At 63.9% G+C, this 54,375-nt stretch carries 58 protein-coding genes and 1 pseudogene (2 of these 59 running past the window's edge); 26 read left to right on the forward strand and 33 right to left on the reverse strand.

The features are described 5' to 3' along the window. The 5 genes from hisF to hisB form a co-directional block, all read right to left on the reverse strand. A protein-coding gene (gene hisF / locus BRA1417_RS0104595) for an imidazole glycerol phosphate synthase subunit HisF (RefSeq protein ID WP_007604055.1) crosses the window boundary here: on the reverse strand, positions 1-753 show its 5' portion. The gene continues 24 nt to the left of window position 1, outside the view; 753 of the gene's 777 nt are visible here — the first part of the coding sequence; it begins with the start codon at positions 751-753; its stop codon lies beyond the left edge, outside the window. A gap of 10 nt (positions 754-763) precedes the next feature. Further along, positions 764-1,504, reverse strand: coding sequence for a 1-(5-phosphoribosyl)-5-[(5-phosphoribosylamino)methylideneamino]imidazole-4-carboxamide isomerase (gene hisA, locus BRA1417_RS0104600; RefSeq protein WP_063628375.1), 741 nt, complete (start codon positions 1,502-1,504; stop codon positions 764-766). Next, a complete protein-coding gene (gene hisH, locus BRA1417_RS0104605) occupies positions 1,492-2,142 on the reverse strand; it encodes an imidazole glycerol phosphate synthase subunit HisH (protein ID WP_027514809.1) in 651 nt (216 codons plus the stop codon). The genes hisA and hisH overlap by 13 nt, the downstream gene beginning before the upstream one ends. Next, positions 2,139-2,669, reverse strand: coding sequence for a DUF2628 domain-containing protein (locus BRA1417_RS0104610; RefSeq protein WP_027514810.1), 531 nt, complete (start codon positions 2,667-2,669; stop codon positions 2,139-2,141). Before BRA1417_RS0104610 ends, hisH begins: the two co-directional genes overlap by 4 nt. Positions 2,670-2,733: 64 nt before the next feature. After that, positions 2,734-3,327: an imidazoleglycerol-phosphate dehydratase HisB gene (gene hisB / locus BRA1417_RS0104615; RefSeq protein ID WP_027514811.1), complete on the reverse strand. Its 594-nt coding sequence runs from the start codon at positions 3,325-3,327 to the stop codon at positions 2,734-2,736. 201 nt (positions 3,328-3,528) lie between these two features. Here hisB and hslV point away from each other — a divergent pair, with 201 nt between their 5' ends. The 5 genes from hslV (at position 3,529) to BRA1417_RS0104640 (ending at position 8,030) form a co-directional block, all read left to right on the forward strand. Further along, positions 3,529-4,089, forward strand: a complete 561-nt coding sequence (gene hslV, locus BRA1417_RS0104620; RefSeq protein WP_027514812.1) for an ATP-dependent protease subunit HslV — start codon at positions 3,529-3,531, stop codon at positions 4,087-4,089. Between the two features lie 182 nt (positions 4,090-4,271). After that, positions 4,272-4,757 (forward strand): GNAT family N-acetyltransferase, encoded by a 486-nt coding sequence (locus BRA1417_RS0104625; RefSeq protein WP_027514813.1) that lies wholly within the window; start codon positions 4,272-4,274, stop codon positions 4,755-4,757. Continuing rightward, positions 4,754-5,371, forward strand: a complete 618-nt coding sequence (locus BRA1417_RS0104630; RefSeq protein WP_027514814.1) for a DUF2585 domain-containing protein — start codon at positions 4,754-4,756, stop codon at positions 5,369-5,371. Before BRA1417_RS0104625 ends, BRA1417_RS0104630 begins: the two co-directional genes overlap by 4 nt. A 52-nt stretch (positions 5,372-5,423) precedes the next feature. After that, entirely contained in the window at positions 5,424-6,728 is a 1,305-nt protein-coding gene (gene hslU / locus BRA1417_RS0104635; RefSeq protein ID WP_027514815.1) for an ATP-dependent protease ATPase subunit HslU, read from the forward strand. A 177-nt stretch (positions 6,729-6,905) separates the two neighbouring features. Then, entirely contained in the window at positions 6,906-8,030 is a 1,125-nt protein-coding gene (locus BRA1417_RS0104640; protein ID WP_027514816.1) for a hypothetical protein, read from the forward strand. Here BRA1417_RS0104640 and BRA1417_RS0104645 read toward each other — a convergent pair. Genes BRA1417_RS0104645 through BRA1417_RS0104655 form a run of 3 tightly spaced genes read right to left on the reverse strand, consistent with a single transcriptional unit; the run spans position 8,027 to position 10,813 of the window. Further along, the gene (locus BRA1417_RS0104645) at positions 8,027-8,617 is read right to left on the reverse strand and encodes a Smr/MutS family protein (protein WP_027514817.1); all 591 of its coding nucleotides are present in this window, start codon (positions 8,615-8,617) and stop codon (positions 8,027-8,029) included. The two genes, BRA1417_RS0104640 and BRA1417_RS0104645, sit on opposite strands and share 4 nt — an antisense overlap. Then, complete coding sequence (locus tag BRA1417_RS0104650; protein WP_027514818.1) at positions 8,614-10,140, reverse strand: murein transglycosylase A; 1,527 nt, start codon at positions 10,138-10,140, stop codon at positions 8,614-8,616. The genes BRA1417_RS0104645 and BRA1417_RS0104650 overlap by 4 nt, the downstream gene beginning before the upstream one ends. Then, complete coding sequence (locus BRA1417_RS0104655) at positions 10,118-10,813, reverse strand: Tim44/TimA family putative adaptor protein (RefSeq protein ID WP_007604067.1); 696 nt, start codon at positions 10,811-10,813, stop codon at positions 10,118-10,120. The genes BRA1417_RS0104650 and BRA1417_RS0104655 overlap by 23 nt, the downstream gene beginning before the upstream one ends. Positions 10,814-11,228: 415 nt before the next feature. Between BRA1417_RS0104655 and secB the strand changes: the two genes are divergently transcribed. Continuing rightward, positions 11,229-11,711, forward strand: a complete 483-nt coding sequence (gene secB / locus BRA1417_RS0104660) for a protein-export chaperone SecB (RefSeq protein ID WP_007598595.1) — start codon at positions 11,229-11,231, stop codon at positions 11,709-11,711. Here the strand turns inward: secB and dnaQ are convergent. The 4 genes from dnaQ to BRA1417_RS0104680 are packed head-to-tail and all read right to left on the reverse strand — an operon-like array spanning position 11,708 to position 14,552. Next, the gene (dnaQ, locus tag BRA1417_RS0104665; protein ID WP_027514819.1) at positions 11,708-12,424 is read right to left on the reverse strand and encodes a DNA polymerase III subunit epsilon; all 717 of its coding nucleotides are present in this window, start codon (positions 12,422-12,424) and stop codon (positions 11,708-11,710) included. The two genes, secB and dnaQ, sit on opposite strands and share 4 nt — an antisense overlap. A 28-nt stretch (positions 12,425-12,452) precedes the next feature. Next, positions 12,453-13,052, reverse strand: coding sequence for a dephospho-CoA kinase (coaE, locus tag BRA1417_RS0104670; RefSeq protein WP_027514820.1), 600 nt, complete (start codon positions 13,050-13,052; stop codon positions 12,453-12,455). Between the two features lie 21 nt (positions 13,053-13,073). After that, on the reverse strand, positions 13,074-13,682 hold the full coding sequence (locus BRA1417_RS0104675) for a Maf family nucleotide pyrophosphatase (protein ID WP_027514821.1): 609 nt from the start codon (positions 13,680-13,682) through the stop codon (positions 13,074-13,076). Between the two features lie 30 nt (positions 13,683-13,712). Beyond that, the gene (locus BRA1417_RS0104680; RefSeq protein ID WP_027514822.1) at positions 13,713-14,552 is read right to left on the reverse strand and encodes a pyruvate, water dikinase regulatory protein; all 840 of its coding nucleotides are present in this window, start codon (positions 14,550-14,552) and stop codon (positions 13,713-13,715) included. 66 nt (positions 14,553-14,618) lie between these two features. Here BRA1417_RS0104680 and BRA1417_RS0104685 point away from each other — a divergent pair, with 66 nt between their 5' ends. The 8 genes from BRA1417_RS0104685 to BRA1417_RS0104720 all read left to right on the forward strand — a co-directional run bounded on the left by BRA1417_RS0104685 (position 14,619) and on the right by BRA1417_RS0104720 (position 23,576). Continuing rightward, positions 14,619-14,834 (forward strand): hypothetical protein, encoded by a 216-nt coding sequence (locus BRA1417_RS0104685; RefSeq protein WP_027514823.1) that lies wholly within the window; start codon positions 14,619-14,621, stop codon positions 14,832-14,834. A 176-nt stretch (positions 14,835-15,010) separates the two neighbouring features. Continuing rightward, complete coding sequence (gene hemJ, locus BRA1417_RS0104690; protein ID WP_027514824.1) at positions 15,011-15,445, forward strand: protoporphyrinogen oxidase HemJ; 435 nt, start codon at positions 15,011-15,013, stop codon at positions 15,443-15,445. Between the two features lie 247 nt (positions 15,446-15,692). Further along, on the forward strand, positions 15,693-16,958 hold the full coding sequence (gene rho / locus BRA1417_RS0104695; RefSeq protein WP_007598612.1) for a transcription termination factor Rho: 1,266 nt from the start codon (positions 15,693-15,695) through the stop codon (positions 16,956-16,958). 310 nt (positions 16,959-17,268) lie between these two features. Further along, positions 17,269-18,627, forward strand: a complete 1,359-nt coding sequence (gene mnmE, locus BRA1417_RS0104700) for a tRNA uridine-5-carboxymethylaminomethyl(34) synthesis GTPase MnmE (protein ID WP_027514825.1) — start codon at positions 17,269-17,271, stop codon at positions 18,625-18,627. A 377-nt stretch (positions 18,628-19,004) separates the two neighbouring features. Further along, positions 19,005-20,885 carry a tRNA uridine-5-carboxymethylaminomethyl(34) synthesis enzyme MnmG gene (gene mnmG / locus BRA1417_RS0104705; RefSeq protein WP_027514826.1) on the forward strand — a complete coding sequence of 627 codons (1,881 nt, stop codon included), beginning with the start codon at positions 19,005-19,007 and terminating at the stop codon, positions 20,883-20,885. 7 nt (positions 20,886-20,892) lie between these two features. After that, on the forward strand, positions 20,893-21,666 hold the full coding sequence (gene rsmG, locus BRA1417_RS0104710; RefSeq protein WP_027514827.1) for a 16S rRNA (guanine(527)-N(7))-methyltransferase RsmG: 774 nt from the start codon (positions 20,893-20,895) through the stop codon (positions 21,664-21,666). Positions 21,667-21,695: 29 nt separating this feature from the next. Continuing rightward, positions 21,696-22,550, forward strand: coding sequence for a ParA family protein (locus BRA1417_RS0104715; RefSeq protein WP_027514828.1), 855 nt, complete (start codon positions 21,696-21,698; stop codon positions 22,548-22,550). Positions 22,551-22,691: 141 nt separating this feature from the next. Then, the gene (locus BRA1417_RS0104720) at positions 22,692-23,576 is read left to right on the forward strand and encodes a ParB/RepB/Spo0J family partition protein (RefSeq protein ID WP_027514829.1); all 885 of its coding nucleotides are present in this window, start codon (positions 22,692-22,694) and stop codon (positions 23,574-23,576) included. Positions 23,577-23,731: 155 nt separating this feature from the next. On the opposite strand, the gene holA is transcribed toward BRA1417_RS0104720, so the two are convergent. From holA to leuS, 3 genes are read right to left on the reverse strand one after another with little or no spacing between them, the layout of a single operon-like run. Beyond that, positions 23,732-24,760, reverse strand: coding sequence for a DNA polymerase III subunit delta (holA, locus tag BRA1417_RS0104725; RefSeq protein WP_027514830.1), 1,029 nt, complete (start codon positions 24,758-24,760; stop codon positions 23,732-23,734). Positions 24,761-24,807: 47 nt separating this feature from the next. Next, positions 24,808-25,359 carry an LPS assembly lipoprotein LptE gene (lptE, locus tag BRA1417_RS0104730; protein ID WP_027514831.1) on the reverse strand — a complete coding sequence of 184 codons (552 nt, stop codon included), beginning with the start codon at positions 25,357-25,359 and terminating at the stop codon, positions 24,808-24,810. Further along, positions 25,346-27,970, reverse strand: a complete 2,625-nt coding sequence (gene leuS / locus BRA1417_RS0104735) for a leucine--tRNA ligase (RefSeq protein ID WP_027514832.1) — start codon at positions 27,968-27,970, stop codon at positions 25,346-25,348. The genes lptE and leuS overlap by 14 nt, the downstream gene beginning before the upstream one ends. Positions 27,971-28,162: 192 nt before the next feature. Here leuS and BRA1417_RS0104740 point away from each other — a divergent pair, with 192 nt between their 5' ends. Next, on the forward strand, positions 28,163-29,209 hold the full coding sequence (locus BRA1417_RS0104740) for a GGDEF domain-containing protein (RefSeq protein ID WP_027514833.1): 1,047 nt from the start codon (positions 28,163-28,165) through the stop codon (positions 29,207-29,209). Positions 29,210-29,212: 3 nt separating this feature from the next. Here BRA1417_RS0104740 and BRA1417_RS0104745 read toward each other — a convergent pair whose 3' ends face one another. Continuing rightward, the gene (locus BRA1417_RS0104745; protein WP_027514834.1) at positions 29,213-30,910 is read right to left on the reverse strand and encodes a diguanylate cyclase domain-containing protein; all 1,698 of its coding nucleotides are present in this window, start codon (positions 30,908-30,910) and stop codon (positions 29,213-29,215) included. 108 nt (positions 30,911-31,018) lie between these two features. Here BRA1417_RS0104745 and BRA1417_RS0104750 point away from each other — a divergent pair, with 108 nt between their 5' ends. Further along, positions 31,019-31,708, forward strand: a complete 690-nt coding sequence (locus BRA1417_RS0104750; RefSeq protein ID WP_027514835.1) for a YggS family pyridoxal phosphate-dependent enzyme — start codon at positions 31,019-31,021, stop codon at positions 31,706-31,708. A 138-nt stretch (positions 31,709-31,846) separates the two neighbouring features. On the opposite strand, the gene BRA1417_RS0104755 is transcribed toward BRA1417_RS0104750, so the two are convergent. Next, positions 31,847-32,620 (reverse strand): 2-keto-4-pentenoate hydratase, encoded by a 774-nt coding sequence (locus BRA1417_RS0104755; RefSeq protein ID WP_027514836.1) that lies wholly within the window; start codon positions 32,618-32,620, stop codon positions 31,847-31,849. A gap of 6 nt (positions 32,621-32,626) precedes the next feature. Continuing rightward, positions 32,627-33,196 carry a L,D-transpeptidase family protein gene (locus tag BRA1417_RS0104760; RefSeq protein ID WP_027514837.1) on the reverse strand — a complete coding sequence of 190 codons (570 nt, stop codon included), beginning with the start codon at positions 33,194-33,196 and terminating at the stop codon, positions 32,627-32,629. Between the two features lie 202 nt (positions 33,197-33,398). Between BRA1417_RS0104760 and BRA1417_RS0104765 the strand changes: the two genes are divergently transcribed. Both BRA1417_RS0104765 and BRA1417_RS0104770 read left to right on the forward strand, forming a co-directional pair. Next, complete coding sequence (locus tag BRA1417_RS0104765; RefSeq protein WP_007598630.1) at positions 33,399-34,085, forward strand: response regulator transcription factor; 687 nt, start codon at positions 33,399-33,401, stop codon at positions 34,083-34,085. Positions 34,086-34,143: 58 nt separating this feature from the next. Further along, complete coding sequence (locus BRA1417_RS0104770; protein ID WP_007598631.1) at positions 34,144-34,587, forward strand: cyclic nucleotide-binding domain-containing protein; 444 nt, start codon at positions 34,144-34,146, stop codon at positions 34,585-34,587. Between the two features lie 122 nt (positions 34,588-34,709). Here BRA1417_RS0104770 and xth read toward each other — a convergent pair whose 3' ends face one another. From xth to BRA1417_RS0104830, 12 genes are all read right to left on the reverse strand, one after another. Further along, positions 34,710-35,525 carry an exodeoxyribonuclease III gene (gene xth, locus BRA1417_RS0104775; RefSeq protein WP_027514838.1) on the reverse strand — a complete coding sequence of 272 codons (816 nt, stop codon included), beginning with the start codon at positions 35,523-35,525 and terminating at the stop codon, positions 34,710-34,712. A 152-nt stretch (positions 35,526-35,677) separates the two neighbouring features. Continuing rightward, positions 35,678-36,433, reverse strand: a complete 756-nt coding sequence (locus BRA1417_RS0104780; protein WP_027514839.1) for an outer membrane lipoprotein carrier protein LolA — start codon at positions 36,431-36,433, stop codon at positions 35,678-35,680. 151 nt (positions 36,434-36,584) lie between these two features. Continuing rightward, positions 36,585-39,062 (reverse strand): DNA translocase FtsK, encoded by a 2,478-nt coding sequence (locus BRA1417_RS0104785; protein WP_027514840.1) that lies wholly within the window; start codon positions 39,060-39,062, stop codon positions 36,585-36,587. A 9-nt stretch (positions 39,063-39,071) separates the two neighbouring features. Further along, complete coding sequence (locus BRA1417_RS0104790; RefSeq protein ID WP_027514841.1) at positions 39,072-40,286, reverse strand: aminotransferase class I/II-fold pyridoxal phosphate-dependent enzyme; 1,215 nt, start codon at positions 40,284-40,286, stop codon at positions 39,072-39,074. Between the two features lie 327 nt (positions 40,287-40,613). Next, positions 40,614-41,018, reverse strand: coding sequence for a GFA family protein (locus BRA1417_RS0104795; protein WP_027514842.1), 405 nt, complete (start codon positions 41,016-41,018; stop codon positions 40,614-40,616). 215 nt (positions 41,019-41,233) lie between these two features. Next, on the reverse strand, positions 41,234-42,682 hold the full coding sequence (locus tag BRA1417_RS0104800) for an ammonium transporter (RefSeq protein ID WP_027514843.1): 1,449 nt from the start codon (positions 42,680-42,682) through the stop codon (positions 41,234-41,236). 38 nt (positions 42,683-42,720) lie between these two features. Then, positions 42,721-43,059, reverse strand: a complete 339-nt coding sequence (locus BRA1417_RS0104805; protein ID WP_007598642.1) for a P-II family nitrogen regulator — start codon at positions 43,057-43,059, stop codon at positions 42,721-42,723. A 435-nt stretch (positions 43,060-43,494) separates the two neighbouring features. Continuing rightward, positions 43,495-44,097, reverse strand: a complete 603-nt coding sequence (locus tag BRA1417_RS0104810; protein WP_027514844.1) for an ATP-dependent Clp protease proteolytic subunit — start codon at positions 44,095-44,097, stop codon at positions 43,495-43,497. Between the two features lie 41 nt (positions 44,098-44,138). Beyond that, the gene (locus BRA1417_RS0104815) at positions 44,139-44,495 is read right to left on the reverse strand and encodes an SRPBCC domain-containing protein (RefSeq protein ID WP_027514845.1); all 357 of its coding nucleotides are present in this window, start codon (positions 44,493-44,495) and stop codon (positions 44,139-44,141) included. Next, the gene (locus BRA1417_RS0104820) at positions 44,492-44,806 is read right to left on the reverse strand and encodes a helix-turn-helix transcriptional regulator (RefSeq protein ID WP_027514846.1); all 315 of its coding nucleotides are present in this window, start codon (positions 44,804-44,806) and stop codon (positions 44,492-44,494) included. Before BRA1417_RS0104820 ends, BRA1417_RS0104815 begins: the two co-directional genes overlap by 4 nt. 41 nt (positions 44,807-44,847) lie before the next feature. Further along, positions 44,848-46,149, reverse strand: a complete 1,302-nt coding sequence (locus tag BRA1417_RS0104825; RefSeq protein ID WP_027514847.1) for an ammonium transporter — start codon at positions 46,147-46,149, stop codon at positions 44,848-44,850. Between the two features lie 125 nt (positions 46,150-46,274). Then, positions 46,275-46,613 carry a P-II family nitrogen regulator gene (locus BRA1417_RS0104830; protein ID WP_007598647.1) on the reverse strand — a complete coding sequence of 113 codons (339 nt, stop codon included), beginning with the start codon at positions 46,611-46,613 and terminating at the stop codon, positions 46,275-46,277. Positions 46,614-46,851: 238 nt separating this feature from the next. Here BRA1417_RS0104830 and BRA1417_RS0104835 point away from each other — a divergent pair, with 238 nt between their 5' ends. After that, the gene (locus BRA1417_RS0104835) at positions 46,852-47,742 is read left to right on the forward strand and encodes a DUF4339 domain-containing protein (protein WP_027514848.1); all 891 of its coding nucleotides are present in this window, start codon (positions 46,852-46,854) and stop codon (positions 47,740-47,742) included. A 39-nt stretch (positions 47,743-47,781) separates the two neighbouring features. On the opposite strand, the gene tesB is transcribed toward BRA1417_RS0104835, so the two are convergent. Next, positions 47,782-48,645, reverse strand: coding sequence for an acyl-CoA thioesterase II (gene tesB / locus BRA1417_RS0104840; RefSeq protein ID WP_027514849.1), 864 nt, complete (start codon positions 48,643-48,645; stop codon positions 47,782-47,784). A gap of 149 nt (positions 48,646-48,794) precedes the next feature. Between tesB and BRA1417_RS0104845 the strand changes: the two genes are divergently transcribed. Beyond that, the gene (locus tag BRA1417_RS0104845; RefSeq protein ID WP_027514850.1) at positions 48,795-50,015 is read left to right on the forward strand and encodes a ubiquinone biosynthesis hydroxylase; all 1,221 of its coding nucleotides are present in this window, start codon (positions 48,795-48,797) and stop codon (positions 50,013-50,015) included. Between the two features lie 200 nt (positions 50,016-50,215). Here the strand turns inward: BRA1417_RS0104845 and BRA1417_RS0104850 are convergent, their stop codons facing one another. Both BRA1417_RS0104850 and BRA1417_RS0104855 read right to left on the reverse strand, forming a co-directional pair. Continuing rightward, positions 50,216-50,413 carry a Trm112 family protein gene (locus BRA1417_RS0104850; protein ID WP_027514851.1) on the reverse strand — a complete coding sequence of 66 codons (198 nt, stop codon included), beginning with the start codon at positions 50,411-50,413 and terminating at the stop codon, positions 50,216-50,218. Positions 50,414-50,474: 61 nt separating this feature from the next. Continuing rightward, the gene (locus BRA1417_RS0104855; protein WP_027514852.1) at positions 50,475-51,005 is read right to left on the reverse strand and encodes a TetR/AcrR family transcriptional regulator; all 531 of its coding nucleotides are present in this window, start codon (positions 51,003-51,005) and stop codon (positions 50,475-50,477) included. 108 nt (positions 51,006-51,113) lie between these two features. On the opposite strand from BRA1417_RS0104855, the pseudogene BRA1417_RS39500 reads away from it, so the two are divergent. From BRA1417_RS39500 to BRA1417_RS0104885, 6 genes and pseudogenes are all read left to right on the forward strand, one after another. Next, positions 51,114-51,462: pseudogene (locus tag BRA1417_RS39500) on the forward strand (hypothetical protein). A gap of 41 nt (positions 51,463-51,503) precedes the next feature. Beyond that, a complete protein-coding gene (locus BRA1417_RS0104865) occupies positions 51,504-52,307 on the forward strand; it encodes a crotonase/enoyl-CoA hydratase family protein (protein WP_027514853.1) in 804 nt (267 codons plus the stop codon). Further along, positions 52,304-52,750, forward strand: a complete 447-nt coding sequence (locus BRA1417_RS0104870) for a PaaI family thioesterase (protein WP_027514854.1) — start codon at positions 52,304-52,306, stop codon at positions 52,748-52,750. Before BRA1417_RS0104865 ends, BRA1417_RS0104870 begins: the two co-directional genes overlap by 4 nt. 3 nt (positions 52,751-52,753) lie before the next feature. Continuing rightward, positions 52,754-53,551 carry an SDR family oxidoreductase gene (locus tag BRA1417_RS0104875; RefSeq protein ID WP_027514855.1) on the forward strand — a complete coding sequence of 266 codons (798 nt, stop codon included), beginning with the start codon at positions 52,754-52,756 and terminating at the stop codon, positions 53,549-53,551. Positions 53,552-53,728: 177 nt separating this feature from the next. Next, a complete protein-coding gene (locus tag BRA1417_RS0104880; protein ID WP_027514856.1) occupies positions 53,729-54,007 on the forward strand; it encodes a PepSY domain-containing protein in 279 nt (92 codons plus the stop codon). A 62-nt stretch (positions 54,008-54,069) separates the two neighbouring features. Continuing rightward, on the forward strand, positions 54,070-54,375 hold the 5' portion of the coding sequence (locus BRA1417_RS0104885; protein ID WP_027514857.1) for a cytochrome b/b6 domain-containing protein. It continues 288 nt past the right edge of the window; the window shows 306 of its 594 coding nt (coding positions 1-306); the start codon lies at positions 54,070-54,072; its stop codon lies beyond the right edge, outside the window.

The following is a 54,375-nucleotide window of genomic DNA, read 5'->3' on the forward strand; positions in this document are numbered from 1 at the left end:
CCCGCGCCGGGACATGTGCTCCTTGGCTTCGCGGATGGTGAATTCCCCGAAATGGAAGATCGAGGCAGCCAGCACGGCGGTGGCGTGGCCGTCGCGAATACCGTCGACGAGGTGGTCGAGATTGCCGACGCCGCCCGAGGCGATCACGGGAACGGGAATGCTGTCGGCGATCGCCCGGGTCAGCGGGATGTCAAAACCCTGCCGCGTGCCGTCGCGGTCCATCGAGGTGAGCAGGATTTCACCGGCGCCGAGCGAGACCACCTCCTGGGCATATTCGATGGCGTCGATGCCGGTCGAGTTGCGGCCGCCATGGGTGAAGATCTCCCAGCGCTCGCCGCCACCGGCGCGCTTGACCCGCTTGGCGTCGATCGCGACAACCACGCACTGCCCGCCGAATTTCTCGGCGGCTTCCTTGACGAACTCGCGCCGTGACACCGCGGCGCTGTTGATCGAGACCTTGTCAGCGCCGGCGCGCAGGAGGGTCTTGATGTCGTTGACCTCACGCACGCCGCCGCCGACGGTCACAGGCATGAAGCAGGCTTCAGCGGTGCGTCGGACCACGTCCAGCATGATGCCGCGATTCTCATGGGTCGCGGTGATGTCGAGGAAGGTGAGCTCGTCGGCGCCGGCAGCGTCATAGGCGATCGCCGCTTCGACGGGGTCACCGGCGTCGCGCAAATCGACGAAGTTGACGCCTTTGACGACCCGTCCGTCCTTGACGTCGAGGCAGGGGATCACGCGCACCTTGAACATCGGAGGTCTCCTAGGCCGCGGCGCGGATCAGGGTGAGGGCGGAAGCGGAATCGAGCCGGCCATCGTAAAGCGCGCGGCCGGCGATCGCGCCGGCGAGCTTTTTCGCGCGCGGCGTCAGCATCGCCTTGACGTCCTCGATCGAGGCGAGGCCGCCGGAGGCAATCACGGGAATCGAGATCGCATCCGCCAGCGCAATGGTTGCATCGAGATTCAGGCCCTTGAGCAGGCCGTCGCGCGCAATGTCGGTGAAGATGATGGCGGCGACGCCGGCATCCTCGAAACGCCGTGCGATCTCCAGCACCGTCACCTGCGAGGTCTCGGCCCAACCTTCGACCGCGACCTTTCCGTCACGCGCATCGAGCCCGACCGCGACGCGGCCGGGGAATTTCCTGGCGGCAGCCTTCACCAATTCGGGGTCGCGCACCGCGGCGGTGCCGATGATGACACGGGTGATGCCCTTGTCGAGCCAGGCCTCGACAGTCGCGAGATCGCGAATGCCGCCACCGAGCTGCACCGGAATCGTGATCGTCTTCAGCATCGCCTCGACGGCCTGCGCATTCACCGGCCTGCCGGCAAACGCGCCGTCGAGATCGACGACGTGGAGATACTCAAAGCCCTGCGCAACAAAGCTCGCCGCCTGCGCGGCGGGATTGAGGTTGAACACGGTCGCGCGCGCCATGTCGCCTTGCTCGAGGCGCACGCATTGGCCGTTCTTGAGGTCGATCGCAGGAAAGAGAATCACGGTTTCCATCGCAAAAAGTTCGAGATCAGGGCCAAACCAAAGCGCTGGCTCTTCTCGGGGTGAAACTGCGTCCCGATGGCCGTGTCCTTGCCGACGATCGCGGTGACAGGCCCGCCGTAATCGGCGCGCGCGAGCACATCGGCCTCGTTGGCGGCGTTGAGGTGGTAGGAGTGCACGAAATAAGCGTGCTGGCCCTTAGGGCCGAGCGGCAGCTTGTCCAGCACCGGATGCTCGCGCAGCACATCGAGCGTGTTCCAGCCCATGTGCGGGATCTTCAGGCTCTCGTCGCGCGGCGTGATCTTCTCGACGTCGCCGCCGATCCAGTTCAGCCCTTGCGTGATGACATGCTCCTTGCCGCGGGTGGCGAACAGCTGCATCCCGACGCAGATGCCGAACATCGGCCGCGCCTTGACGCGCACCGCTTCGGTGATCGCCTCGACCATGCCGTTGACGGCATCAAGCCCACGCCGGCAATCGGCGAAGGCGCCGACGCCCGGCAGCACTAGACGGTCGGCGCTGTAGGCCTGGTCCGGATCGCTGGTGACGAACACCTTTTGCGGGTTATCCATGCTGCGCGCGGCGCGCTCGAACGCCTTGGCGGCCGAATGCAGATTGCCGGAACCGTAATCGATGATGGCGACGCTCATCTTGACCCTCCCGGTTCTGGAAACAAACCAATGATGCCGCCTGCCGGCATCGGCGGCGGATTTGAGAATTGCTGACCCGGCACGTTGCGGGTCGGCGGCGGGCCGCCGCGATCGACGGCCCATTGATCGTTGACGATGCCGCGCTGCTTCTGGCTCCAGCGCTCGAAGAAGCGGCGCTCGGCGGTGTCCTCGTCGTCGGAAATCACCACGTCGAGCTGCCGCCATTTCCCGCGCGACAGCGTCCAGCGGCGCAGGCTGGAGGCCTCGAATCCCATCAGGAGCGCGACGATGATGTCGGCGAAGAAGATCGACGACCGGCCGACGCCGAGGCTGGACAGCCCGACGTTGAAGGCGGCAACGAAGATCAGCCAGCCGACCAGCGCCAGCCACAGCCGATTCCACAGCAGCCAGAACGGTCCGAAGATCATCGCCCAGAAATGGAAGCCGTCGCGCACGAAGACGAACTTGTCGGTCGCGCGCAGATCGGCTCCGGCAGGAGAGGGAGCATGAACTGTGTAGACGGACATGACGATGCCCCGTTCCTAGGAATTCAGTGATACCGCAAACGGCGCGCGCCGCCGGCCCGGAATGTCAGCCGCCGAGCGAGCCCTTGGTGGACGGGATTTCGCCCACCGCCTTCGGGTCGATCGCGACCGCCGTGCGCAGCGCCCGCGCCAGACCCTTGAAGCAGGACTCGGCGATATGGTGGCTGTTATCGCCATATAGGGTCTCGACGTGAAGAGTCACGCCGGCGTTCATGGCGAAGGCCTGGAACCACTCGCGCACCAGCTCGGTGTCGAACTCGCCGATCTTGTCGCGGGGGAAGTCGACCTTGAACACCAGGACCGGGCGGCCCGAGATGTCGATGACGACGCGCGACAGCGTCTCGTCCATGGGCATGTGCACGCCGGCATAGCGGGTGATGCCCGCCATGTTGCCGAGCGCCTGCTTGAGGGCCTGGCCGAGCGCGATGCCGGTGTCTTCGGTAGTATGGTGATGATCGATGTGCAGATCGCCGACCGCCTTGACCGTGAGGTCGATGCGGGAATGGCGGGCGAGGAGATCGAGCATATGGTCGAAAAAGCCGATGCCGGTCGCGATATTGGACACGCCGGCGCCATCGAGGTTCACGGTGACCTCGATGTCGGTTTCCTTGGTCTTGCGCTTGATCGTCGCGGTGCGCATCAAAATTAGCTTTCATCCTCGTTCGGGCCGAAAACGCCGGTCTTTTAACAGCCAAATGACGCCTTCGCTACTGCGGGAACGGCTGGCCGGGCCTCTACTTCTGCCTATGGTGAGCGAAATTGGGCCCGGAGCGGCCCGTTGTGCGCCAGTTGTCCCCTTGGCCCCGACCGCCTAAATCAGCCCGGACAACGAGGATCATTCATGCAGGACTCCCCAAACAGCTCGCCGGGCTGGCACGGCACCACGATTTTGACGGTCCGCAAGGGCGGCACGGTGGTGGTCGGCGGCGACGGCCAGGTCTCGATCGGCCAGACCGTGATCAAGCACAACGCCAGGAAGGTCCGGAAGCTCGGCAAGGGCGACGTCATCGGCGGCTTTGCCGGCGCGACCGCCGACGCCTTCACGCTGTTCGAGCGTTTGGAAGCCAAGCTCGAGCAATATCCGGGGCAATTGACCCGGGCCGCCGTCGAACTCGCCAAGGACTGGCGCACCGACCGTTATTTGCGACGGCTGGAAGCCATGATGATCGTGGCCGACAAGGACGTTTCCCTGGTGCTGACAGGCACCGGCGACGTGCTGGAGCCCGAAGCCGGCGTGATGGCCATCGGCTCCGGCGGTAATTACGCGCTGGCGGCCGCCCGCGCCCTGCTCGACACCGACAAGGACGCCGAGACCATCGTCCGCCGCTCCCTCGACATCGCCGCCGACATCTGCGTCTACACCAACCGCAATGTGACCGTCGAAGCGCTGGCGGCCGGGTAGGACTTGTGGCTGGACAGCGGACCTCCGGACTGGCTGCAACCTCTCCCGCTTGCGGGAGAGGTCGCGCCGAAGGCGCGGGTGAGGATTCTGTCCTCTTGGGGACTGTCCCATTGCGGAAACACCCTCTCCCCAACCCTCTCCCGCAGACGGGAGAGGGAGCGCCGCACCGCCCTGGCCGCTAGATGACCCCCGCCTACATCTTCCGCCCGATGACCGCGGCCGATCTGCCGCTGATCCGGCGATGGCTCGGCGAGGCACATGTGGAGGCGTGGTGGGGCGATCCGGACGAGCAGTTCGCGCTCGTGAGCGGCGATCTCGACGAGCCGGCAATGGACCAGTTCATCGTGTTGGCCGGCGGCAAGCCGTTCGGCTATCTTCAATGCTACCGCCTGACCGCCTGGAATACAAGTCTTGGGCCGCAACCGGAGGGCACCCGTGGCATCGATCAGTTCATCGGCGAAAACGATATGATCGAGCGCGGGCACGGTTCGGCGTTCATCCGCCAATTCGCCGACGCGCAGTTGCGGCAGGGGCTGCCCCGCATCGTCACGGATCCTGATCCGCTCAACGCGCGCGCCGTGCGCGCCTATGAGAAGGCCGGCTTTGTCCGCGAGCGCATGGTCGAGACGCCGGACGGGCCGGCACTTCTGATGGTGCGCGAGGCATGACGCTGACAAGTGTGCACGGGAGCAAGGCCGCGTTTCCGCCGCTCGCCTGGGTCGGCATCGCGCTGCTGCTGCTGGCGCTGCAGGCCTCGATTCTGCTTGCGATGGGCCGGGTGCCGATCTGCACCTGCGGCTATGTCAAGCTGTGGCATGGCGTGGTGAACAGCTCGGAAAATTCGCAGCACATCGCCGACTGGTACACCTTCTCGCACATCCTGCACGGCTTCCTGTTCTATGGACTGACCTGGCTGCTGTTCGCGCGACTGCCGTTCGTGTCTCTGTCCTGGCCCGCGCGGCTGATCATCGCGATGCTGATCGAAGGTGGCTGGGAGATCGTCGAGAACTCGCCTTTCATCATCGAACGCTACCGCGCCGGAACGATCTCGCTGGATTATTTCGGCGACAGCATCGTCAATTCGGTTTCTGACAATTTGTCCATGATGGTGGGCTTCCTCGCCGCGCGCCTGCTGCCCGTATCGGTGACCGTCCTGCTCGGGCTCGTCTTCGAAATCATGCTGGCGCTCCATATTCGCGACAATCTGACGCTCAATATCCTGATGCTGATCCATCCGATCGAGGCCGTGAAACAATGGCAATCGGGTCCGCCGATCATCTGACGGCCAAAAAAGCGGCTTGTCCCGCCCCGCATCTGTCCCTAGCTAAGGTCCCATGACAGACTTTTCTCCCCGCGAAATCGTTTCCGAACTCGACCGTTTCATCGTCGGCCAGGCCGATGCCAAGCGCGCCGTCTCGATCGCGCTGCGCAACCGCTGGCGGCGGCAGCAGCTCGAAGGCTCCTTGCGCGAAGAGGTGCTGCCGAAGAACATTTTGATGATCGGCCCCACCGGCGTCGGCAAGACCGAGATCGCGCGGCGGCTCGCCAAGCTTGCCAACGCGCCGTTCCTGAAGGTCGAGGCGACGAAATTCACCGAGGTCGGCTATGTCGGCCGCGACGTCGAGCAGATCGTGCGCGATCTCGTCGAGGTCGCGATTGCCCAGGTCCGCGAGCGCAAGCGCAAAGACGTGCAGGCACGCGCGCAGCTCGCTGCCGAGGAGCGCGTGCTCGACGCCCTGGTCGGCGCCAATTCGAGCGCCGCAACGCGGGACTCTTTCCGCAAGAAGCTGCGCGCGGGCGAACTCAACGACAAGGAGATCGAGATCGAGACGCAAGGCGGCGGCAGCGGCTTTCCGATGTTCGAGATCCCAGGCATGCCCGGCGCGCAGATGGGCGCGGTTTCGATCGGCGACATCTTCGGCAAGCTCGGCGGCCGCAGCAAGACGCGGCGGCTGACGGTGGAGAGCTCGCACGAGATCCTCATCAACGAGGAATCCGACAAGCTGCTCGACGGCGATCAGTTGACGCTGGAGGCGATCAGTGCGGTCGAGAACAACGGCATCGTGTTCCTGGACGAGATCGACAAGATCTGCGCCCGTGAAGGCCGCGCCGGCGGCGACGTCTCGCGCGAGGGCGTGCAGCGCGACCTGCTGCCGCTGATCGAGGGCACCACGGTCTCGACCAAGCACGGCGCGGTGAAGACCGACCACATCCTGTTCATTGCCTCAGGCGCCTTCCACGTCGCCAAGCCGTCCGATTTGTTGCCGGAACTGCAGGGCCGCCTGCCGATCCGCGTCGAGCTGCAGGCGCTGACCCGCGACGACATGCGCCGCATCCTGACCGAGCCCGAGGCCTCGCTGATCAAGCAATACGTCGCGTTGATGCAGACCGAGGGCGTCACGCTCGACATCACCGACAACGCGATCGACGCGCTTGCGGACGTCGCGGTCGCCGTCAATTCCACCGTCGAGAACATCGGCGCGCGGCGGCTGCAGACCGTGATGGAGCGGGTGCTGGACGAGATCTCCTTCACCGCCCCCGACCGCAGCGGCGAGACCGTCAGGGTCGACGCCGATTTCGTGCAGAAGCACGTCGGCGACCTCGCCAATAACGCGGATCTGAGTCGGTTCATTTTGTGATTCCTGCCAGTCCGCTATCTATCCGCCGTCGTCCCGGCGAAGGCCGGGACCATAACCACCGGCAGTTATTGTTGGAAAAGATAGCGGCTCCAGCCTTGGCTCAAAACGAACATTCGTGGCTATGGGTCCCGGCCTTCGCCGGGACGACAACGGAGGGTGCCGCGCGTCGAGTGCCATATGCTCACTGACCTTCAGAAAGACCCCTGGCGTCTCCTGCTCGCGATCAACGCGGCGGCCATCGTCGGCGTCTTCGTTCACAAGATCCAGCTGCCGCCTTACGTCCCCTACATCCACCTCCTCGTCGACTATCATTTCGGCTTCATCAAGCGCGCGCTGATCGGGGCGATCGTCGCGCTGTTCACCGACAAGGTGCCGGTGTGGCTGGTGTTCGCGCTCGGCGGCGCGACATGGCTGGTGACGCTGGGACTTTACGCAAGACTATTCCGGACAACGTTCGGCTTCACCGCGAAGACATTGCCGCTGTTCGTCTTCATCGCGGGCTCGCCGTTCTTCCTCAAGAATTTCATGCACACGCTCGGCCATTTCGACATCTATGGCTGCGCGCTCGCGATCGTCCTGCTGCTGGTGCCGGCCGGGTCGCTGCTGTTCGTGGCGCTGGCTGCGCTGTTCTCGATCGTTCTCGTCCTGATCCACCACATCCATCTGCTGATGTATGTGCCGACCATCGTCACCATCGTCGTGATCAGGCACTATCTGACGCACGGCTGCGATCGCACCAATGTCGCGTTCGGCATCATTGCCCTGGTTGCCGTCTCCGCGCTGTTCTTCGCCGCGCAATTTTGGGGAACGATGCCGATCCCGGAGGCGGATTTCGTTGCCTACCTGAAGAGCCGGATGGCCGATCCCGCGCGGGCCGACCTGCTGCAGTTCGCCTACATCTGGTATCAGCCGCTGACGAAGGAGATTTCCGACACCTGGGGCCGCCTGCCGCACAACATCCTCGGCGTGCCCGTGTTCGTGCTGCTGATCTGGCTGCACACACCGCTGTGGCGCTATTTTGCGAACCTGATCGCTGCGCTCGCAAACGACACGCACCGGCGCCTCGTGGTCGCGGCGCTCGCGGGCGTCAGCCTCGCCTGTCTCGTGATGTTCGCGATGGTGTTCGACTATTCGCGCTGGATCTCGAACTGGGCGGTCTGCATGTTCCTGATCCTGCACGCGGTGAAGATGCTGCCCGCCGCGCGCGAGACGCCGCTGATTCCGGCGGAAGATCGGAAGACAAATATCTTCGGTCTGATCGTCACACTGATCCCGCGCGTCGGAATCGTGCGGCCGTTCTAATATCTCGCCCGCCTGATCCGCACGTAAAGCGCGCCCTCGCCGCCGTGGCCGATGCCGGCTTCCTCGAACCCCACGACGAAGGCGCGAAATTCCGGCAGGCTCAGCCATTCCGGCACCTGACGGCGCAGCACGCCGCTTTCGCCGCCGCTTCGGCCCTTGCCGGTGATGACGAGCACGAAGGTCAGGCCGTCATGGTGGGCGCGGTGCAGGAAGCCGGTCAGTGCACGATGGGCGCGCATCTGGGTCATGCCGTGCAGATCGAGCCGCGCCTCGATCTCGCTACGCCCGCGCGACAGCTTTGTGCGCTCGCGTTTGCCGAGCGGCGCCAGCGGCGGCACTGCGGGTTTCGCTGCACGCGGTGCCGGGGCAGCGGCAATTGGACGTGGCGAGGGCGCAGGCCGCGTGGCGGGCGCTGCAGGGGAAGGCTCGGTGCGCGGTGCGGCCGGCACCTTGGCGGCACGATGCTTCCTCAGCGGCTTGACCTGCTTGGCGATCGCATCCCACAGCGCGCGCTCTTCCTCGCTCAGCGCGCGACGGCGCGGCGAGGGACGAGGCTCCAGCACGGGCGGACGGGACGATCGCTTCATTGCTGCCGATGGGAACGATTTTTCACCGGCCGCCGCGGCTCCTGAACTGGCTCGATCACGGGACGCGGCACCGGCAGCGGGACTGGCCCGGCGACAGCGACCGTCTCGCTCTTGCTTGGCGCCTCGGCTGCCGCCGGCTTGTCCTTCGCAGGCTCGGTTTGCGGAAACAGCTTTGCGATCTTCTCCGAAGGCCGCGGGTCCGGCACCGGCAGCCGCGCGGCACGCGCTGTTGGATCGAGGCCCTTCGGCACCAGCATCACGAAATGCATGGCATGGCGCAGCCGCCCGGAGACGCGGCCTGCCTCCTGACCCGCGCCGAAATAGAGATCCGCGCGCGCGGGCCCGATGATGGCCGAGCCGGTGTCCTGCGCGATCATCAAGCGATGGAACGGCGTCTTCGCGCGTTCGGACTCGATCGGCAGCTCGCCTTCGATGAAAAACGGCGTGCCGTAGACGTGGAGCGATTTGTCCACCGCGATCGAGCGGCCGGCCGTCAGAGGGATACCTTGCGCGCCGACCGCCTCCTCCTTGTCGGACAGATTGACCTCGCGGAAGAAGATGTAGGAGCGGTTCTGGCGCCGCAGCTCCCTGGCGCCGTCGGGAGTCTGGGCCATCCACTCCCTGATCTTCTGCATCGACATCTCTTCCTTCGGAATAATGCCGCGCTCGATCAGGATGCGACCGACCGCCGTATAGGGATAGCCGTTATAGGCATCGTAGTTGAGCCGGACCGTGCCGCCGTCGTCGAACTTGATCCGGGCCGAGCCCTGGATCTGGGCGAACAGCAGATCGGTCGGGTCCTTCAGCCAGGCAATCTCGAGTCCGCGGCCGGCAATCTTGCCGTCCTCGATCTCGGCGCGGTCGTAATAGGGCACGAGCTTGCGGCGGCCGATCTTGCGATAGACAGGGCCCTTGTTGGGCAGGCTGACCGAATCCTGCTTGTAGCCGCGCACGAAAAGGTTCGACGGGCGGCGATAGACCGGGACGTTGTAGACGTCGGTCTGCGTGCGCGATCCCTCCAGCACCGGCTCGTAATAGCCGGTGACGAAACCGTCGGGCTCGCCGAGGCGCGAGATCCGCAGTGGCGCGAAATTCTCTTCGAAAAAGGTTTTGGCCCTGGCGTCGTCGGCAAGCTCGAGCGATTTGGCGACCCGGCAGGGTTCGCCCAGCGATGCGCCCAAAGCCTTCGGTTCGGGAGCGCCGGTCTGCGCACTGATCGGACGGCAGCTTGCGCGAAAGGTCTTGTAGGCGGCGAGATGATTGTCGTCGCCCCAGCCCTTCACGTCGGCCCAGGCCAGCGGCAGATATTGCGCGCCGGGAATCTCGAACGGCAGGGGAAGCTGCGGATACGGCAAGGCGCGAGGCGGCGCGGCGGGCAATTCCGGGAGATGATGGTGATGGCTGCGATAGTGGCGCCGCGCCGCCTCGGCGCCGAGTGAAAACGACGACAGCGCGACGGCACCTGCGCAAAGCGCCGTCGCGCTGGTCTTCAGGAAAGCCTTAATTCGCGCTTCCGGTGCCAACCAGCTTCCAGTTCGGATCGCGAGAGGTGATGTCGCGGGCGAAAGTCCAGATGTCGGTGATGTCGGCAACCGTGTCGGCGCTGCCGTCGACGATGTTGCCGGCCTTGTCGCGGGTGGCCGAGATCATCTGCGAGACGAAGCGGATCGTGAGCTGGGCGGTGCGGTCGCGCAGCTCGGCGCCGACGAGTTCGGCCTTGTCGATCGAGACAAAACGCGTCTCGGTCTTCTGCTCGTTCTTCTCGCGTTCCTTGATCGCGGCATCGAAGCTTTCATAGACCTCCGACGACAAGAGGTCGCGCAGCGCGCGGCGATCGCCATTGGCAAAGGCCAGCACGATCATCTCATAGGCGCCGCGGGCGCCGGAGATGAAATGGCGCGGATCGAAGGTGGAATCCTTTTCGACGATGGCGTCGAGACCCTGCGCGAGCACGGTGCCCGGCTCGGTCAGGCCCTTCCAGCGGTCGGAGGGCGGGGTCGGCTCGGCGGTCGGCGCCAAGGGGGCCTGGTCGATGACCTTGCCCGGCATGGTGACGACGTTCTTGTCCTGGGCACCCTGGAGCGCGTTGCGGTCGAACGGCGGCCGCTCGTTGCCGGTGCGCTGCCCCAGCACACTGCGCAGCCTCAGAAAAATGAAGACCGCCAGCGCCAGGAAGATGATGGTGTAGATGTCCACGTCGTATTCGCTTTCTGGTCGTCTGTAGAAGGGGCCGTCTCGAAAGGATCGTGCCGGGAAAATCGATCCGGCCAGTAGACCGTTCCATACCGGAACGGCAAGTCTACATCACCATTTTGGGTCCGCGCGTCAGGTCCGTGGGATGTAGGCACGAAATCTTGCCCGGCCAATGGCGCCTTTTGGCACAGCACCGAGTGTAGCGCGTTTTATGCTTAAGGGGAAACCCGATCCTGCCCGGAAATCGCGCATCTTCAATCGTTTAAGCCGCGGTTAGGTGGGATCGGCGGGGTGAACGGCATAGTTGTGGGCGTGGCCGGAATTCCCCATCCGGGACCGTTCGTCCTTGTGGAACGTGGTAGCCCTATGTTAGCCAACCGCCGCGAAATTCAGCCCAATCGGGTAAGGAGACACTCTTATGACCAACGGTAACGGCACCCCTCCCGAGGCGGCCCAGGCTCCCCAGCTCAACGTCCTGGCGCAATATACCAAGGACCTCTCGTTCGAAAATCCGAACGCGCCCAGCTCGCTCCAGCAGCAGAGCCAGCCGCCCCAGATCAACATCCAGATCAATGTCAGCGCCAACAACCTCAGCGAACAGGAGTTCGAGGTGACGTTGTCGGTCGAGGGCAAGGCCGAGACCGCCGGCAAGATCATGTTCTCGTTCGAGCTCGCTTATGCCGGCGTGTTCCGCATCTCCAACGTGCCGAAGGACAATTTGCATCCGCTGGTCATGATCGAATGCCCGCGCCTGCTGTTCCCGTTCGCCCGTGAGATCATCGCCACTGCCGTGCGCGACGGCGGGTTCCCGCCTTTGATGCTGGATCCGGTCGATTTCGTCGGCCTCTATCGCCAGAACATGGAGCGACAAATGGCCGCTCAGCCGAGCGGCCAGGCTTAACCGGCCAAAGGGGCAGCTCGAGCGGGCAGAAACTCGTTCCAGATCGCCTTGTCGCCGAGCGTTGCGATGAAGGCCCGGTGGGCCTCGCGCTCGGCGTCTGAAATCCGCGGGGTGAGCGGAGCCGGCCGTTGCCGCCGAGGCGCATCGGCAGCCCCATTGGTGCGAGTCTCCTCAGATTCTGAAGCCAGCAGCAGCTGCGATTGCCGCGCCCCGACCAGATCCACATAGACTTCCGCAAGCAACTCGGCGTCGAGCAACGCGCCGTGCTTGGTGCGGCGTGAATTGTCGATCGCATAGCGCGAGCAGAGATCGTCGAGCCGGTTCGACACGCCGGGATGCTTGCGCCGGGCCAGCAGCAGAGTATCGACCAGCCGCTCACGCGGGATCGCCGGGCGCTTGATCCGGTCGAGCTCGGCATTGATGAAGCTGATGTCGAACGAGGCGTTGTGGATCACCAGCGGCGCGTCGCCGATGAACTCCAGAAAATCGTCGACGACCTCGTGGAACAGTTGCTTGGTCGCCAGAAACTCGGCCGACAGCCCGTGCACGGCAAAGGCTTCTGCCGGCATGTCCCTCTCGGGATTGATGTAGACGTGGAAGCTCTGCCCCGTCGGCATGCGATTGAGCATCTCGACGCAGCCGATTTCGACCAGGCGGTCTCCCCGCAGCGGGTCGAGGCCGGTGGTTTCGGTGTCGAGAACGATTTCGCGCATGATCTGAGAAGCCGTGTAACGCGGCGAATCAGGCTCGCCGCTGCGGCATCTTAACGACCTCGGCGAGGATGTGCGCGATTTGGGCGCGCACCGGATCGAGTCCATGCGACGTATCCACCACGAAATCGGCACGCCTGCGCTTTTCCGCATCGGGTGTCTGCTTGGCGATGATGGCGTCGAGCTTGGCCTCGTCCATCGTGCCGCGCGCCAGCACCCGCTCGCGCTGCAGTTCCGGGGACGTCGTCACCACGACAACGGCATCGACCCGCGTCTCACCGCCCGTCTCGAACAGCAGCGGAATGTCCAGCACCACGACCGGCGCGCTGGCGGCTTCGGCGTCGGCGAAGAATTTTTTCCGGGAAGCGCCGAGCATCGGATGAACGATCTGCTCGAGCTGCTTGATGGCGGCAGCATCGTGCACCACACGCGCCGAGAGTTTTGGCCGATCGACCTTGCCGTTCGCGGTGGTGCCGGGGAAGGCGGCCTCGATCGCGGGCGCAGCCTCGCCCTCATAGAGCTGATGAACAGCCGCATCGGCATCGTAGACAGGGACGCCAGCCTCCGCGAACAATTTCGCGGTGGTCGATTTGCCCATCCCGATCGAGCCGGTCAGTCCCAGGATCCGCATCAGCCTAGCCATATCTGCGATTCAAACCGCAACTAGCCGCTCGCGCCGCAGGAACGCAAGCAGCGGCAGCAGCGGCAGACCGAGAATGGTGAAGTGGTCGCCCTCGATCCGCTCGAACAAATGGATCCCCAGGCTTTCGAGCTGATAGCCCCCGACACTGGTGGTGACGGCATCGCCGGCGATGTCGAGATAGACCGAAAGCTCGGCCTCGGTCATCTGCCGCATGGTGAGGCGGGCGACCGAGACGTCCTCGAAGATGATCTCGCCATCGCGTGCGATCGCCGCGGCGGAATTCAGCTCATGGCTATGGCCGGAGAGATCGCGCAGTTGCGCCAACGCTTGGGCGCGGCCCGCAGGCTTGTTGAAGAGGCGATCGCCAAGCGCCAGCGTTTGATCCGCACCGATGACGGTGCTTCCAGCGTGATGGGCCGAGACTGCTCTGGCCTTTTCGCGCGCCAGCAGCAACGCAATCTCGCGCGGACCGGAAAGCCCGGAGGCGGCCTGGATCGCGCGCTCGTCGATATCAGCCGTGATCGCCTTGAACTCGAGCCCGGCATTGGCCAGCAGCATCTTTCGCGCGCTGCTCTGCGAGGCCAGGATCAACGAAGATTTGCCGAGCCACAGACCCATCGCAAAATTATTCCCAAGTCTATTGCAAGACTATTCAGAAGGCCGGTTACGCTGACGATCGCTGTAGAGTTTCATGATCGCCGCGGCGGTTTCCTCGATCGAGCGCCGCGTGACGTCGAGCAGCGGCCAATCATGCTTGGCGCTCAGCTTGCGGGCAAATGCGACCTCTTCGGCGACCGACTGCTTGTCGGTATAGGTGTCGCTGCTGGAATCGGCGCCCATGGAGAGCAGGCGGTTGGTGCGCACCTGGATCAAGCGTTCCGGCGTTGCATGCAAGCTCACCACCAGCGGTCGCGTCAACGTTTCCAGTTGCGAGGGCACCGGAATGCCTGGAACCAGCGGCACGTTGGCAGTGCGGATGCCGCGGTTGGCAAGGTAGATCGACGTCGGGGTCTTGGAGGTGCGGGAGACACCCACGAGCACCACGTCCGCGTCGTCGAGCCCTTCGACATGCTGGCCGTCATCGTGGATCATCGTGTAGTTCAACGCGTCTATGCGCTTGAAGTATTCGGCATTGAGGACGTGCTGGGCGCCGACCCGGCCGGTCGTAGCAGCTCCGAGATACGCCTCGAACAATTGCATCACCGGGCCGATGATCGACAGGCTCGGAACATTGATCCCCTTGCACTTGTCCTCGAGCCTGGCGACCAGATCCTTCTCGAGCAGCGTGAACAGCACGATTCCCGGTGCTTCCTCGATCTCGTCGAGCACGCGATCAAGCTGTTTCTGGCTGCGCACCAACGGATAGACGTGCTCGACCGGGGTCACGTTTGCGTACTGAGCGGCAACGGCGCGCGCCACCGTGATCAGCGTTTCACCGGTGGAGTCGGAGACGAGGTGCAGATGGAAATAATTGCTCGAGGTCGGCACAAAAGCCCTTTGTATGAAACCGGTGTGGTTTGTGGATTTCTGTGGAGCTTAACCCCTTGGAAAGGGATGTGCGACACCGCGGGCGGGACAAGTGCCAATTTTCTTCACACCGCTGCCCCTGAGAACAACTTCGACGCCCTGCCGAAAGGGAAACGGGATTGCGTCGATAACCCTCTTGATAAGCTGCCGACAGAAACGCGCAAGCCTTTGAAGCTGACCGACTTATCGAAAGCGGCCAGAGCGATCAGGGATATGTTGATGGATGTGAACAAGCGCGTGTGAACGGGCGGACGGAAATGTGTGAGTCCAATTCACCGTCACATAGACTCAAACCTTAAGAATCTAAGATTCTTATTGGAGAAGGGCGCTACGGACGGATATGTGTGCAGGCAAGACCTTAACGACTCCTTACTATCCCCAGCGTTCCCCGCGGCTGGGCAGGAATCCGGACTCCAGACATGTTTGAAGACGTCTATCTCTGGATCAAGGCGCTGCATGTGATCGCCGTCATCTCCTGGATGGCGGGCATGCTCTATTTGCCGCGGCTGTTCGTTTATCATTGCGAGGCCGAAATCGGCTCGAAGCAGTCGGAAACGTTCAAGGTCATGGAACGGCGGCTGTTCAAGGCGATCATCAATCCCGCCATGATCGTGACCTGGCTCGCCGGGCTTTATCTCGCCTGGGCTGGACACTGGTTCACTTTCGGCTGGCTGCACGTAAAACTGGCACTGGTTCTGGCGATGTCCGCGGTCCACGGCTTTTTTTCGCGCTGGTTGAAGGATTTCGCGGCGGATCGGCGCCCCCGAAGCCAGAAATTCTATCGTATTATCAACGAGGTGCCGACTGCCTTGATGATTCTGATCGTCATCATGGTCATCGTGAAGCCGTTCTAGGCAGCGGCCGCGAACAATCGCTCAGTGCTTCTGCTTGCGGAGTGTGAGGCGATTTTCTATATTAGCGATATCCCACCCAACGCAGGCGGATGTGGTCGTGTCTGAGCTTTCCAGAGGCCGGACACCCCATCAGGTTTGAAGCCTCACCGGCGCTCTCCTTGCCAGACCTGCGGACCTTACCTTTTCGCGTCCGCATTTCAGAGCCTCCTCGCACCCCCCTCCCAGGTTACCCCACAGGACCACCCCAATGCGGGAAATCAAACTCCAGGACCTCAAGTCGAAGACGCCGGCCGAGCTCGTCTCGTTCGCGGAAGAGAATGGGGTCGAGAATGCCAGCACCATGCGCAAGCAGGAGCTGCTGTTCGCCATCCTCAAGCAGCTTGCGCTCGCCGAGACCGACATCGTCGGCGAAGGCGTCGTCGAGGTTCTCTCCGACGGCTTCGGCTTCCTCCGCTCGCCCGATGCGAATTACCTGCCGGGCCCGGATGACATCTACGTTTCGCCCTCGCAGATCCGCCGTTTTGGCCTGCGCACCGGCGACACTATCGAAGGCCACATCCGCAGCCCGAAAGAGGGCGAGCGCTATTTCGCGCTGCTGAAGGTCAACACGCTCAATTTCGAGGACCCGGAAAAAGCCAAGCACAAGGTCAATTTCGACAACCTCACGCCGCTGTTTCCGAATCAGCGCTTCCGCATGGAAATCGACGACCCGACGCGGAAAGACCTGTCTGCAAGGGTTATCGACATCGTCGCGCCGATCGGCAAAGGCCAGCGCGCTCTGATCGTCGCGCCACCGCGCACGGGTAAAACCGTGCTGATGCAGAACATCGCGCACTCGATCGCGCATAATCATCCCGAGTGCTATCTGATCGTGCTTCTGATCGACGAACGTCCGGAAGAAGTCACGGACATGCAGCGCTCGGTGAAGGGCGAGGTCGTCTCCTCGACCTTCGACGAACCGGCGGTGCGCCACGTCCAGGTCGCCGAGATGGTGATCGAGAAGGCCAAGCGTCTGGTCGAGCATGGCCGCGACGTCGTGATCCTGCTGGACTCCATCACGCGCCTCGGCCGTGCCTACAACACCGTGGTGCCGTCATCGGGCAAGGTGCTGACCGGCGGTGTCGACGCCAACGCGCTGCAGCGGCCGAAGCGCTTCTTCGGCGCCGCCCGCAACATCGAAGAGGGCGGCTCGCTGACGATCATCGCGACCGCGCTGGTCGATACCGGCAGCCGCATGGACGAAGTCATCTTCGAAGAGTTCAAGGGCACCGGTAACTCCGAGCTGATCCTCGACCGCAAGGTTTCGGACAAGCGGACCTTCCCGGCGATCGACATTTCGCGCTCCGGTACCCGCAAGGAAGAGCTGATCACCGATCCGGTGGTTCTGAAGAAGATGTACGTGCTCCGCCGCATCCTGAATCCGATGGGGACGATGGACGGAATCGACTTCCTGCTCGACAAGCTGCGTTCGACCAAGAGCAATTCCGAGTTCTTCGACTCGATGAACACCTGATTGCAGTGCAGCATGATCAAAGGGCGCCTTCGGGCGCCCTTTTTCGTTGTGCGGCTTTGCTGCAACGAAGGTGCAGCATTGTGGGGCGTCTGTCGCTTGCAGCGGATTTCGCTTAACATATTGATATTACTTGTGAATATAGATATATGGGGACGTCGTTCATTCCGTTGGAAGTGGTTCTTGCAGCAGACGCTCGTGAATTTGTTGCATCGCAACATAGGCTTTACTGCGGGAATTGGTGCAGCAAATCGCGCGATTTGTCTGCCGAAACAGATGTTTGCCTTTTTCCTGTCAGCCGGACAAATAGGCCATGCATCCGCGAGATCAGACCATCTTTGCGCTGTCGTCCGGCCGTCCGCCCAGCGCGCTCGCGGTGGTGCGCGTCTCCGGGCCAGGCGCCAGCCTGGTGCTGACGACGCTGGCCGGCAAGCTACCCGCGCCGAGACAGGCCGGCCGCCGGCTCCTTCATGACGGCGTCGGCCAGCCGATCGACGATTCGGTGGTGTTGTGGTTTCCGGGGCCGGGCAGCGCGACCGGCGAGGACGTCGCCGAATTTCACGTCCATGGCGGCCGCGCGGTGCTGGCCGCACTGTTTACCGCGATTTCCGTAATTCCGAATATGCGAGCTGCCGAGCCCGGCGAATTCACCCGGCGCGCCTTCGAGAACGGCAAGCTCGACCTGACTGAGGCGGAGGGGCTCGACGATCTCATTCATGCCGACACCGACCGCCAGCGCCGCCAGGCGTTACGGCAGTTGCAGGGTCTCCTCGGCAATCGCGCGCGCGACTGGCGCGAGCGTATCATCGACGCCTCGGCCTTGATCGAGGCCGGCATCGATTTCTCCGACGAGGGCGATGTGCCCGCCGAGTTGATGGCGCCTGCGGTCAAGGCGATCAGTGCGCTGCATGACGAAATTGCAGAAGTCCTTGCGGCACAAGGACAAGCTGAACGCTTGCGCGACGGCCTGGTGGTTGCGATCGCGGGCGAGCCGAATGTCGGCAAGTCGACGCTGATCAACCAGCTCGCGCGCCGCGACGTTGCGATCGTCTCGCCTCATGCCGGCACGACGCGCGACGTGATCGAGGTGCAGCTCGATCTCGATGGCTATCCCGTCACGGTGATCGACACCGCCGGCATTCGCGAGACCGACGATCCGGTCGAGCAGGAGGGTGTACGCCGGGCGCGAGCCCGCGCCGACGACGCTGATCTCGTGTTGTGGCTGGTGGAGGCGGGACGCGCTGTCGACCCTGACGCGATGTCGCTACTGGGCAAGTCCGGCAATGCAAGCAGTCCCTCCGGCGGCGCGATCTGGATCGTGCGCAACAAGATCGATCTCGGCGGGGTCGAGGACGTCCGACCGCGCGGTGAGTTCGGAATCGCGGCGAGCCGGGGGGACGGCATTCCTGAGCTGGTCGATGCCCTCGTGAAATTCGCCGCCGACTTCTTCGGAACGACTGAGGGGGCATTGGTGACCCGGGCCCGCCAGCGCGATCTGCTGCGTCGGGCAGCGGACAGCTTGCGCCGGAGTCTTGAGCTAGTAGAAGATGGTGAGGAGTTTGCCGCCGAAGAGCTGCGGGCTGCCGCCTATGCCTTGGGCCGACTGCTGGGTCGGGTGGATGTCGAGGACGTCCTGGGGGCCATTTTCCAGAAATTCTGTGTTGGAAAGTAGTGCTAGTTGTTCATTGAAGAAATAGCCTTTGTTCCATTTCTTGCCGTTTCACGCGAACGGGGTCGGCTTGGTTCCGTGACGTTTCACGTGAAACACCGCCTTGAGGTCCGGTCCGCCAGAAATACGGGGACGGGCTCTTGCGGTCGCGCTTTCCCGCCCGAGGTCGCTGGCTTTATGTCCTTCTGACGACGCCTTTCTTGCCTTCGCAAGCCCATTTGTTGCACGAAAAACGGTAATCTTTCCAAGGGCCATTCTACTGTGCATGGGGTTGTTTTCGCGAAAAACACTTAGGCACCGCTTCGCCCCGTTTCACGTGAAACAGTCACCTCTCCAGTTTCCGCTTCCGGCTTCCCCGCCTGTGAGTTAGAACTCCGCCCATGCGAACAGAGCGAGAGAGCTTCGACGTCATCGTGATTGGCGGCGGCCATGCCGGCTGTGAGGCCGCTTCTGCCTCTGCCCGGATGGGTGCGGCCACCGCTCTGGTGACACACCGTTTCTCCACCATCGGCGCGATGTCCTGCAATCCCGCTATTGGCGGTCTCGGCAAGGGCCATCTGGTTCGCGAGGTCGACGCGCTTGATGGTCTGATGGGCCGGGTCGGCGACGCCGGCGGCATCCAGTTTCGCGTCCTCAATCGTCGTAAGGGCCCGGCGGTCCGCGGTCCGCGCGCCCAGGCCGACCGGAAGCTCTATGCCGCCGCGATGCAGGCGGCGATCCGGGAGACCGAGGGTCTTTCCGTCATCGAAGGCGAGGCGGACGAGCTGATCGTGGTCGATGGACGGGTGATCGGCCTGCGCTTGGCGGACGGTCGCGAACTTCGGGCAGGGGCCGTTGTCGTCACCACCGGCACCTTCCTCCGCGGACTGATTCATCTTGGCGAGAAGAACTGGCCGGCCGGCAGGGTCGGCGAGGCGCCTGCAATGGGCCTTTCGACCTCCTTCGAGCGCGCCGGGTTCACGCTTGGACGGCTCAAGACGGGAACTCCGCCGCGACTGGACGGCTCGACGATCGACTGGTCGGCGGTCGAGATGCAGCCGGGGGACGAGCCCCCGGAGCCGTTTTCGGTGATGACCGAGCGGATCACGACCCCGCAGATCCAGTGCGGGATCACCCGGACCAATTCCGCGACCCATGACGTGATCCGGGCCAATGTCCATCGCTCTCCGATGTACTCCGGCCAGATCAAGAGCTCCGGACCGCGCTATTGCCCCTCGATCGAGGACAAGATCGTTCGCTTCGGCGATCGCGACGGTCACCAGATCTTCCTGGAGCCGGAAGGGCTCGACGACAGCACGGTCTATCCCAACGGCATCTCGACCTCGCTGCCGGAGGAGGTACAGCTCGCCATTCTCGCAACCATTCCCGGCCTGGAGCGGGTGAAGATGGTCCGGCCGGGTTATGCCATCGAATACGACCACATCGATCCGCGTGAGCTCGATCCGACCCTCCAGACCAAGCGTCTGCGCGGCCTGTTCCTGGCCGGGCAGATCAACGGCACGACAGGATACGAGGAAGCCGCCGGCCAGGGCATCGTGGCCGGGCTGAACGCGGCATTGGCCGCGAGCGGGGCCGCGCTGACGGTGTTCGACCGAGCCGATGGCTATCTCGGCGTGATGATCGACGACCTCGTCACCCGCGGCATCAGCGAACCCTATCGGATGTTCACCTCCAGGGCCGAGTACCGGCTGACGCTGCGGGCGGACAATGCCGATCAGCGTTTGACCGTGAAGGGCATCGCCCTGGGATGTGTTGGGAGCGCCCGGACCGTGCATCATCGCGCCAAGATGGACGCCCTGAATGCGGCTCGAGCGCTCTCCAAGTCGCTGACGATCACCCCGAACGAGGCCATCAAGCAGGGTCTCACCCTGAACCGGGATGGCCAGCGGCGCTCGGCCTTCGAGCTGATGGCGTATCCCGATATCGGCTGGAGCCAAGTCCGTGCGATCTGGCCTGAGCTGGCCGGCATCGATCCCGTCATTGCCATCCATCTCGAGATCGACGCGAAGTACGACGTCTATCTGGAGCGCCAGAACGCCGACGTCGAGGCCTTCAGGCGGGACGAGGGGATGGTGCTGTCGGACGTCGATTACCAGCAGGTCCCTGGTCTCTCCAACGAGGTGCGGGCCAAGTTGGAGAAGGCGCGGCCGTTCACGGTTGGCCAGGCCGGTCGAATCGACGGCATGACGCCGGCCGCGCTGGGTATCCTTGCGGCCTATCTTCGCCGCGAAGCGCGGAAGACTTCCAAAGCAATCGCATAGGTTTCACGTGAAACAGCGCGAGCCGGGCGGCAGCAGATCGTCATCAGGAAAGCCTCCGGCGGGTGAGGGCGTGGGTCGTCGCTCCGAACCGGCGCCGACCAAGCCGAAGATCGACAAGGCCAGCGCTAACGATCGATCGTTGGACGCCGTCATCGCGGCCGACAAGGTTGCGGCACTCAAGCTCGCACCCATTTCGCATGAAACCGAAACCCGGCTCGATCGCTACATCGCACTGCTGCGGGAGTGGCAGGCCAAGACCAACCTCGTCGCGCCCTCGACCTTGCCGCATCTCTGGACCCGGCACATCGCCGATTCGCTTCAGCTTGTCGCTCTTGCCCCGTCCGCCAAACGCTGGGCCGATCTTGGCAGCGGCGGCGGCTTTCCGGGTGTCGTCCTGGCCTGCGCCATGGCAGGGACGGCCGGGGCGAGCGTCCATCTGGTCGAGCGAATCGCCAAGAAGGCAGCCTTCCTGCGCGAAGCCATCCGCGTCACTACATCTCCGGGAGTCGTACATCTCGCTGAGATCGGGGATAATGTGGATAGAATCACCGGCCCGGTCGATTGCGTCACCGCGCGTGCACTGGCTCCGCTACATCAACTCATCGGCTTTGCGGAGCCGCTGATGCGCCAAGGCGCAAAAGCGTTGTTTCTCAAGGGTCAAGATGTAGAGTCTGAATTGACCGAAGCTACTAAATATTGGAATATTCAGCCGCAGCTCCACCAAAGCCGTACAGGCGACGGTTGGATCGTCGAGCTGGCTTCCGTCGAACGGCGCGGGTGAGGCGTCAGGGGCCGAGTGGGGAATTTGCGATGAGCGTGATTGACGAACCGCAGCAAGAACAGACCGCCGCCGTCCCGCAGGGCCATCCGCGCATCCTGGCGCTGGCGAATCAGAAGGGCGGCGTGGGAAAAACAACCACGGCGATCAATCTCGGCACGGCGCTCGCTGCGATCGGCGAACGTGTCCTGATCGTCGATCTCGATCCGCAGGGCAACGCCTCGACCGGCCTCGGCATCGATCGCCGCAACCGCTCCTGTTCCACCTATGACGTTCTGATCGGCGAGGCGAGCTTGCGAGAAGCGGTGGTGTCGACTGCAGTGCCGCGGCTGCATATCGCGCCCTCGACCATGGATCTCTCCGGCCTCGAGCTCGAGCTCGGCACCACGCCCGGTCGTGCGTACAAGCTGCGCGACGCGATCAGCGCGCTCAACAACAACGTCTCGCCAGATGCCGATTACACCTACGTTCTGATCGACTGTCCGCCCTCGCTCAATCTGATCACCGTGAATGCGATGGCGGCTTCCGACGCGATCCTGGTGCCGCTCCAGTGCGAGTTCTTCGCGCTCGAAGGTCTGTCGCAGTTGCTCCAGACGGTGGAGCAGGTGCGCTCGACGCTCAATCCGAACCTGTCGATCCACGGCATCGTGCTGACCATGTTCGACTCGCGCAACAATCTCTCGAACCAGGTCGTTGCCGACGTTCGGCAGTTCATGGGCGAGAAGGTCTACAAGACCATGATCCCGCGCAACGTGCGCATCTCGGAGGCGCCGTCCTACGGCAAGCCGGTGCTGGTTTACGATCTCAAATGCGTCGGCAGCGAAGCTTATCTGCGGCTCGCCACCGAAGTGATCCAGCGCGAGCGCGAGCTGCGGACGACGCATTAGAGGTGCTGTAGGGTGGGCAAAGGCGTCTTCGCCGTGCCCACCATCTTCCGCACATGACTAACTGGTGGGCACGCTTCGCTTTGCCTACCCTACGACAATTCAGTTCTGGAGTGCTGCACCGTGAATCCAAGGGAGCTGGCGATGGCCGACGAAGCGCGTTCGCGATTGGGCCGGGGTCTTGCGAGTCTGATCGGTGATGTCGGCGGCGAGGCCCAGCATGTCGATCGGCCGCGCGCGCAACGCAAGGTGCCGATCGAGTTCATCAAACCCAATCCGCGCAACCCGCGCCGCACCTTTTCGGAAAGCGAGCTCAGGGAGCTCAGCGATTCGATCAAGCAGCATGGTGTGATCCAGCCGATCGTGGTCCGCCCGGTGAAGGGGGCGCAGGACCGCTTCGAGATCATCGCCGGCGAGCGGCGCTGGCGCGCGTCGCAAATGGCCGGCCTGCACGAAGTGCCGATCGTTCCCGTCGACATCAGCGACAGCGATGCGCTGGAGTTTGCGATCGTCGAGAACGTGCAGCGGGAAGACCTCAACCCGATGGAAGAGGCGCTCGGCTATCACGCGCTCGCCAACGAGTTTAAACGCAGCCAGGACGACATCGCCAAAGTCGTCGGCAAGAGCCGCAGCCACATCGCCAATATGATGCGGCTGACCAAGCTTCCCGCCGAGGTGCAAGCGTTGATCACGAGCGGCGACCTGACCGCCGGTCATGCCCGCGCGCTGATCGGCGTGCCTGATCCGCTCGCGGCTGCCAAGCGCATCGTGGAAGAGGGCCTCAACGTCCGCCAGACCGAGGCGCTGGCGCATGAAGAGGGCGTGCCGGAGCGTAAGCCGCAGAAGGCGCGCACGGGGGCGAAGGAAAAGGACCCCGACACGGTCGACCTCGAGAAGCGCGTCAGCGACGCGCTCGGGCTCAAGGTCACGGTGAGCCACCGCGATCCCGGCGGCTCAGTGCAGATCAACTACCGCAACCTCGATCAGCTCGACGAGGTCATGCGGCGGTTGGCGAAGGGCGCGCTGTAGGCCGCTTGGTGTCGTCCTGGCGAAAGCCAGGACCCATGGCCCATCCACACGTCATTGCGAGCGCAGCGACGCAATCCAGAATCTTTCCCCGGAGAGATTCTGGATTGCTTCGTCGCAAGGGCTCCTCGCAATGACGAGGCAACAGAACGGCGTGCTCAGCCCCGCCGCTTCGCGTTCGCGGCGATCGCCATCAGCGTGCGCTGAGCGATGGCGGCGGCGAGGATGGATTGCTTGCGGGTGTCCAGCGCGGCGGTCGCGAGCTGCTCGATGATGGCGGCGAGCCGCGCCACGCTGAAATTACGCAGTGCGGTTTCGACCGCGGGCTTCCGCGAAAAATGCAGGCGCGGATAGCCGCTGTCGAGCACCGCGGAAGCGGGCGTGCCGTCGGCGATTGCGAGCGCCGATTTGTGCAGCCACGCCGCCTGACGCTGCGCCGCAGAGATGATCACGCCGGGGTAGGTGCCGGCGATCATGGCTTTGGCAAACTCGCTCTCGACGATCTCGGGCCGGCCGGCGAAGGCGCCATCGACGATCGGATCGAGTTTCAGCTCCGACGCATCGGCGACGACAGCCATCACGTCATCCAGCGTGATCTCGCCCTTGCCATGGGCATAGAGCGTGAGCTTGCGCAGCTCGTTGCGCGAGGCCTGCCGGTCGCCGCCGAGGAACGACATCAGCGCCGCGCGGGCATCCTGCGCGATGCGCAAATTGGCGATGCGGAGCTCGTCTTCCATCAGCTTGGCAAGGTCGCGCTCGGTATCGGGATAGCAGGCGATCGCGACGGCCGCCTTGGCGCGTTCGCAGGCTTTGCGTAGTGGCGATTCCGGGCGCAGCTCGCCGGCCTCGATCACGATGCGGCAATCCCTGACGCCCATCTCCGCCAGCGTGTCGATAGCGCTGGCAAAGCTGCGCGAGCCGGCGCGCACGCGGATGGCGCGGCGACCGCCGAACAGCGGCACCGTCATGGCTTCGTCGACGAGGCGCGACGGCTCGGCGGAGAGCTCGTCACCATCGACCTTGACCAGCGAGAAGGGATCATTGGGATCGTCGACAGCCGAGGCGATCAGCGCATCCGCGCGTTCGCGGACCAGGCCGGCGTCAGGACCATAGAGCAGGATGATCGGACGGCCCGCATCGGGGCGGGCGAGAAAGGCGTCGATCTCTTTTCCGCGCAGCGCGACCATGTTGCCTGGGATTCGTCATTCCGGGCGAACCGGGGTGACGGGATGAATTAAGTGCCCGCGGTGAAGAACGAGGCGAGGCGAGTCGTGATGTTCTCGGCGATCTCGTTGGCGGCACGATCCTCGGCATCACGTACCGCGCGGTTGCGGCTGAAACGCTGATAGGAGCCGGGCATGTCGTAGGACACGCGGGAGAACGTCGTGCCGGTCATCACCGACTTGCCACTGACGACCTCGATCAGATTGTACTGGGCGTCGAGGCCGTAATTTTCGCTGCTCGGCAGGCCGGTATTGGGATCGACGATCAGCGACGTCTTGCTGCTTACGAAGCGGATCTCGAGGCGGTGGGTCGGCGGCATGCCGGTGGCGGTGCCATAGAGCTTGAAGGCCAGCGCGTTGCGGACCTCGACGCCGACGCGGGCTTCGCGCGAGGCATTGGCTTTGGCGATCGGGGGCAGATCGACCCCCATCAGCTTCTCGCGCAGGCCGGGCGTGCCGTCGGTGTGCTCGGCATACATCGGGTGGAAGCAGCCGGCCGTCATTGCCGCCAGTGCGGCGACCGCCAGCAAGCGGGCTGCGATGCGGATCCTAGCCGACAACATTCACGATCCTCTTGGGGACGATAATCACCTTGCGGACGGGCTTGCCGTCCAGGGCCAGTTTTACCGCATCAAGGGCCAAAACGGCAGCCTCGATTTCCGGATTCTCGGCCGCTGTTGCAACTGTGACCTCACCCCGCTTCTTGCCGTTGACCTGAACCACCAGGGTCACACTGTCTTCAACCAGCAAATCGCGTTCGATTTGGGGCCAATTGACCTCGGAAACCAGCCCGCTGTGCCCGAGAACCTGCCAGCACTCCTCAGCCAGGTGCGGCATCATCGGGGAGAACAGCTGGACCAGGATCTGGCTGGCCTCCCGGATCGCCCAGGCCAAATCTGGGGCCGGCTGGCCGGGGCGCTGCAAGACCTCCGCGAATGAATTGGTGAATTCGCGGATATGGGCGAGGCAGACGTTGAAGTGCAGGCGCTCGATCCCGGTGGTGACCTTGTCCAGCGCGCCATGGGCGGCCTTGCGCAAGGCGGTGGCGTCCGGGCCGAAGCTGGCGGGCCGGGCCGCCGGCGCGGCCTTGCCGGCTTCAACAGAGTCGCTCACCAGCCGCCACAGCCGCTGCACGAAGCGAGAGGCGCCCTGGACGCGCTCGTCGCTCCAGATCACGTCGCGCTCGGGCGGGGAATCCGACAGCATGAACCAGCGCGCGACGTCGGCGCCATAGGTCTCGATGATGTCGTCGGGATCGACCGTGTTCTTCTTCGACTTCGACATCTTCTCGATCGGGCCGATCTGGATGTCTTCACCTGACGTCAGCAGCGTGGCGCGGCGGCCGTTGGCGCCGGTCTCGACCTTCACCTCGACCGGCTGGACGTAGGTGCCGTCGGCCTTCTGATAGGTCTCGTGCACCACCATACCCTGCGTGAACATGCCGGCGAACGGCTCGTCCAATGCGATGTGCCCGGTCGCCTTCATCGCGCGCGTGAAGAAGCGGCTGTAGAGCAGATGTAGGATCGCGTGCTCGACACCGCCGATATACTGGTCGACCGGCAGCATCCGGTTGGCGACCTCTGGCGTCGTCGGCGCGTTCTCGTTCCAGGGATCGGTGAAACGCGCAAAGTACCAGGACGAATCCACGAAGGTGTCCATGGTGTCGGTTTCACGCTGCGCCTTGCCGCCGCATTGCGGACAGGTCACGTGCTTCCAGGTCGGATGATGATCGAGCGCGTTGCCCGGCTTGTCGAAGCTCACATCCTCCGGCAGCACCACCGGCAGCTCGGAATCCGGCACCGGCACCACGTCGCACTTCGGACAGTGGATGACGGGGATCGGGCAGCCCCAATAGCGCTGGCGCGAAATGCCCCAGTCGCGCAGGCGGAAGTTCACCTGGCGCTCGCCGACCGGCGCGTTGCCGCGCAGCTCAGTCTCGAGACGCTTCGCCACGTCGTCCTTGGCCTGATCGATGGTCATGCCGTCGAGGAAGCGCGAATTGATCATGCGGCCGTCACCGTCATAGGCGGTATCGGTGATGACAAACGTCTTCGGATCCTGGCCCTCGGGGCACACCACCGGCGTGTTGCCGAGAGCATACTTGTTGACGAAGTCGAGGTCGCGCTGGTCGTGGGCGGGACAGCCGAAAATGGCGCCGGTGCCGTATTCCATCAGCACGAAGTTGGCGACATAGACCGGCAGCTTCCAGGAGGGATCGAACGGGTGAACCGCGCGGATGCCGGTGTCAAAACCCTGCTTCTCGGCGGTGTCGATCACTTCCTGCGCGGTGCCGATCTTTTTGATCTCACCGATGAACTCGGCGAGCGCAGGGTTTTTGGCGGCGGCCGCCTGCGCCAGCGGATGATCGGCCGAGATCGCCATGAACTTCGCGCCGAACAGCGTGTCCGGGCGCGTCGTGAAAATCTTCAGCTCGCTCTCGCCGGCCGGCGTCGTCGCCGCGTCGAGTGCGAAGCGGATCAGCAGGCCCTCGGACCGGCCGATCCAGTTGCGCTGCATCAGCCGCACCTTGTCGGGCCAGCGGTCCAGCGTATCCAGCGCTGACAGCAGCTCCTGCGAGTACTTCGTGATCTTGAAGACCCACTGGTTCATTTCCCGTTGCTCGACAACGGCACCCGAACGCCAGCCTTTCCCGTCGATCACCTGCTCGTTGGCGAGCACGGTCATGTCGACGGGGTCCCAGTTCACCTTGCGCTTTTCGCGCTCGGCGAGGCCTTCGCGCAGGAAGTCCAGAAACAGCTTCTGCTGGTGCTTGTAGTAGGAGGGATCGCAGGTCGCGATCTCGCGGCTCCAGTCCAGCGACAGCCCGATCGAGCGGAGCTGCTTCTTCATCGCGGCGATGTTGTCGTAGGTCCAGGCCTTCGGCGCCACCTTGCGCTCGATCGCGGCGTTCTCGGCCGGCAGGCCGAAAGCGTCCCAGCCCATCGGGTGCAGCACGTTGAAACCCTTGGCGCGCATGAAGCGGGCCAGCACGTCGCCGAGCGTGTAATTGCGGACATGGCCGATATGGATGCGCCCCGACGGGTAGGGGAACATCTCCAGCACATAATATTTCGGCCGCGGATCGTCGTTCTTGGAGACGAAGATCGCCTGTTGGTCCCAGGCGGCTTGCCAGCGCGGTTCGGCGTCGCGGGCGTTGTAGCGTTCGGAGGTCATGGAATCGTTGGGTTTTCGTGGATCTGGGCCGTCAAAGACGGCGGACTAGGCCATAGAAGTCCTCAAGGGGTCAATGGGTTGCCGCAATCTGGGAACCTTCGGCGCTGCACCGCAGAACTACTGAGGCCGCGTTGGGGCGTGATTAAGGGGTCGATGCGAGTTTGCGACTGACCAGAACCCTCAAGATTTGCGATGGACGCCAGCTTCGACGATCTCGACCGCGACTACGCCGCCTCCATCGCCGAGCGGGCGATGCGCAGCATGGCCGAACAGGGAATCCCGCCGACGCCGCCCAATTTTGCCGTCTGGTTTCGCTATTTCGCGGGCAGCCATGACGATCTGCGCAACGCCATCGACCTCCTGATCGATCATAACCGTCCCTTCGACGTCAGGACCAATCAGGATCTGTTCGAGACCTATGTCGCGCCCAAGGGGGGCGCTAGCGTCTCGGAGACATCGGAGCGGCTGCATGCTCTCATGGGGGCGGCGAAGGATTTTCTAGCAACCGCGATCGCCGACAACCACTCCCAGATGCAGGCGATCAACGAGGTTGCCGACCAGGGCAAGGCCGGTGTCGACCCAAAAGCGCTGGTCGCCCAGCTCATGAACGAGTTGGGGCGCGCCGCCGCCCGCGCGACGCGGCTCGAGGCAGGCTTTGCGGAAAAGACCCGCGAGCTCGACGTGATCCGCGCCTCTCTCTCCAAATCAGAGGAGCGTGCCCGGACCGATACGCTCACAGGCCTCGCCAACCGCCGGGCGCTCGATGAATTCCTGCGCAAGGCGCAGACAACTGCGGACTGGGGCGAGCCGCTCAGCGTGCTGATGCTCGACATCGACCACTTCAAGACCTTCAACGACAGTTTCGGCCACGGCGTCGGCGACCAGGTGCTGCGCCTGATGGCCAAGGTGCTGCGCGAAAAGGTCCGCGAGCAGGACCTGTCGGCCCGCTATGGCGGCGAGGAGCTGATCGCGGTGTTGCCGGATGCCGATCTCGCCGTCTGCGCCCAGATTGCCGAGCGCATCAGGCACGCGATCGCGGAATGCAGGATCACGCGCCGGTCGACCGGCGAGGTCCTGCCCCATATCAGCGTGTCGATCGGCGTTGCGCAGTACCGGAGCGGCGAAGCGATCACCGATCTCATCGAGCGCTGCGATCGCGCGCTCTATCTCGCCAAGAACAGCGGCCGCAATCGCGTGGTCACCGAGACCGAACTCGATGGCGCCGGGGCGGCGGGTTAGCCCTCAACCCGCCATCATCATTTCCGCCGCGCCGCTGTCGATCACGGTGATGCCGTGTTCGACGACGTTGTTGCGACCGCGGTGCTTGGCGGCGTAGAGCGCGGCGTCGGCGGCTTCGATCAAATCACCCGGACGCAAGCTCTCGTTTGGCTTTGTCGCGGCAACGCCGATCGAGACGGTGACGATCATGTGGTCGGAGGTGATGTGCGGCAGGCACAGTCTCAGCACGGCCGCGCGCGCCTGTTCGCCGATTTCGACGGCGCGCGCCACGTCGGTGTTCGGCAGCAACAGGCAGAATTCTTCGCCGCCGTAGCGGGCCGCGAAGCCCATCGTGTCGGCGGCGATGCCGGACAGCGACTCGCCGAGCCTGGTCAGGCAGGAATCGCCTTCGAGATGGCCATAGGTGTCGTTGAACAGCTTGAAATGGTCGACGTCGATCATCAGAAGCGCGAGGTCGCTGCCATATTGCTGCGCGCGCATCCATTCGAAGTCGAGCCGGCTCTGGAAGCCGCGGCGGTTGGCGAGCCCCGACAACATGTCGATCGAGGCCATCACCGTGAGCCGGTCATTGCTCGCCATCAGCTCGCGTTCGCGCTGGCTGAGCTGCGCGGCCATCGCGTTGAACGCGCGGGCCAGCGGCACGAACTCGGACGGCAGGCGATTGCGCGCGGCACGCGCCGACAGATCGCCCTCGCCCAGACGCTTGGCCATGTCGGCGAGCATCCTGATCGGCTTGATCACCAGTTTCTCGGCTGCGATCAGCGCGCCGAGCAGCACGAATAGCACGACGAAAGCCAGCTGAAGATAGGCGGTGCGGATGTCGCGGCTCACGGCCGCGGACACCTTATCCTCGTCGATGCTGGCGATCAGGCGGGCATTGGTCCCGGCGATGCGGATAAAGCTGACCGCGCGGCGGGAGCCGTCGGCTGCGAGGAAAGAGAGTGAGCCTTCGTCCTGGTCAGACCTCAGCGCCTTGTCGGCGATCGCGGACATCAGCGGCATGTTGTCGAGCGGACGTCCGATCGCGCTGTGCTGGTCGGCCGGTGCGGCCAGCACGGTACCGGCGCTGTCGACCAGGACGGCCGTGATGCCGGCGCGGCCACCCAGATTGCTCATGACCTTCGACATCCAGTCGAGGTTGACGGTGGCGAGCACGACCGCATCCGCTTGGCCGCTGAAGGCGGACACCGGGTAAACCGCCATGACGGTTGGTGTCGGCACGGGGCGCGACAGGATGAAGTCGCTCAGCACAAAGCGGCCGGTTTCCTGCGCCTGCTGGAAGTACGGCCGGTCGCTGAGGTCTAGGCCGACATACATGTTGTTGGTGGCGCATTGGATGCGCCCGTCCTGGCCGGCGATCAGGAGCGTGCGGATCCAGGGAAGATTCGACGGCAGGCTCGCGCGCAGCACGTCGCAGCTCTTGCTGATGCCGCCGGCGGAGGCGCGGATGAAAGCTTCCGATTTCAGGATGGTCTCGACCGACGAGATCACCTCGCGCTGCGCGTCGGCGCTGTGTCTTGCCACGGTGGTGAATTCGGCTGTGGCCTGCGCGATCTGCCGCGTGCGCGTGTCTTCGAGCGAGCGGATGCGCTCGAACATCAAAGGCGTCACCAGAATCACCGCGAGCAACGCAAGCCGCGCCCGGATTCCGAGAACCTGCTTGAGTTTCGCTCGTTTGCGGTTGAAACTGACGTTTGCCATCTTCGCTGCCCACCCCGGCGCCAAGGTAAAGCAAAGGGTTCAAAAACTCTTTCTTGAACCCGGTAAAATTAGAACTACCTCCGCAACAATCAGCTCCGATGCGACATCATGACCGAAGCCAACGCCGAGCCGCTAACCGGCCATTCACCAAACGCGCTCGCCGCGGTCGAAGCCGAAATCGCGCGCGCCTGCAAGGATGCGCGGCGCGAACGTGCCTCCGTGACGCTGATCGCGGTATCGAAAACTTTCGCCGCGGATGCAATTACCCCGGTCATCGCCGCCGGACAGCGCGTATTCGGCGAGAATCGCGTGCAGGAGGCCAAAGGCAAGTGGCCCGCGTTAACTTCTGTTTACTCCGATATCGCGCTGCATCTGATCGGTCCGCTGCAATCCAACAAGGCGAAAGAGGCGGTCGCGCTGTTCGATGCCATCCATTCGGTCGACCGCCCGAGCATTTGCCAGGCGTTAGCCAAGGAAATCGAATCCCAGAACAAGCACCCGGAATTGTTCGTCCAGATCAATATCGGTGAGGAGCCGCAGAAGGCCGGCATCGCCCCCGGCGAGGCCGATGCTTTCATCGCGAGCTGCCGCGACACCTACGGTCTGACGATCTCGGGGCTGATGTGCATCCCGCCAGTAGACGAGCCGCCGGCGGCGCATTTCGCGCTGACCGCCAAAATCGCCGCGCGCAATGGATTGAAGAAGCTCTCGATGGGCATGAGCGCGGATTATGCGACCGCGATCATGCTCGGCGCCACCCATGTGCGCGTGGGAAGTGCGATCTTCGGACACCGGTGAGAGCCGTCATTGACAGCAGGGCCCCATACGAACTCTCGATTTCGTCATTGCGAGCGGAGCGAAGCAATCCAGAGTCCCTCCGCGGAAAGATTCTGGATTGCTTCGCTGCGCTCGCAATGACGGTGGTGTATGCGGGGTTTATTCAAACCCCACCGCCACCTTCCCCAGCGCGCCAAAGTCCGCGACAAGCCGATCACCCGCCTGGATCGGCAGCGGCGGATGGCACGTGCCTGTGGTCACCACCTCCCCTGCCTGCAAGGTGATGCCGAGGCCACGCAGCTCGTTGGCCAGCCAGACCAAGGCAATGCGGGGATCGCCGAGCACGTTCTTGCCGTGGCCGAGATAGCGCTGGCCGCGTAGCGTAATCTGCGGCCGCTCCTCCACGAGATCCATGGCGCGCCAGTTCGCGTTCGTTGCTGCGCCCAGCACGAACAGATGCGCACAGGCGTTGTCGGCGATCAGCTGCGCCTCGCCGGCGCTGGCAAAATCGGCAAAGCGTGAATCGGGAATCTCGATCGCAGGATGCAAGCTGTCCACGGCGACGAGCACCTCGTCGACAGTATACGGCGCCGCGCGCGGCGGCAGATCGCGTCCCATGCGGAAAGCGAATTCGGGTTCGCCGACGCGCATCGCGTTGCCCTTCATCGAGGCGGTGCCGCCGTCGGCGATCACGGTGTCGCTCATGATCCGACCGGCCAGCGGTCCCGCGACATTGATGTGCTTCTGTCCGGACTCGCTGGTCGCCGCGATCTTCCAGCCGAACAATGTCCCGCTGAGTGCGGCCTGCACGGCGTAACCCTCGGTGCGGTTCTGAGGCCGCAACCCCGCGTCCAGCGCATCAAGCTTGGTGCCGGCGCGCCAATGTTTGGCCAGGACCTGCGAAGCGGCGGCGATCTGATCCCTGTCGAGCATGTGTCCTCACCCGATGATGATTTTTGTTTTTGGTCCCAGCCGCCGCAGCAATTGTCGCATCGCCGCTTTGGTCATCGAGACGCAGCCTGCGGTCGGGCCGAAATTGTCGCGGGCCAGATGCAAGAACACCGCGCTGCCCCGGCCGGCGATGCGCGGCCTCGTGTTGTGGTCGATTTCGATGATGAAGTCATAGAGATGGTCGGCCCGCTTGAGCCGGTCACCACCCTGCCCCTCGCCGAGCCGGATCCCCTGATTGTAATGGCGGTCTTTGGGATCCTCGCACCAGGCGTCCTCGCCGGTGATGATCCGGGCCGGCAGGAAGGTCTGCGGGCGGCTGTGCCGGTCGCCCCGCCACCACAACCGCCTGGGACGGAAGCTGCCCCTCGGGGTGCCGCCATCGCCCTCGCGCTTGTTCGCCAGAATGCCGCCGCGTCCGAGCGCCACCGGAATCGTCAGCGCTCCGGCGGTCAGCCAGCCCCGACGCGGATTCCCGGCGGCAGCCTTAACGCGGATCGCCGAGAGCGGCCCGGCGCTTCGGTTCATGGTGTAACTAGCTGAAGCAGCTTTATTTTTCATATGAACGTGCGATGTCGAATTCATTACAGGACATTCATCAAAACGGCCTGCTATTCTGGGTTAGAGTGGTTCTGGCTTGTGAATCGGTAACAGCCCACTACTTCAAGACGAACAACAATAATAATTGCGACCCCTAAACTTCCCTCTCGGCTGGGTGCAGCATGGATGCGCGCCGCGCCGGACCCCAAAAGGATGACCCCCTATGGCCAATGCCCGCAAGATCCTGATCGTGGATGACGATACCGATCTGCGCGATACGTTGGTGGAGCAATTGTCGCTGCACGAAGAATTTGAAGCCTCCGCGGTCGATACCGGCGCCAAGGGCGCGAGCGCCGCGAAGGCCAATGCCCCCGATCTCGTCCTGATGGATGTTGGCCTGCCCGACACGGATGGCCGCGAAGTGGTCCGTTCATTGCGCAAGGGCGGGTTCAAGGCTCCGATCATCATGCTCACCGGGCATGACACCGATTCCGACACGATTTTGGGGCTGGAATCCGGCGCCAACGACTATGTGGCAAAACCCTTCCGCTTCGCCGTGCTGCTGGCGCGCATCCGCGCCCAGCTCCGGCAGCACGAAGCCAGCGAGGACGCGGTGTTCTCGGTCGGCCCGTACTCTTTCCGCCCCGGCTCCAAGATGCTGACCGCCGCCAACGCGCGCAAGGTCCGGCTGACGGAGAAGGAAACCGCGATCCTCCGCTTCCTCTACCGGGCCGGCCAGATGCCGGTCTCGCGCGAGACCCTGCTCCAGGAGGTCTGGGGCTACAATTCCGGCGTCACCACCCACACGCTGGAAACCCACATCTACCGGCTTCGCCAGAAGATCGAGAAGGACGCCGCCAACCCGGAGATCCTGGTCACGGAAGCCGGTGGCTACAAGCTGGTGCCGTGATACGCTTCAGGGGCGTGCGAATCGTTTTAGATTGCGTGCCCTTGAGCCCCGGACCTGAATGTCAATCGACGACGATGTAGCGCTTCTCGAGCGTGTCCCGACACTGCGCCTGTTGGGAGACGCTTCGTTGCGCATGCTGGCGATCGGCTCCGAGCAGCGTGACTTCGTCCGCGGCGACGTCTTGTTCAACCTTGGCGACGATGCCGATGCCGGCTTCGTGGTTCAGCGCGGCGCCTTCCGGGTCGACGACGGCGCCGGCGCAGAGATGATCGCAAGTCCCGGTGCGCTGATCGGCGAGCTCGCGCTGATCGTGCCGATGAAGCGGCCGTCGAGCGCGATTGCGATCGAGCACGCCTCCGTCATCCGCGTCGCGCGCAGCCTGTTTCAGCGCGTGCTCGAAAGCGACCCCGCCGCGGCCGTCCGCCTGCGTGACGAATTCGCGGTGCGCTCCAGCCAGATCGCCAGCGATATATTGATGGCGGGTGCGAAGCTGACGAGTTGACGTCGTCCTGGCGAAGGCCAGGCCCCATTAGCCCAAATGTTTCTGGCCTGGTGCGATGGCCGGCGTTCTCGCGCAACAACGAAGACTGGTGGTAATGGACCCTGGCCTTCGCCAGGGCGACATTAAACCTCCAGCGTCACCGTAACCGGCACATGGTCCGACGGACGCTCCCAGCTCCGCGCATCGCGCAAAATCTTGAAATCGCTGACCGCATCTTTCAGCGCGCGCGAGATCCAGATGTGGTCGAGCCTGCGGCCGCGGTCGCCTACGGTCCAATCGGCGGAGCGGTAGCTCCACCACGTGTAGACCTTTTCCGACATCGGAATGCGCTCACGCGCGATGTCGACCCACTCGCCGGCGGCGAGCGCGGCTTGCAGCTTCTCGGTTTCGATGGGCGTGTGCGACACCACTTTCAGAAGCTGCTTGTGTGACCAGACGTCGTTCTCATGCGGGGCGACGTTGAGATCGCCGACCAGGATGTGGCGATCCTCGCCGCGCGGATGCAACGGCTCGCACGCCTTCATCTCGTCGAGGAAGCGGAGCTTGTGATCGAATTTCTCGTTCAGCGCGGGATCGGGAATGTCGCCGCCGGCCGGCACGTAGAAATTATGCACCACCAGGGGCTTTGCGATCGCAGCCTTCTCACCGAACGACACTGAGATGTGGCGTGAATCCACCTTGTCGCAGAAGGTGCGGATGTCCTTCGATTCGAACGGAATCTTCGAGACGATGGCGACGCCGTGATAACCCTTCTGCCCGTTCAGCGCGACATGCTCGTAGCCGAGCCGCTTGAAGCGCTTCAGGGGAAAGGCGTCGTCGATGCACTTGGTCTCCTGGAGACACAGCACGTCCGGCCGCGCGCTCTTGAGAAATTTTGCGACCAGATCGATGCGCAGCCGCACCGAATTGATGTTCCAGGTTGTCAGGGAAAAACGCATGAGGGATGCGTCTTAGCATGGATTGGCGCGAGGAAAATGCTTGTCCACAGGAGTGGATTCGTAGGGTGGGTTAGCGCAGCGTAACCCACCATGCTTCCACACTTGCGGACCGAGATGGTGGGTTACGCTGCGCTAACCCACCCTACGCACCGTCAGCCCGGCGACGGGCCGTAATTGGTGAAGTCGATCTTGAACATGCCGGGATCGAGCTTCTTGCTCGTGTCCAGATTATAGACCGCGATCGTGGTGTCGTAGCCCTGCGGATCTGTGACGGTCCACTGCTTCAACTGGCCGTCCTTGGCGCCGAACATCAGCAGGAGGCGGCTGGTGCCGACCAGCGCCTGCTTCTCCTCGATGGTGACGCTGACGAAGACGTCGTCGGCCGAGACGTTGACGACGTTGGTGTCCTTCATCAGGTCGATGCGGTCGGACAGCAGGAAACGCAGCGGTGTCTGCGACAGCGGATAGACGTCCTGCGTCGCGAGCTTGCGGTCGCGCACCACCAACGAAGAGCCGTCGGCGACGATGTCGATCGGGCTCGGCGCGTCATATTCGAAGCGCACCTTGCCCGGCTTCTGGATGTAGAAGTCGCCTTGCGTCTTGCTGCCGTCAGGCCCGACCTGGACGAAATTCCCGACCAGCGTCGACAACGACGACAAATAGGCGCTGACCTTGGCGGCCTGGGCCTTCTGGTTGGCATCGAAGGTCTGGAAGATGCTGCTCGGCACGTTGCGGCGCGGATCCGGGATCACCGGATTGGGCGGCGTCTGGGTCGCGCCGGTGACCGCGGGCCCTCCACCGGCCGGACCGCCATCGCGGCCCTTCGGTGCAGGCTTCGGCACCGGAACGGTCTGCGCGAACAACGGCGTACTCACCAGCGCGGCGGTGACGAGAATCACGCCGGCCATGCGCGCGCTTCGCGCGGCGACGATGGCAGCGAATCGAATGTCCTTATGTCTGATCAACGCGTCGTCCTGTGTGGCTGGGCGCCCTTTTAGCGTGATTTCGGCCAAAAGCAGATAACGTTTTTGCGTGAATGATGGTTTGAGGCGGCTCGCCTCACATATGGCTGTCTTCTTCCTCGACCAGAATCTCGCGCTTGCCGGCGTGGTTGGCGGGTCCGACGATGCCCTCCAGTTCCATACGCTCCATCAGCGATGCGGCGCGGTTATAGCCGATCTGCAGGCGACGCTGAATGTAGCTGGTCGAGGCCTTGCGGTCGCGTTTGACGATCGCAACAGCCTGCGAGAACAAATCGCCGCCGCCATCCGCGCCCATGGCGGACGCGTCGAACACCGCGCCGTCCTCGTCCTCGCTGGGTTCTTCGGCTGTGACGGCTTCGAGATATTCCGGCTGTCCCTGCGTCTTGAGGTGGCGCACCACCTTCTCGACTTCCTCGTCCGACGCGAAAGGTCCGTGCACGCGGCTGATGCGACCGCCGCCGGCCATGTAGAGCATGTCGCCCTGGCCGAGCAGCTGTTCGGCGCCCATCTCGCCCAAAATCGTGCGGCTGTCGATCTTGGACGTCACCTGGAAGGCGATGCGGGTCGGGAAGTTCGCCTTGATTGTGCCGGTGATGACGTCGACCGACGGACGCTGCGTTGCGAGGATCACGTGCAAACCGGCGGCGCGCGCCATCTGCGCGAGGCGCTGCACCGCGCCTTCGATGTCCTTGCCGGCGACCATCATCAGGTCGGCCATTTCGTCGACGATGATGACGATGTAGGGCAGCGGGTCGAGCGAGAGCTTCTCTTCCTCGTAGATCGCCTTGCCGGTTTCCTTGTCGAAGCCGGTGTGCACCGTGCGCGTCGGCTCTTCGCCCTTGGCTTTCAATTCGAGCAAGCGCGTGTTGTAACCGTCGATGTTGCGCACACCGAGCTTGGCCATGTTCTTGTAGCGCTCTTCCATCTCGCGCACGGCCCATTTCAGCGCGACCACCGCCTTCTTCGGGTCGGTCACGACGGGCGTGAGCAGATGGGGAATGCCGTCATAGACGGAGAGTTCGAGCATCTTCGGATCGACCATGATCAGGCGGCACTGGTCCGGGCGCAGCCGGTAGACCAGGCTGAGGATCATGGTGTTGATGGCGACCGATTTGCCGGAGCCGGTGGTACCGGCGATCAGCATGTGCGGCGTGCGCGCGAGGTCGATGATGACGGGATCACCGCCGATGGTCTTGCCGAGGCAGAGCGGCAGTTTCGCAACCGAATCGACGGTCTCCTTGGCGACCAGCAGCTCGCGCAGATAGACCTTCTCGCGATACGCGTTCGGCAGCTCGATGCCGATCGCATTGCGTCCGGGCACGACGGCGACGCGCGCGGACAGCGCGCTCATCGAACGCGCGATGTCGTCGGACAGTCCGATCACGCGCGACGATTTGATACCCGGCGCCGGCTCCAGCTCGTACAGCGTGACCACGGGACCCGGATGGGCCTTCACGATCTCGCCGCGCACGCCGAAATCCTGCAGCACGCCTTCGAGCGCGCGCGAATTGGTTTCCAGCTCGGCCTTGCTGAGCGGCTGGCGATCGCCGGCCTTCGGCGCGGCCAGCACCGACACGGACGGAAGCTCGAACTTGTCGGAGGATTTCTTGGAAGCGGCCTTGGGCGCAGCCTTCTTGCGCGGCGCGCGAGCGGCGGGCTCCTCCTCCTCTTCCTCGTCGTCCTCGACCTCTTCGTGCTCGTCGTCGTAGTCCTCGTCCTGGGCCTGCGGCGAGATCGACGGCGCGGCGCGGCCGCCACCGAGCTTCGGCTCCTGGCGGCTGAATGCAACGGCCTTGGTCTTCGGTCCGCTCGAGACCAGCGAGCGGTAGGCCGCGCCAAGCAACCACATCAGCCGCGCCTTCGTGCTCATCAATGCGTGGAACAGCCAGCCCAGCGATACCGAACCGCGATCGCTCTCATCGTCCTGGTCGAGCGGCTTGTCGTCGTCCTCGATCTCCGCGAGTTCGTCGTCATGCTCGCGTGCGCCAAGGCCGCAGGCGATCAGGAAGGTCGCCGCCATCGCGGCGAACAGGATCGTGCCGAGCACCATGCGATAGATCATGCCCGGCGGTCCGAAGATCACCGCAGGCGCGCGAACCAGCGCATCGCCGACAACGCCGCCGAGGCCGGTCGGCAGCGGCCAGGCGCCGCCATGTGGCCAGCAGCTGACGAAGCCCGCCGCGATCACCGTGCAGAGAACCCAGGAGCCGAGCCGCAGCGCCTCGCGGTCGAACGGGCGATGGGTCAGCATGCGCCAGCCCCAGACCGCGACCGTCAGCACCAGCATGATCGCGCCGAGCCCGAGGATCTGCATCGCAAGATCGGCGCCGATCGCGCCGGCATAGCCGAGAATGTTGCGGATCGGCCGCGACGTTGCGTGGCTGAGGCTGGGATCCTGCACCGACCAGGTCATCAGCGCCGCCGAGGCGACGCCCGACAATGCGATCAGGCCGAGACCGCTGAGCTCGCGCACGCGCCGCGCCAGCCCCTCGCGGATCGAGGGCGGCAGATGGCCGACCAAGGGAATGACACGTTCGATTGTCGACATGCTCACGGGCCCCGCCTAACCCAGAGTCTCGACCAGGCGGTGCAGCGCCTGCGCCGTGGTCTCGCCATCCTGCACCAGCGCAAGGCGAATGTAGCCTGCGCCGGGATTGAAGCCGTCGGGCTGGAGCCGCGCCAGATAGCTGCCGGGCACCACGCGCACGCCTGCTTCCTTGAAGAGTTTCAGGCACACGGACACATCGTCGCCGATTTCGGACGTGTTGAGCCAGACGCAGAAGCCGGCGTCGGGCCGGCGATAGCCGTAACGACCCCCGATGATCTGGTCGGCGAGATCGAACTTGATCCGGTAGAGCCTGCGGTTCTCCTCGACATGCGCCTCGTCGCCGTAAGCGACGGTCGCGACATGCTGGAGCGGCACCGGCACCTGCGGCGCCGCGATGTTGCGCAGCTCGAGGAACATGCCGATGAGTTTTTTGTCGCCGGCGGCGAAGCCGACGCGCAGGCCCGGCAGGTTGGAGCGCTTCGACAGCGACTGGAACGCAACCACGCGGGTGAAATCAGGGCCGGCGCATTCAAGCGCGCTGCCGGGCGCTTCGCGGGTGTAGATCTCCGAATAGCACTCGTCGCTGAGGATCACGAAGCCGTAGCGGTCGGCGAGCTGCTTCAGGCGCGTGAAATAATCGCGCGAGGCGACCGAGCCCTGCGGGTTGGCGGGCGAAGCCAGATAGAACGCCACCGTGCGTGCCAGCGTCGCCTCGTCGATGGCGTCGAGATCGGGCAGGAAGCCGTTCTCGGCGGTGGTCGGCAGGTAGACCGGCTCGCAAGCAGCGGCACGGGCGCCGGCGCCATAGACCGGATAGAACGGGTTCGGCATCAGGATGGCGGGCTTGCCGGGACGCGGGCCGACATAGCGCGCCGCCGCGATCGCGGCGAGGAACAGGCCTTCGCGGCTGCCATTGAGGACGAGAATCTCGCTCTCGGGATCGAGGATGCGCGGCAGCTTGAAGCGCGACGGCAGCCAGGCGCCCGCAGCCTTGCGGAACGGGTCGGTCCCCTTGTTCGCGGGGTAACGACCGAAATCGGCGATGTGCTTGGCCAGCACCGGGCCAACGAAGTCGGGCACGGGATGCTGCGGCTCGCCGACGGCAAGCGAAATCAAAGGCTTGCCCGGCTGATGCGGCGCCAGCAGTTCGTTGAGCCGGACGAAGGGAGAGCGTTCGCTATCGGAGCTTCCACTGTCCTGCGGCGCACGGGATGAAGCGGTCATAGCCATTCTGGACGCCAGCACTCTTGGAACAGCCGGTCGCTCTACCAAAAGCGCCAGCGGGAAGCGGTTCAGTTCACCATAGATAGGGCGAGGTTAAGACGCGATTAACCATCGGTCGCCGGCTCCGTCCAGAGCAGGAATAATGAGGCCGGATAACAACGGGATGCATGGCCACAGGGCGGAGCTGGTTCTTGCATCTCTCCCGCTTGCGGGAGAGGTCGGCGCGCAGCGCCGGGTGAGGGTTCTCTCCAAACAGGGACTGTCCCGATATTGAGGCACCCTCTCCCCAGCCCTCCCCCGCATGCGGGGGAGGGAGCGCGCCATCATCGAGACCTAGTGCGCCGGCAGCTTCTCGAAGGTCGCCATGCCCGTGGGGATCGCGTGGAAGTCCTGCTTGTCGCAGGTGTAGATCGCCATCTGCGGATGGAACTGCTTGGGGTCGTCCAGCGTGCCGACCTTCAGGATCGCGGCCGGCAATCCGGGAACCTTGGTCACCAGATGGGTGCCGCATTCGCCGCAGAATTCGCGCGTGACGGCGCGTTCGAGGTCCTTGCGCGTGAACTGCTTGGGCTGCCCGGTGATGTAGCTGAAGCCGGCCGCCGGCATCGCGATGAAAGTGTTGGGCGCGCCGCCCGAGATGTACTGGCACTCGCGGCAATGACACTGCGCCTGCATCATCGGGTCGCCCTCGGCGACATAGCGCACTTCGCCGCAATAGCATCCGCCTTCCAAACGCATGACGACCTCCCTTTTGTTGTTTGTTGTGGTCGATATTTCTGCGCCGGTTGTCCGGAATGGCAATCCTTTTCTTCGCGTTTCTTCCCGCCCAGCCGGACAAAGAAAGGGGCTCCAACTTGCGCTGGAGCCCCTCAACGGTCGGGACATTGCCGGGTATGTGCCCCAAACCGTAGTTGTGAGCGCGACCCCCAAGGAGGCCGCGCCCGGGAGGAGACTTACATGTTGTAGGCGCGCTCGGTGTGCTCGGTGATGTCGAGGCCTTCACGCTCGCTCTCGACATTGGCGCGGAGGCCAACGATCACATCGACGACCTTGTAGAGGATCGCCGAACCGATACCCGACCACACCAGCGTGGTGCCGACGCCCCAGACCTGGGAGATCATCTGCGCCGCGAAGTCGTAATCGGCAACCTTCGGCGGGATCGCGGTGTAGTCGATGATGCCCGCACCACCCAGCGCCGGATTGACGAGGATGCCGGTGCCGAGGGCGCCGACGATGCCGCCGACGCAGTGCACGCCGAACACATCGAGGCTGTCATCGTAGCCGAGCGCGTTCTTCACGACGGTGCAGAAGAACAGGCAGACCACGCCGACCACGAGGCCGAGGACGATCGCACCCATCACGCCGGAGAAGCCGGCGGCAGGCGTGACGGCCACGAGGCCCGCGACAGCGCCGGAGATGACGCCGAGCACCGACGGGTGACCCTTGATGATCCACTCCGCGAACATCCACGACAGCGCGGCGGCTGCGGTGGCGACGAAGGAGTTGGTCATGGCGAGGGCTGCGCCGCCGTTGGCTTCGAGGTTGGAGCCGGCGTTGAAGCCGAACCAGCCGACCCAGAGCAGCGAGGCGCCGATCATCGACATCGTCAGCGAGTGCGGAGCCATCAGCTCCTTGCCGTAGCCGACGCGCTTGCCGATGAGCAGGGCGCCGACGAGGCCTGCGATGCCGGCGTTGATGTGCACCACGGTGCCGCCCGCGAAGTCGATCGCGCCCTTCTTGAAGATCCAGCCTGCGTCGGCGTTGATCTCGTCGAGCTTGGCCTGCGCCGCGGTCTTCGCCGCGCCGTCAGCCGCAGCAGCCAGAGCCTTGGCAGCGTCCTGGATCATGTCCGGGCCGGGCCAGTACCAGACCATGTGCGCGATCGGGAAGTAGATCAGCGTGACCCAGAGCGGAACGAACAGCGCGAGCGCCGCGAACTTCATGCGCTCAGCGAAGGCGCCGACGATGAGGGCGGGCGTGATCGCCGCGAAGGTCATCTGGAAGCACATATAGATGAGCTCCGAGATGTTGGCGTCGACCGAGAAGGTCGCGGCCTTCGAGTCGGTGGTGACGCCCATCATGAAGGCCTTGGAGAAGCCGCCGATGAAGTCGGAACCGCCGGTGAAGGTGAGGCTGTAGCCGTATACGGCCCAGATCACGGTGACGACGCAGACGGTGTAGAACACCTGCATCAGGACCGAGAGCATGTTCTTGGAGCGGACGAGGCCGCCGTAGAACAGCGCGAGGCCGGGGATCGTCATCAACAGCACGAGGACTGTCGATGTCAGCATCCAGGCGTTGTCTCCCTTGTTGACCGTTGGCTCGGCGTAGGCTGCGGTCGCAGCGAACAGGCCGACTGCGAGAGCCGCCAATCCCGCGCCATAGGGACGCTTAAACGTCATTTCATTTACTCCTGATTGAATTTTGATTGAGCGCGAAATCAAAGGGCCGCAGCATCGGCCTCGCCGGTGCGGATGCGAACCGCATGGTCGAGATTGATGACGAAGATCTTGCCGTCGCCGATCTGTCCGGTTTTCGCGGCGGTCGTGATGGCGTCGATGGTCTTGTCGACCTGGTCGGAGGCGACAGCGACCTCGATCTTGATCTTGGGCAGGAAGCTCACGGCATATTCGGCGCCGCGATAGATTTCCGTATGGCCCTTCTGGCGGCCATATCCCTTGACTTCCGTCACCGTGAGACCGTGAACGCCGATGGCGGTCAGGGCGTCACGGACTTCTTCCAGCTTGAATGGCTTAATAATCGCCATAACAATTTTCATGGGTCCTATCCCCGCTTGGGCCCGGTCCGGACGTGGCCGGGCGTTTCTCGACTGGTTCGCCACGAGGGAGAAAGTTCACTACGCGGGCACAGCCAGGACCCATAGAATCAAATGCCGTGCCAGATCGGGCGTGTTGCCTAACGGACTATGAAAACGGGTGTTTTCGCGTTCGACGCGTATTGCGGTGCAGTGCGCTATTACGCCGCGCTCAATACCTGACCATGGCTGATTAAAATAAAGGCACGTCAAGCTGCCGACACATTGATGCTCATGCGTCGGGCAGAAGAAAGGTATTTCCGTAAGGTGGGCGCCCGTTGCAGGGCTTGTCGTGCTGCGAAATATCGGACCCCTCGCACTTGTGCTCACGAAATGCGCGCAACCGGCCAACCAACTTGGGCGAGGCGAGGCTTGCCGGACGGGCGCCGGCAGAGACTGTCAGGCGGCGCTGCGTTCCGCGAACACCCGGTCGATCAACCCCCAGTCGACCGCCTGCTGCGCGGTCATGAAGTGGTCGCGGTCCAGGGTCCGTTCCACGTCCGGCTCGGGGCGCCCGCAATGTCGGGCATAGAGCCGGATGATGCGCCGCTTGGTTTCCTGCATCTCGGTGGCATGGATCAGGATGTCGGACGCCTGGCCCTGAAAACCGCCGAGCGGCTGATGCACGTGAAGGCTCGCATTGGGCAGGGCGGCGCGGTGACCGGGCTCGCCCGCCATCAGCAGGAACGAGCCCATGGAGCGCGCGGTGCCCATGCACAGCGTATGCACCGGCGCCTTGATGAACTGCATGGTGTCGTACATCGCAAGGCCAGCGGTGACCACGCCGCCATAGGAATTGATGTAGAGATTGATCGGCTTGTTCGGATTCTCCGCCTCCAGGAACAAGAGCTGCGCGCAGACCAGTCCGGACATCGCATCATTGACCTCGCCATTGAGGAAGATGATGCGCTCGCGCAGCAGGCGCGAATAGATGTCGAAGGATCGTTCGCCGCGGGCGGATTGTTCGACGACCATAGGGACGAGCTGAAGCATGTCGCGCATCGGCGACCTCCATATCTGCGGGTGATGAAGTAGTGTCGGTGTTAGGCGGCCGCGCGCATCAGGCAGCTATTGCTGTTGGCCGGCTGCGGCAGCTTCATGCGGCTCTCGCAGGCTTGCTGGATGATGCGGAAGCGGGTGCCACCGTCCTCGTTCGGCTCGATCCGGAAGATGACATGGCTTTCGCGAAACGGCGGTTCGGAATCGCGAAGCCGGTACCGCACCTCTTGGCCTGGGATCGATGTCTCCGGCTCGGCGCCCGCAAGATCGCAATCCGGCAGCCAGCGTTCGCGCAAAGCCGGAATGGTCACCGCCCGCCAGACCTTGGCCGGCGGTGCATCGAATTGATATTCGAGCACGAGCGCTGCGTCGGAGGGATCAGGCTTCACGGCGTCACTCATTGATCCATCTCCTTCAAGAGATCGGCGAGGACATCCATGCGTTTCGGCCAATAGGCGCGGTAGCGCGCAAGCCAGGTCCCGATTGCGGCGATTCCTTCGGGATCGACCTCGTAATTCACAAAGCGGCCCTGCCGCTGTTCGCGCACCAGGCCCGCCCCGCGCAGCACCGCAAGATGCTGCGACATCGCCGGTTGGCTGATCTCCAATCCGTCGCGCAAGGCGCTGGCATTCAGGCTTCCGCCGGCAAGCTTTTCAAAGACCTTGCGGCGGGTCGGGTCGGCCAGCGCCTTGAAGATGTCGGCTTCGATCATGGCAACAGATAAGCATACGCTTATGTGTTGCGCAAGCCCGATTACTGCAGCGCCTCGCCGTGCTGCGAAATATCCAGTCCTTCGAGCTCGTGCTCGCGGGAGACGCGCAACGGCACGAACAGGCCGACCAGCTTGAGCAGGACGAAGCTCACGCCGGCCGACCAGGCGAAGGTGACGGCGACCCCATACAGCTGGATCAGAAGCTGCTGCGGATGGCCCTCGAGCAGGCCGGCGGTGCCGCCGATCGCGCTGGTTGCGAACACGCCGGCCAGCAGGGTCCCGGTCATCCCGCCGATGCCGTGGACGCCGAACACGTCGAGCGAATCGTCATAGTCGAAGCGGTGCTTCAGCCAGGTGCAGGCCCAGTAGCAGACGAGGCCTGCGATCACGCCGATGACGATACCGTGCCAGGGCGCCACGAATCCCGAGGCCGGCGTGATGGTGCCGAGGCCGGCGACCGCGCCGGAGATCATGCCGAGCACGGACGGCTTGCGCCGCGTCGACCATTCGATCGCGCCCCAGGTCAGCGCGCCGGAGCAGGCTGCGAGATGGGTCGCGATGATCGCCAGCACCGCGCGCGAATTGGCTGCGCCCGCCGAGCCGCCGTTGAAGCCGAACCAGCCGACCCACAACAGGCCGGTGCCCATCACCGCAAGCGACAGATCGAACGGCGAGAGATTTTCGGTGCCGTAGCCATGACGGCGTCCCATCACCTTCGCTGCGACGAGGCCGGCGGTGCCGGCCGACAGATGCACCACGAGGCCGCCGGCGAAATCCAGCACGCCCATGCCGGCGAGGAAGCCGCCGCCCCACACCCAATGCGCCAGTGGAATGTAGACGAAGATGAACCACGCGACGGAGAAGAGCAGATAGGCGGAGAACCGCATCCGGTCGGCGACCGCGCCCGCGACCAGCGCCACCGTGATGATCGCAAACGTCATCTGGTACAGCATGAACAGCGCTTCCGGGATCGTCTTCGCGGCCGGGTTGACGCTGTCCATGGTCATGCCGGCGAGAAACCAGCGGTCGAGCGTGCCGATCCACGGGCCGTCGCCGACGAAGCACAGCGAATAGCCGAACGCGACCCAGAGAATGGAGATGATCGTCACCGCGGCGAGGCTTTGCGCCATGGTGGCGAGCACGTTCTTCTTGCGCACCATGCCGGAATAGAACAGCGCGAGCCCCGGGATCGTCATCATCAGCACCAGCGCGGTGGCGACGATCATCCAGGCGGTGTCGGCAGTGTTGATCTCGGAGCCCGCGGCACGCGCCGGCGAAGCCATGATCGACACAAGTCCGATCGGCGCGGCGATAGCAGCCGCGCGGCGCAACAATCCCGCCATGTCGTTTCCCCCAGCTATTGATTGCGTCGCACGCTGTGGCGCCGTTGCCCGGTGCGATCGAAGAAGAGCGTTTTCGAGCGAAGCGGATACCGGTTCGCGAAAAGAAAACGCGTCAAAGCAAAAATCTAGAGCGCGTCGCTGTCGGTCTCGCCGGTGCGAATGCGGGTCGCGTGATCGATCGGCGTGACGAAGATCTTGCCGTCGCCGATCTGGCCGGTGCGCGCCGTCGCGGTGATCACGGCGACGGCCTTCTCGGCGATATCGGAGGCAACCGCGATCTCGATCCGCAGCTTCGGCAGGAAATTCACGACATATTCGGCGCCGCGATAAATCTCGGTGTGGCCCTTCTGGCGGCCATAGCCCTTCACTTCGGTCACGGTCATGCCGTGGACGCCGATCGCCGTCAGCGCCTGGCGGACTTCATCGAGCTTGAAGGGTTTGATGATCGCGACGACGAGTTTCATGGTCAGGCCTATTCCCCGGGATGCGCTGCGCCGTATGTCCTCGGCGCAGCGTCAATCTGGCATCTTTCCGGGCAAATGGCATAAAAAACTTGCAGATTGAAGCGGAAAATCGTTGGGCGATGTGAACGACCGCCTCTGTACAGGGCAGCCGTTCATCCTCCACAATGCGTTTTTGGAATGGATGCGATGAACCCAAGCGTCGCGGCCGGTACAAAACTATGTTCGAGGGGGACGTCTCATGGCGAGTTGGTTCTACGCATCCGAGGGTAAGCAGCAGGGACCCTATCAGGAGGGGCAATTCCGCGATCTCGTTGCCCAGGGTGTCGTGCGTCCGGATACGCTGGTGTGGTCAGAGGGCATGGCCGGCTGGCAGAAGGCCGCCGAAATCCCCGGCCTGATCGGCGGCGGCGGTGCGCCCCCGATGATGCCCGCTGGCGGCCCGCCGATGATGGGCTCCGGAGGTTACGGCGGCGGAGGCGGCGGAGGATCGCTGGCGGTCGATTTCGGCATTCTCGAGTTCACCTGGCGCAGCATCGTGATGCTGATCGGCATGTGCTTCATCATCCCGGTGCCGTGGGTGTTCGTCTGGTACACGAAATGGATCGTGTCCTGCGTGAAGGTCCCCGGGCGGCCCAATCTCAGCTTCACCGGCAATGCGATGGCGCTGGTGCCCTGGTATTTCGGGTTCATCGTTCTGGCGATCGTGATCGGGTTGATCGGCGCCCCATTGCTGAGCAATTTGCTGTTCATCGCCCAGATCGTTCTCTACTGGCTCCTGATCAAATGGATGGTCGCGAACCTCGCCTCCAACGGGCAGCCGCTCGGCCTGAGCTTCACCGGCACGGTCTGGGCCTATGTCGGCTGGAGCCTGCTGTTCGCGATCTCCATCATCACCATCATCGGCTGGGCCTGGGTCGCCGCGGCTCAAATGCGCTGGTTCTGCCGCAGCATCGAAGGCACGCGGCGCGAGATCGTCTTCAACGGCAGCGGTCTCGGAATTCTCTGGCGGGGCATCGTGGCCGCATTCCTGTGCGGCTTCATCATCCCGATCCCGTGGGTGTATCGCTGGATCATGAACTGGTTCGCGTCGGAGACGGTCCTGGCTCCGCGAGGATCGCTCCGGGCATGACCTCGAGAGGCATAGCGCGATCGATCGTGCTTATGCCTCCTAGGCTTTCCGTTCGCGCACGGAGCCTTCCTGCGCAACGGACGCCACCAGCGTGCCGTCAGGCTTGAAGATCGAGCCGCGGGTTAAGCCACGGCCGCTTCGGGCGCTCGGCGAATCCTGTGCGTAGAGCAGCCATTCGTCGGCGCGGAACGGGCGGTGAAACCACATCGCGTGGTCAAGGCTCGCGGGCATCATGCGCTTGTCGAACAGCGTGCGGCCGTAGCGCGCCATGATCGCGTCGAGCAGCGAGAAGTCGGACGCGTAGGCCAGCGCGCACATGTGCAGCGCCGGATCGTCCGGCAGCGTCGCCGCGGTCTTGATCCAGACATGGATGCGGCCGTCCTCGATCCTCTCACCGAAATAACGGCCGAGCTCGACCGGGCGCAGCTCGATCGGACGGTCGGATTCATAGTAGCGGCGGATGAACTCCGGCATCTCCTTGAACATCGGTTGCTTCGCGACCTCCTCCGCCGTGAGCTTTTCCGGCGGCGGCACGTCGGGCATCTTGTCCTGATGATCGAACGCGCTCTCTTCCTCCGCGTGGAACGACACCATGATCGAGAAGATCGCGTTGCCGTGCTGGATCGCGGTGACGCGGCGCGTCGAGTAGCTCTTGCCGTCGCGCAGGCGCTCGACCTGGTAGATGATCGGGATCTGCGGATCGCCCGGCAGGATGAAATAGCAATGCAGCGAATGCGGCAGCCGGGCCTCGACGGTGCGGCACGCTGCAACCATCGCCTGCCCGATCACCTGGCCGCCGAACACCCGTTGCCAGCTGGTCTTCGGACTGTTGCCGCGGAACAGGTTCACCTCGAGCTGTTCGAGGTCGAGGATCGAGATCAGGTCGATCAGGCTCTTGGACATGGAATTCAGCTTTCGCCTTGCCGCCCCGGCTTCGCTGCTCCGGAATGACACAATGGGGGCTCTCCGCCCTTGTTTCACCGCACTGTTTCGCCCACCTCAAGTCTGGTAGCAAGACCAAGAAAACGCGAAGACTTAGCCGGGAATTGGGTATGTCGGTACAGGGTAGCATTGTCATCGGTGGCGGCGCGTTTGCGGGCCTGGCGCTGGCCCTGGCGCTGCGCCAGGGGCTCGGCCCCGAGATCCCCGTCATCGTCGCCGACCCCGCGCTCTCCACACGTCCGAGCCGGGACCCGCGCGCGACCGCGATCGTGGCGGCCTGCCGCCGCCTGTTCGAGGCGATCGGCGCCTGGGATGAGGTCAGGGGCGAGGCGCAGCCCATCCTCGACATGATCGTCACCGATTCCAAGCTGGAAGACGCCACCCGCCCGGCGTTCCTCAACTTTGCCGGCGACGTCGCGCCGGGCGAGCCCTTCGCGCATATGGTCGAGAACCGCCGCCTGATCGATGCGCTGGTGGTGCGCGCTGAGGCCGAGGGCATTGATCTCCGCGCGACCACAGTGTCGTCTTACGACGCGCGGGCCGAAGGTATCGACGTGACGCTCGGTGATGGCAGCGTGATTGCCGCGAGCCTCCTGGTTGCGGCTGACGGTGCGAAGTCGAAACTGCGCGAGCGCGCCGGCATCGCCACCCATGGCTGGGAATATGATCAATCCGGCATCGTCGTCACCGTCGGCCATGAGCGCGATCATGAGGGACGCGCCGAAGAGCATTTTCTGCCGGCGGGTCCGTTCGCGATCCTGCCGCTTTCGGGCAAGCGCTCCTCGCTGGTATGGACCGAGCGCCGCAGTGAAGCCGCGCGTATCGTTGCGTTGAGCGATGAGGAATTTCACGGCGAGCTCGAGCAGCGCTTCGGCCTGCATCTCGGCGAGGTGAAGGCGCTCGACAAGCCGCGCGCGTTTCCGCTGTCCTATTTCGTCGCGCGCTCCTTCATCGCCCAGCGCCTCGCGCTGGTCGGAGATTCCGCCCACGTCATCCATCCCATCGCGGGCCAGGGTCTCAACATGGGGCTGAAGGACGTCGCCGCGCTGGCCGAGGTCGTGGTCGATGCCGCGCGGCTCGGCATGGATCTCGGCGCCGCCGACGTGCTGGAACGTTACCAGCGCTGGCGCCGCTTCGACACCATGGCGATGGGCGTTGCCACCAACTCGCTGAACTTCCTGTTCTCCAATCAATCGACCTTGCTGCGCACGGTGCGCGACATCGGCCTCGGTCTGGTCGACCGCGCCCCGCCGCTGAAGAACCTGTTCATCCGCCAGGCCGCCGGTTTGACCGGTGAGATACCGCGGTTGTTGAAAGGCGAAGCGTTGTAGTTTTTTTCCTGTCGTCCTGGACAAGCGCTGTCGTCGCGCAGATCCAGGACCCATACGCCGCAGCAATAGTTTTGCGAAGATTCGGAGTGACCAGCTCGCGCCACAACCACGTCCTGTGGTTATGGGTCCTGGCCCCCGTGCGCAATTGCGCACAAGGCCAGGACGACACCTGGGGTGTGGCGCGGCCATCGCGCCAAACCTCAATCGATCTTGCGGGCCTCTTCCGGCAGCATGATCGGGATGCCGTCGCGGATCGGATAGGCGAGCCTGGCGCTGCGCGAGATCAGCTCCTGCTTTGCAGAATCGAACTCCAGCGGACCCTTGGTCAGCGGGCAGACCAGAATCTCCAGCAATTTGGGATCGACACTGGCTTCGGGGCGTTCGGTGGGCGCGTTCATGGGAGTCTCCGGCGGTCGGTTGCCTCTAGCATAAAAAATCGTGGCAGCCCATCACGTCGCCTCAAGCGGAAACCATCCGCAGAATCTCGTCGAGCAGGCCCTCGAGCCGCGCGGCCGGCGATAGCGGGCCCGACAGGGCGAAGCCGAGAAATGTCCAGTACAGGATTTGCGCGCGGGCTCGCGCCGTCGCCGCCTCGAACCCGCGCTTCCTGAGCAGCTCCTCGATATAGTCGAGCCTGCGCCGGTCGATGGCACGCACCGCCGATTGTGCCGCTGCATCGAAGGCCGCCCAGTTCCGCACCGCGCGCTCGAGCTCGAGCCGCGCGCCAAAGGTCCTGCGCAGCAGCGCTTTCAGCGGCTCGTCGCTGTCCGTCTCGACATCGGCGATGATCTGCTCGGCCGCGATCTCGCGCCAGCGCTTCAAGAGAACAGCATGGAACGCGCCGAGATCGGCGAAATGCCAATAGAAGCTGCCGCGCGAGACCCCCATGGCTTTCGCCAGCGGATCGGCCTTCAGCGCGGTAAAGCCGTCTATCGCGAGCGCCTTCAGGCCCTGCTTGATCCAATCGTCGGCGGTCAGCTGTTCGGCCATGTCGGGTTCCGGATGCAAGCCATACACTAGTGTATTGACAGCCGGCAGGCTAGCGCCTATCTCACCATACATAACTGTATGGACGAAATTTGCAGGGAGCTTTTGACGATGCGTGATCTCTTGCTCCAGTGCGCCGGGGTCGTGACCATTGCCGTGGCTCTCATTCATGGCATTCTCGGCGAGACCAAGGTCTTTGCCCGCGCGCATCGAGCCGGAACGGCTCCGCATCCTGATCCGCCTGGTCTGGCAGGCCTCGACCGTCGCCTGGATCGGCGGCGGTGTGCTTCTGATTGCGGCGCCCTGGATGCAATCAGAGCCGGCGCGTCACTGGATCGTCGTCACCATGGCGGGCGTGTTCGGCTTCTCTGCTTTCGCCAACGCATGGGCCACGCGCGGCCGGCATTTTGGTTGGATGGCGCTCGGTGCCGTCGTCGCGATGGCGGTTGCCGGCTACTGAGCGACGCGCCGACAAGCCAGGGAGCCCACCGGAGCAGCGTCATGGAAAATCGTGTCCGGCTGACCATCGATAACGGCGTCGCCCATGTCCGGCTCAATCGCCCCGACAAGATGAATGCGCTAGACCCGGCGATGTTCGCGGCGATCATCGAGACCGGTACGCAGCTTGGTGCGCGCAACGACGTCCGCGCCGTCGTCCTGTCCGGCGAAGGGCGTGCATTCTGCGCGGGCCTCGACCTCGATCGGCTCGTCGCCACCGCGAACGGCGAAGCGCTGATTCCGTCGATCGACCTGACGCGGCGAACGCATGGCATTGCCAATTATGCCCAGCATCTGGTCTGGCTCTGGCGTGAGTTGCCGGTGCCTGTGATCGCAGCGGTGCATGGCGTCGCCTTCGGCGGCGGCTTCCAGCTCGCGCTCGGTGCAGACCTCCGCTATCTCGCACCGGCAACGAAACTCGCAATCATCGAGACGAAATGGGGCCTCGTGCCCGACATGTGCGGCACGCAATTGATGCGTCACCTCGTGCGCGACGACGTTGTTCGCGAGCTGACCTATACAGGCCGCGTCTTCTCGGCCGAACAGGCGCTTGCGTATGGCTTTGCGACGCAGCTCGCTGAAGATCCTGTCGGGGCCGCGCTGGCAACGGCGCGTGAAATTGCCCGGCGCAGCCCCGATGCGATCCGCGCGGCCAAGCGGCTGCTCAATCTTTCTGCGGCCTCCGACGTGGCGACGGGGCTTGCTGCGGAGACCGCCGAGCAGGCCGCCCTGCTCGGATCTGCCAACCATTTAGAGGCCGTGGCGAGCAATCTCGACAACCGGACTCCACGATGGAGCGTGACATGAGCGAAAGCTTCGGATTTGATCTGCCAACGCTCGGCGCTGTGAACGCATCCGCGGCGTTCAACCGCCTCGCCGGCTTCGAAGTGATTGCGGCCGGCAACGGCGAAGCGACCATCCGCATGACATGGCGTGACGACTTCACCCAATATTCCGGGCATCTGCACGCCGGCCTGATTGCAGCTCTGCTCGACACCGCCTGCGGCTTTGCTGCCGCGACCTTGGCGGGCTCGGTCACCGCGTCTCATTTTTCCATGAACTGCCTCAAGCCGGCCATCGGTCGCCTTTTCATCGCCAAGGGAATGAGCCTTCGTGCCGGGCGCAGGCAGGCGTTCGCCCGTGCCGAGCTGTTCGCAGCAGATGAGCATGGCGAACTGTCGCTCGTGGCAACGGGCGAGACCGTCCTCATTCCGACCGGCGAGCCGCCGCGCAAGATTGGCAGGGGCTGACATATGGCGGTCACGCTGGTCACCGGAGGCACGGGTCATCTCGGTCGCGATATCGTCGATCGTCTCGTTCAGGACAGGCGACGCGTCCGGGTGTTTGCGCGAACGCCGGGCGCGCGGCCGGATGTGGAATGGGCGAGCGGGGACCTCGCGACAGGCGCGGGACTGCGAGAGGCGTTGAGGGAGGTCGACACGGTCATCAATGCGGCGACCTATTCGCCGATCGCCCGGCGTGGCGGCGTTCGCCCGATAGACTTCTTCAGGTCGCCCTCTGCCGTGGACGTCGAGGGCACGGAGCGGCTGTTGCAGCTCTGCGGGCGGGCCGGGGTGCAGCATTTCCTTCACGTCTCGATCGTCGGCCTCGATGAGGCGACGTTGCCTTACGCCCGGGTCAAGCTGGCCGGCGAGCGGCTGGTGCGTGCGTCGGCCCTGTCATGGTCCGTGGTTCGCGCAATGCCGTTCTACTATTTGCTCGACAAGTTCCTCTCGGGCCTCGCCTGGCTTCCGCTCTGGCCGGTGCCGACCACGACGTTCGATCCCGTCGACACGTCCGATGTGGCCGCTCATGTCGTGACTTGCGCGTTCGACGGGCTGCGCGGCGAGCGCACGGAGATTGGCGGCCCCGAAGCGCTCGATCTCGTTACCTTCGCCCGCCAATATCAGGATGCGAGGAAACTGCATCGAAGGATCCTGCCGATAGGCCTTTCGGATGCGAAGGCGCGGGGCATGGGTTTTGTCGTCAGCCGCGGCGTGCGAGGACGTCTCCCTTGGTCGGATTGGCTGCGCGCAAACCGTGAGACGTAAGGCCGCAGTGTCGTCTCAAATGCGCGCTGCATACGGAGAGCGCTGATCTTTTTCGGATCGTTAGAATAACTCTAAAGCGAGCCGGCCGCGAACCGCATTGACTTCATCATGTGCTTTGCTTCCTTCGGTCCCGCTTCGCCCGAGGGCGTAGCGCCCACGACAGAAGAGGAGAAATTCGTGAAGGTTATTCGTGTTGCTGCCGTTGCATTGACGATCGGGATTGGCATGGGATCGGCGGCCTTGGCCGACGGTTTCAAGGACTGCACCAAGCTCGACAAGGCGTCGTGGAAGCCGGCGAGCGACGCCGAAGCCAAGGCCAAGGCGCTCGGCTACGAGGTGCGGCGCTCAAAGATCGAAGGCTCGTGCTACGAGGTCTACGGCGTCAAGGAAGGCAAGCTTTACGAGCTGTTCTACAGCCCCGAAGATCTCAGCCTGAAGCACACGATTGCGAAGTAGAGCGCGCAAAGTGGGCTTCGCGCAAATGTCTGCGCAAAATCATGCCTGAGGGTGGTCCTCGCTTGATCGAAGAATCGGCGCCGCACGCACGCGGGGAGTCCAACCGGACCCCCGCGGATCGAACCGCTTCGCGGACAATCGCGGTCTGGGACCTTCCGCTGCGGCTCTGGCACTGGGCGCTCGCGGCTTGCGTTCTGGCCGCATGGTTCACACCCACCGTCTACGACAGACTTCACCGCATCATCGGTTACGCGGTGCTCGGGCTTGTTGCGTTCCGTCTGGTCTGGGGTCTTTGGGGAAGCCGCTATTCGCGCTTCCGCATGGTCGGCGTCAGGCTTCGGGCCGCGCCACGCTATCTCTGGAATCTG

Origin of the sequence: Bradyrhizobium sp. WSM1417 (assembly GCF_000515415.1) — a bacterium.
Lineage (GTDB): Bacteria > Pseudomonadota > Alphaproteobacteria > Rhizobiales > Xanthobacteraceae > Bradyrhizobium.

What these genes read in the sequence shown, in the direction of transcription:
- hisA (WP_063628375.1), bottom strand. Translation starts at nt 1,504, where the DNA reads ATGGAAACCGTGATTCTCTTTCCTGCGATCGACCTCAAGAACGGCCAA.
- hisH (WP_027514809.1), bottom strand. Translation starts at nt 2,142, where the DNA reads ATGAGCGTCGCCATCATCGATTACGGTTCCGGCAATCTGCATTCGGCC.
- BRA1417_RS0104610 (WP_027514810.1), bottom strand. Translation starts at nt 2,669, where the DNA reads ATGTCCGTCTACACAGTTCATGCTCCCTCTCCTGCCGGAGCCGATCTG.
- hisB (WP_027514811.1), bottom strand. Translation starts at nt 3,327, where the DNA reads ATGCGCACCGCGACGATCAAGCGCAAGACCAAGGAAACCGACATCGAG.
- hslV (WP_027514812.1), top strand. Translation starts at nt 3,529, where the DNA reads ATGCAGGACTCCCCAAACAGCTCGCCGGGCTGGCACGGCACCACGATT.
- BRA1417_RS0104625 (WP_027514813.1), top strand. Translation starts at nt 4,272, where the DNA reads ATGACCCCCGCCTACATCTTCCGCCCGATGACCGCGGCCGATCTGCCG.
- BRA1417_RS0104630 (WP_027514814.1), top strand. Translation starts at nt 4,754, where the DNA reads ATGACGCTGACAAGTGTGCACGGGAGCAAGGCCGCGTTTCCGCCGCTC.
- hslU (WP_027514815.1), top strand. Translation starts at nt 5,424, where the DNA reads ATGACAGACTTTTCTCCCCGCGAAATCGTTTCCGAACTCGACCGTTTC.
- BRA1417_RS0104640 (WP_027514816.1), top strand. Translation starts at nt 6,906, where the DNA reads ATGCTCACTGACCTTCAGAAAGACCCCTGGCGTCTCCTGCTCGCGATC.
- BRA1417_RS0104645 (WP_027514817.1), bottom strand. Translation starts at nt 8,617, where the DNA reads ATGAAGCGATCGTCCCGTCCGCCCGTGCTGGAGCCTCGTCCCTCGCCG.
- secB (WP_007598595.1), top strand. Translation starts at nt 11,229, where the DNA reads ATGACCAACGGTAACGGCACCCCTCCCGAGGCGGCCCAGGCTCCCCAG.
- dnaQ (WP_027514819.1), bottom strand. Translation starts at nt 12,424, where the DNA reads ATGCGCGAAATCGTTCTCGACACCGAAACCACCGGCCTCGACCCGCTG.
- coaE (WP_027514820.1), bottom strand. Translation starts at nt 13,052, where the DNA reads ATGCGGATCCTGGGACTGACCGGCTCGATCGGGATGGGCAAATCGACC.
- BRA1417_RS0104675 (WP_027514821.1), bottom strand. Translation starts at nt 13,682, where the DNA reads ATGGGTCTGTGGCTCGGCAAATCTTCGTTGATCCTGGCCTCGCAGAGC.
- BRA1417_RS0104685 (WP_027514823.1), top strand. Translation starts at nt 14,619, where the DNA reads ATGTGCGACACCGCGGGCGGGACAAGTGCCAATTTTCTTCACACCGCT.
- hemJ (WP_027514824.1), top strand. Translation starts at nt 15,011, where the DNA reads ATGTTTGAAGACGTCTATCTCTGGATCAAGGCGCTGCATGTGATCGCC.
- rho (WP_007598612.1), top strand. Translation starts at nt 15,693, where the DNA reads ATGCGGGAAATCAAACTCCAGGACCTCAAGTCGAAGACGCCGGCCGAG.
- mnmE (WP_027514825.1), top strand. Translation starts at nt 17,269, where the DNA reads ATGCATCCGCGAGATCAGACCATCTTTGCGCTGTCGTCCGGCCGTCCG.
- mnmG (WP_027514826.1), top strand. Translation starts at nt 19,005, where the DNA reads ATGCGAACAGAGCGAGAGAGCTTCGACGTCATCGTGATTGGCGGCGGC.
- BRA1417_RS0104715 (WP_027514828.1), top strand. Translation starts at nt 21,696, where the DNA reads ATGAGCGTGATTGACGAACCGCAGCAAGAACAGACCGCCGCCGTCCCG.
- BRA1417_RS0104720 (WP_027514829.1), top strand. Translation starts at nt 22,692, where the DNA reads ATGGCCGACGAAGCGCGTTCGCGATTGGGCCGGGGTCTTGCGAGTCTG.
- holA (WP_027514830.1), bottom strand. Translation starts at nt 24,760, where the DNA reads ATGGTCGCGCTGCGCGGAAAAGAGATCGACGCCTTTCTCGCCCGCCCC.
- lptE (WP_027514831.1), bottom strand. Translation starts at nt 25,359, where the DNA reads ATGTTGTCGGCTAGGATCCGCATCGCAGCCCGCTTGCTGGCGGTCGCC.
- leuS (WP_027514832.1), bottom strand. Translation starts at nt 27,970, where the DNA reads ATGACCTCCGAACGCTACAACGCCCGCGACGCCGAACCGCGCTGGCAA.
- BRA1417_RS0104740 (WP_027514833.1), top strand. Translation starts at nt 28,163, where the DNA reads ATGGACGCCAGCTTCGACGATCTCGACCGCGACTACGCCGCCTCCATC.
- BRA1417_RS0104745 (WP_027514834.1), bottom strand. Translation starts at nt 30,910, where the DNA reads ATGGCAAACGTCAGTTTCAACCGCAAACGAGCGAAACTCAAGCAGGTT.
- BRA1417_RS0104750 (WP_027514835.1), top strand. Translation starts at nt 31,019, where the DNA reads ATGACCGAAGCCAACGCCGAGCCGCTAACCGGCCATTCACCAAACGCG.
- BRA1417_RS0104755 (WP_027514836.1), bottom strand. Translation starts at nt 32,620, where the DNA reads ATGCTCGACAGGGATCAGATCGCCGCCGCTTCGCAGGTCCTGGCCAAA.
- BRA1417_RS0104760 (WP_027514837.1), bottom strand. Translation starts at nt 33,196, where the DNA reads ATGAAAAATAAAGCTGCTTCAGCTAGTTACACCATGAACCGAAGCGCC.
- BRA1417_RS0104765 (WP_007598630.1), top strand. Translation starts at nt 33,399, where the DNA reads ATGGCCAATGCCCGCAAGATCCTGATCGTGGATGACGATACCGATCTG.
- BRA1417_RS0104770 (WP_007598631.1), top strand. Translation starts at nt 34,144, where the DNA reads ATGTCAATCGACGACGATGTAGCGCTTCTCGAGCGTGTCCCGACACTG.
- xth (WP_027514838.1), bottom strand. Translation starts at nt 35,525, where the DNA reads ATGCGTTTTTCCCTGACAACCTGGAACATCAATTCGGTGCGGCTGCGC.
- BRA1417_RS0104780 (WP_027514839.1), bottom strand. Translation starts at nt 36,433, where the DNA reads ATGGCCGGCGTGATTCTCGTCACCGCCGCGCTGGTGAGTACGCCGTTG.
- BRA1417_RS0104790 (WP_027514841.1), bottom strand. Translation starts at nt 40,286, where the DNA reads ATGGCTATGACCGCTTCATCCCGTGCGCCGCAGGACAGTGGAAGCTCC.
- BRA1417_RS0104795 (WP_027514842.1), bottom strand. Translation starts at nt 41,018, where the DNA reads ATGCGTTTGGAAGGCGGATGCTATTGCGGCGAAGTGCGCTATGTCGCC.
- BRA1417_RS0104800 (WP_027514843.1), bottom strand. Translation starts at nt 42,682, where the DNA reads ATGACGTTTAAGCGTCCCTATGGCGCGGGATTGGCGGCTCTCGCAGTC.
- BRA1417_RS0104805 (WP_007598642.1), bottom strand. Translation starts at nt 43,059, where the DNA reads ATGAAAATTGTTATGGCGATTATTAAGCCATTCAAGCTGGAAGAAGTC.
- BRA1417_RS0104810 (WP_027514844.1), bottom strand. Translation starts at nt 44,097, where the DNA reads ATGCGCGACATGCTTCAGCTCGTCCCTATGGTCGTCGAACAATCCGCC.
- BRA1417_RS0104815 (WP_027514845.1), bottom strand. Translation starts at nt 44,495, where the DNA reads ATGAGTGACGCCGTGAAGCCTGATCCCTCCGACGCAGCGCTCGTGCTC.
- BRA1417_RS0104820 (WP_027514846.1), bottom strand. Translation starts at nt 44,806, where the DNA reads ATGATCGAAGCCGACATCTTCAAGGCGCTGGCCGACCCGACCCGCCGC.
- BRA1417_RS0104825 (WP_027514847.1), bottom strand. Translation starts at nt 46,149, where the DNA reads ATGGCGGGATTGTTGCGCCGCGCGGCTGCTATCGCCGCGCCGATCGGA.
- BRA1417_RS0104830 (WP_007598647.1), bottom strand. Translation starts at nt 46,613, where the DNA reads ATGAAACTCGTCGTCGCGATCATCAAACCCTTCAAGCTCGATGAAGTC.
- BRA1417_RS0104835 (WP_027514848.1), top strand. Translation starts at nt 46,852, where the DNA reads ATGGCGAGTTGGTTCTACGCATCCGAGGGTAAGCAGCAGGGACCCTAT.
- tesB (WP_027514849.1), bottom strand. Translation starts at nt 48,645, where the DNA reads ATGTCCAAGAGCCTGATCGACCTGATCTCGATCCTCGACCTCGAACAG.
- BRA1417_RS0104845 (WP_027514850.1), top strand. Translation starts at nt 48,795, where the DNA reads ATGTCGGTACAGGGTAGCATTGTCATCGGTGGCGGCGCGTTTGCGGGC.
- BRA1417_RS0104850 (WP_027514851.1), bottom strand. Translation starts at nt 50,413, where the DNA reads ATGAACGCGCCCACCGAACGCCCCGAAGCCAGTGTCGATCCCAAATTG.
- BRA1417_RS0104855 (WP_027514852.1), bottom strand. Translation starts at nt 51,005, where the DNA reads ATGGCCGAACAGCTGACCGCCGACGATTGGATCAAGCAGGGCCTGAAG.
- BRA1417_RS0104865 (WP_027514853.1), top strand. Translation starts at nt 51,504, where the DNA reads ATGGAAAATCGTGTCCGGCTGACCATCGATAACGGCGTCGCCCATGTC.
- BRA1417_RS0104870 (WP_027514854.1), top strand. Translation starts at nt 52,304, where the DNA reads ATGAGCGAAAGCTTCGGATTTGATCTGCCAACGCTCGGCGCTGTGAAC.
- BRA1417_RS0104875 (WP_027514855.1), top strand. Translation starts at nt 52,754, where the DNA reads ATGGCGGTCACGCTGGTCACCGGAGGCACGGGTCATCTCGGTCGCGAT.